Raw genomic sequence first — 56,726 nt, 5'->3', positions numbered from 1 at the left:
TGGCATGAATGCCATTATGTTGCTTATACATTGTGAAAAGGAAGGTTACAAGATTCCGCGCTTCTGCACTTTTGAGTGTGTACAACGGCTCAACAAATCCGATAAGGACAATCAGGAGAAACCTCGTGTTTCTGTACTTCGTGGAGAGAAATCATTCCCAATCATGCTGACTACATTCACCTGCATACACAAGGATTCTGGTGAGAAGATTAAGTATGATGACTACAAAAAACTATCTGATAACGAGAAGAAGGAATACAATGTTTATCCTAAGATGCAGGTATTCCGAGTCTTTAACGTGGCACAGACCAACTTGCAGGAGGCAAGACCGGAGCTGTGGCAAAAACTCGAAAAGGAGTATTCGCTACCGAAGATTGAGAACGGAGAGTATTTCAGCTTCGCTCCCGTCGATGCGCTGATAAAGGACAATCTGTGGATTTGTCCGATCAAACCACAGCATCAGGATAACGCTTACTACTCTATATCGAGAAATGAAATCGTTGTGCCGGAAAAGGAACAGTTCAAATCTGGAGAGGCGTTCTATGGAACACTATTCCATGAGATGACACACTCGACCGGTGCGGAAGGAGTTCTCGACCGTATCAAGCCGACAACTTTCGGCTCGGCAGAGTATGCGCGCGAAGAATTGGTAGCCGAGTTAGGCAGCGCATTGGTTGCCCAACGTTACGGCATGACGAAACATATAAAAGAGGACAGTTGTGCCTACCTCAAAGGATGGCTCGACGAATTGAAGGAATCGCCACAATTCATCAAGACAACTCTGTTGGATGTGAAAAGAGCGGCTTCTCTGATTACCCAAAAGGTGGATAAGATTGCACTGGAATTGGAGCAGAACATTGATGAAGAGCAAACAGTAGCACCGAAAGAAAAAGTGTATTATTCTTCCGTGGCCTATCTTCAGCTTACCGATGACACGATGCGGTTGGACGCATTCAAGGATAAGGGGGACTACGAAGGACTGCTGACTCTCGCCAAGGAGTATTATGACGGTAACGGCATTAACGAAGAATATACTTATTCTTCTCCCATACAGAACCGAGGAGACAATCTTTTGATTGAGGACAAGGATTTTGCTGTGGTGTACAATGGGAGTGTCGGGGGAACTTATGAAGTGATGCTGAAATTCACGGAAAAGGAAGTACGCGACCATATCAGGCGTTATGGTATCGAACATGCTGGAGATACATTAAAAGGGGTAGCCAAGGAGATGGCTGCGGAACAATTCGCTATCATGACACAACAAAAGATTCCTGCATTTGAAATGCCGAATGGTGATGTGCTGTATGTCAGCTATAATAAAGAATCCGACATGATAGATATCGGGCCGGTTACTAATGCGGGACTTGTCGCACAACATCGTTTCCCATACGACCATAATGCTTCGTTGGATGCCAACCTGCAAACCGTGAACGAAAAGCTGAATAATATGGAGGAATACCGGGAAGAGTTACAAGAAGCAGAGTACAGCGGCGGAATGCGCCGATAAAACGGAAAAAGATGCGGAGCTGTTTGCTCCGTACCTTTTCTTGAATTTATTTTATTACTCTAACAAATTATCTATCATAGACTGTAAATTTGTTATATCGCAATACTGATTATGTCCCCCTCTGTAATCTTTCGCGTGTTGGGCTGTCCGGATTAAGAAAGAATCGAGTTCTATTTTTACACCGCTACCCATTCGGGACAAACCGGAAGAGTGACTGATGTAAACGAATTTACCGTTACGTTCTATGAAACAAGAGGTATTATAATGCCCCTTTAAGTTGAATGTTACTTTTGCGCCAACGGCTGTTGCGTACTTGGAAATCTCACGTACTAAGGCCGTTTGGAAACTGCGGTATTTTTTTGAAACATAGACTCCTGCATCTGCAAGGATTGCGTTCTGCCATTTGGTATAAAAATTCTGTGCCATATTTTTAATATTAATTCTGTAAATAATTCTCCCAATTCTCTTTGTCAATAGTTAATTTGTTCATTTCCCAATCGTATTCCACTTCCGGCATATCAGAATAAGGGAAATACACAGTGTAGCCTATCTGTCCATAAGAACAATGTAGCGGTATAACGCAAATCTCCTGACCACAATAAGGCTGTGGCGTACAATATTTCTTCCAATCAAAACGACCTGCTGCTATATTGCAGCAAAGTAATTTTAGAGTTACTATACCTTTCCAACTCTGAAAATCTTTTTTATAACCTTTTTTCATACTACTAATGTGCTATATTATAATAAACTTCGGGTTCACTTGACACGTTGTAAATCCAGCTTCCGCAACGTACCAATAGAGCATTCTTGCCATAATAGAGTTTCTTCATTCCGGTTATACTTCCTGTTATGTGAAAGTTAGGGAAACGACTGATGTCTATTTTCTGTGCATCGCATCTGTAGAGTGTTTTAGTTCTCATTGCATTTATTTTTTTAAGTTGTTTTTTATTTCCCTCTTCTTGAAGCCTTCCGACTTTACCCAAGAGGTTGTTTCATGTGCATTTTCAACGGTGGATGCAAGAACTATGAGCAAGTAACCGGAATGAAATTTTATGAATACCGGAATCTGTGATTGCGGAAGGTTACGTCAAATTTCATTTCAGGTAGCAACAGCGGTACTTGAACATCGTTTGCCACCGTACCTTTGCGCACGAAACAAACAATGGTGCATGTCGGGACTGTGAGAATGTAATACAATTAGAACAGGTAATATAGAATCGGTAAAAGAGGCTGTGAATTGGTAACAGAGGTTCGGCAGAACATGGTCTATAAAAGTAACCGGACTGTTATATAGGAAGATGATAACCACCCGCTTGAGTTGCGGGTGGCTTTAAAAAAATTATATGGAGTATCAGAAGTGATAGTCGATGACTCCTCCGATATAGAGTATCGTTCCCGGTTCAAGCGTACAGACAAACTCCATAAATGCAAAAGATTTTTCGGCAAATGACTGGTATCCCTCTCCGTCCAAATAGAAATGATACGCAATATCCAATGGATTTTCCAATGCCTTTTCAAGTTGATAAACAGGGCCTACAAACTCCAACATATTTTCCGTCGTAATAGCTTCAGCTTTCTTACGGATGTTAGTCACAAAGTTCTCTTTCCATTGTTCCACACCACCAATGTAGCGTATGGTGTCATCACCTACAAGTTCGAACATATCTTTTGGTAGAGCAGTATTGACCAAATAACGAATATCCTCCTTACGTTCTTCGTCATCTATCTCCGCACAATAGTCATAGAAACTGCCATCTCCTTGATGGAGAGTGTCTTCATTCAGATAGTTTTCTTTTTCTATCCACATTTTAGAAATCTGAAAAATTCGGCTGTGCATAATTTTGAAATTTAAATGATTAAACTTTATTCCCTTTACTTGAAGCTCTTTCGGCTTCTTGTCAGGAATGATTTTTATGCGAAATTGACAGCAAGGAAAGGATGGATAAGGCAAGTAAACAGTGAATGGAATGAAGTGGAATACCCAAATCTTCGATATGCGGAAGGCTGCCACAAGTATCCGGGAACTGTTAGCGCAGCGTTACTTGACGACCATTCTAAAGCTGTATCTTTGCATACAAAATCTCTCAGATAAGAACTGCCGATGTGCGATATAAAGAATATCTATAAAAGACTGGAGAAGCACTCTGAGACTGTATAAAAGGACTGAAGGCGACAAAGTCTCCAATCTGCATGAAATCAGAGAAGCTTATCGGATAATGATAGTTCGCTGCACGCTGTCAGCATACCGTCATTTCGTTTTCTGCATCGGATTAGTCTTAGCCTGCGGCATATTCATAGATGTTACAGAAAGAATTGTCGTTTTCATCTTTCCGTTGTTCGGCAATAGCAAGAATTTCTGTTATTGATTCGACAGACTGACCGCTTATCACCTCAAACCACTTGAATACTTCTGTCTGGTTGACAAAATATTCCTTGTACCATTTGTCGTCTGGAGTACATAGGTCTGCAATGTACTTTTCGGGAAAGTATTTACTCTCTTGGTCATTTGTCCAGTACTCCGCCAGACCCGACTCTTCCGATTGATAGAAATAACATAGTGTTGGGAATTTCTCACATACCAGTTCAAGTGTTTCATCACACGGAAACCAAGCCGTTTCCGTTGTGAATTTCAAGAATGTCAGGCCAATAAATGTGTTATACTGTTTAGAAACGGAGTACGACGAGTAAAAAAGGAATAGGACCGGTTGTGGGAGTTCGGTGGAGCATGGCTATAAGAGTAATCGGGCTGAATATACAATACAAGGAAATGCTATCCACCCGCTTTGGCTACAGGTGGATATGTTATTGTCATTCCGCACCTCTCATGATGGTGAGTTGGTCGGGACGGTTAGGAAACCAATAAGAATCACTGTCAATATATACACATCTGCCACTATTACAGAGATTCCCAAAAGCTAAGACCTCACAAGGTCCAAATATCACTCCATAATCGTTTGTAAACGCCACCATATCTCCCACACTCAAGTCGTTTTCCGTATCCATCACCTTGGAAAGGTGGTCGTAAAACTCAATACCTTCAGCTTCACGTTCTGTTTTCCAACGCAAAAAGTCTTCTTTATGACTTCTACCGGTATGTATCGGTGATAATTCAGAAGGAAAAACCTCCGCTTCCGAAGTATCAGATGCAATCAAAATAACGCTATCCTCTTCAATGTTTTCCGGAATAGAAGCCACTTGGTAAACCCCATTAGACAGACCACTATCTGGGTCATGCCAATAAAGAAGATTACCCAACTTGATAAAATCGTATTTTCCCATATTCTTTGATTTATTATTTCCCTTTGCTTGAAGCTCTTTCGGCTTCTTGCCGGGGATTGATTTTTATGCAGGATTAACAGTGGAATAAGGGCGATAAGACAAGTAAACAGTAAATGGAATGGAACGGAATACCCAACCTTCGAATGTAAGAGCAGAAGCAGGCTTGTCCTTTTATACCTTGCAATGAGAAGGGGACTGAAAGTCAATCTTTGATTTGAGGAAGGCTGCCGTAAAATATCCAGGAACCGTTAGCATAGCGGTGCTTGACAATCGTCCGGACACTGTACCTTTGCATATAAAATCTCTTCGGCCAGATTTGCCGATGGTGCGATAAGGGAATACTCAGAATGGAAAAACATAAAAAGGGGTATCATATTATAGGCGAAATATATAACAGAGCTAATATAAGTCCTAAAAAAATATTTTTGCTATCTTTGCCAGCGTATTATATAATATTAAGAACATAACAATGGAAAAAACATTTACACAAATCTGTGAATTGTTCGATCAATTCTCAAAAGATGCCAACCTCCAGATGGAGAAAGGCAACAAAGCTGCCGGAACTCGTGCCCGCAAAGTATCACTTGAACTTGAAAAACTTCTCAAACAGTTCAGAAAAGAGTCACTTGAAGCATCGAAATAATTTTCATTCTGGTTCTGACAGTAGGAAAATGGCGAACTTCACGTGTACCATATCGAAAAAGCCTCTTCGCTTCACAGCGGAGAGGCTTCATTGATTATGACAAAGTTAAACATCAATTATGCGAAATTTCTATTTCGCTTTTGGAAAAAACAACTCCACTTTCGTATGTCTGTTGGCTTCCACGGGCGTATAGTCGGCAATTCCACCTTTGCTAACTCTGATAATCCGCTTGGCTGGTATTCCACGTTGTTCCAGTTCTGCGGTAATAAAACCTGCTCTCGATATACTCAAAGAATCATTGATACTTGATGTTCCTGTAGAACTGTCAGCAGCACCAGTTACCCTCACGGATAAACTGTATTTCTTAGCTACACGAGCCAGTTCGTCAAGATTAAGCCTCTGTGAGGTATCCGTCAGATGTGTCGTATTGAGAGCAAAAAAGAAATAGATGGGTGTACCGATGCACTCTCCATCAGCGTATGAAAGAACCGTGGAATCCATAGCGAGGGTGTCCTGATGGGCGGACTGCACATTTCGGGAAGCCGTGTAATTATATGATGGCTTTCCATTCTCTGTCTGAAGAATAGTCGTGTCAAGAGGTGACGACCCGTCCCAATAGCTATGCTTCAATCTTGCACGAAGCGAGTTCAAACCGCTATAATTATTTATAGGATATCTGCATCCGGTTATATCGTCGTTGTCAAAGATATGGCTATATGTATCGAGTAGTCCTTCGATTTCCAGAATTTTCTTTAATTCCACGAGTGTTCGCTTATCTTGATTGTGACGTCCCACATAACGCCTGTTCTCCTCCGAAAGGAAGTTGCCATAATCGACAAGCAGTTCGTTCCGATGGATGTATGGTGCCGTATCCACCGCGCGCTTCCAGCCGACCTTACCGAGATGAAAGGTGAATCCGGCAGTCAGCGAAAGCATGTGATCGCCCAGACGGTTTGGATAGCCATATCCGTCGAAATCCTGGAATGTAGTTGTGTTAGAGAGTTCCAGCATAGCACTAACCCGTTTGGAAATACGGTATTGTGTTAGTATGCCGTAAGAAAGCGCAAAGGGATTGTTCCCGTTGGTGGCGTTATGTAGCAGACCGACACCCATAAAGGGTGCAAGCCTCCAACGTACCTGTTCCTGTCGGGCATATCTGCGTCCAAGGAGATTCCACAGGAGATCTGCATGGATATAATGGTAGTCCTGCGTAGATAATTGTGCATCCTTAAACTGCAAGCCACTATAATTTACCCTTGCGCCGACCAAAGGAGTAAACCATTTGCCGACGGCGAGGCTGTACGAAGGTTTCACTCGTCCAAAAAGGTCTTCACAACCGAGAGGTGTACCAAGAAAAACTGTCGCACCTCCGGATATGCTAACAAACCAGTTGCCGGTTCGAGATGCCGGAAGTAGCACCCCGTTGAGATAGACGGGCTGCATCGGTTGAAGCAATTCCGCTACTTCATAATGAATAGTGTGTCGTACAGTGTCCTTCTGTACGGGTTGTACACTTGCTTGTGCCTGCAACGTGCAGAGCAAAGCGAAGATGAAAATAATTTGTTTCGTCATATTCCAATGATTTCATTAGTTATACTTTTAATCTGGTGTAAGGCGTATGCCATTTACCGTTTAGATTTCTTGCCGATAGTCGAGCGCATCATGCGGCTCGCCATCCTCATACAGCGAAGTGCCCATGCTCGATTGTCCTCGTCCTCGTCGCGTCCCCATTTGAGGTCACTCCCTCCGCCTCCACCACCATGTGATTCGGCAAATGTAGTGGCATCATCTACCATTCCGAGAAATAGCATTGTCGCACAGTGCATGATTTCCGTACCCCGCTCGGCGATAGACTGTACCAGTGAACCGTCAAAGAGCTGCCGTTCTGAAACATTCATTTGTGCCGATGCGTTACGATACTCGCTGATTACACTCTCCAGTAGGACGTCTTTAAACAAGCTATCCACTTTGGAGTGTACATCACGGGAATATTGATAGGCCTCCTCTTTGAGTTCTTCGGTACGTTCTTCAATGGCTCCCATATCCTTTTTCAGTTCGATGAGTTGCCGGTCAGCCGTCTGCAACTTTTCCTGCTTGTCTGCCAGTTGCCTGATGATTCCTTGCAGCTCTTTTTCCAACATTTGTATTTGGATTGCCAATTCTGCCGCATTGCCTTTGTTTTCTTTTAAATTGTACTCGGCTGCCGATAACAAGGTTTCTTTTTCAGTTTTCTGCTTTTCAAGATTGCTAACCATTGTCGTAAGCCCTTTGACTCTGCGTTCTGCCAACCGGATGTCTGATTGAAGTTCACCCAATACCTGTTGATGGAGTTTGATATTATCCTCGATTGTTGTACACTCTTCAGACAACATTCGGCGGTATTCCTCAGTCGTTCTGTGCCGTGCACCCGTTTCGGATATGCTTGTTCCTCTTGACATTCCCCACTTTGTATTGACTTCTGCGAAAAAGTCCGTATGAAGTTGTTTCATTCTTGCACTATATTCAAACTTATCCTTACCGGCGAAGATTTCCTTGTACGCAAAGCGACTATCCTTGATTGGCAGAAGCGTACAGTGGATATGCGGGTTCAATTCATCCAGATGTACAATGAATGCAGCGATGTTCTGCTCACCATATCTGCCACAAACGAATGAATAAACATCCTTGGCCCAGCGTTCAATGTCACGCTTCCGTTCGATGCGGGTATTGTCCGCACCTTTTTCAAAGTCCACCTGTTGCGTACCGAAAGCAAGTTCCTGCATTCGCTGCCGTGAACCGCCGAAGATGATATTTACCACCGTGCGGTATTTTGGCTCGAGCAGCCCCTCATTAGGATCTTTGATTCCACGGTGACTTAATATGTCCGCCATCCGTTTGGGAATGCTACGGCTTGTGTCGATGGGATGTATTTTACCTCCGGGCGCAATCTCGAAGTTCAGCCGTTTACGCGTAGGATCATAATTTCCCTTACTCATAGCGTACTTCTCTGCCTTTTCACTACGGTCACGCAGATGTTCATTACTTTGGGCGGTGGTAATCCCTTTCGACACCTGCACGTCGAGTACCTGTTTTTGATTTGCCATACGTTTTTCATATTGTTTCGGACAATCTACCGTGTCCCAGCTTGCTGCTTGTTCGGACACCCTTCCCACCAACGTCAGGCAGGTGGGGTATTAGGCTCCCCCTTCCCTTTGTTCGTGGCAGGCGGGCAAGCCCGGATGCCTTCTATAACTGGCAGGGGGGCTTCACTGGATACAAAAGTGGATTGTTGCGGTTATACATTCTGTTTTCAACCTCCAATCTGATACGTTGCCTCCTGTGCCTTTGCCGCAAATGCCAGAAAAGGCTTAAAAAGCGTTTTAAGGAACTCCCTGTCATCTTCATCATAATCGGAATTTTCATCCCTATCTACATCAAGAATAAGCCCGGCAATACCTTTCGAAGTTGCAATAAGTCCTGTCCAGTCCCCATACAATTCCAATCGGAAGTAGTCCATAAACTCTGTACTGTCATCGAATCTCGACTTACGCAGTGCCCGTTGTATAGCGGCAAATGTAATGCACTCCAAAGCTACCATACGAATCTTGACAGCTCGTTCATCATCATCCGCTGCCGGATTGATGCGAATGATACTGTCCGGAGATGGGCAGCTATCGCATATGCCAGCTTCATCCATTGCCCGACGAACAAGTTGCTCACACTTGATTCCGATCTCGTCAAGGGACACTTTGCCGATTATCCAATCGGACAATGCCTCACGTAGCTGTTCTGCAAGGTTCAACTTCTTCTGTCCATTGCAAGACTCCGTGGATTGGCTGGTTTGCACAGTCATGGTAATGATGACGCTTTTGGAAAGCCGGATGCGATTCAACAAGCCGAACTCTTCCATTACATCCAAAAAAGAACGGACAGTAGCCCTATGCCAATGCCATTCCGATGAAAGGTCAGAAACAGTCACGTGGCACTGGTTGGGTTGAAGTTCGTAGCCTTTGTTCCTTAAAAAAAGGGGAAACAAAACCTGCCAAAGATTTATCCAATAAATCACAGAAGGCTTCTGTCTTTGTTTTTCGTTCACCGACTTTCTCCTTGAGGTAGTCAAATACTTCTCTGTCTGCCAATATAGGGACAGCTATTTTCTGCTTGGTTTTCATTTTCATTTCATTTTTTAATTATTACTACTGTGCGGATATATCAGTGTTGCCGCTATCCGCATCTTGCGGCAATATCGCGTGATGATGGTCATAATAACTTTCGGCTAATAGTCTGGGGAATTTCATCCATTCAGAGATTATGCCTATGTCCTGAAATTCGGTCATAACCCGAACAGAGGGATAGAACAGGGCAGCCAAAAGAAGATAGGCGGCAGTTACCGCCGTTGTGTACAAGTGTGGAACAAAACTGATGGCCAAAGCCACCAATGAGAGTATGACAAACATACATGGTCGGTCACATAAACCTCTTAACAATCTGTCCGCTCTCCTAAATGAATATATAGTGGCACAGATAGCAGTTGAAAGAAAAACACCGAACTCGCCAACATGTCCGCTGATGTAAACATAGTGGAAGAGCAATAGCAGAATCAATACGACCTGTACATATAGTTTACGAGCCTTTACACTGTGTATCATAGCATCGTAGAACCTTACCATAAAAGAACGGTGGCTTTTGTACAATGCTAATGGCAATACGAAAAGCGTTATACAGAAGATAAGTTGTAGTATATTCCAAATCATAAATAATAGGGTTTCTCGCGTATTTGAATGGGGGATATCATCAACTCTAATTGGACAATATTGTGGGTGGCCAATAGGATGATAACTTCGGCGTCCCTCGGTGAAAGGTATATCGCTGCTTTCTTAATACGTTGCTTGAACGTATGCTCCTGCTTACGGTAGGCTGCCAATGCCTTATCCAGTTTATGTTCCGGAATTGTCCATGTCATGCCTTTGGCGTATGAGCCTTTGTCTTTGCAAGCCCGCAGTACCAACGTGCGGGAAACAATGTAATTGATATATCCGTTTCTTGACAAAGCATACTCCTTATAGAAATTGTCATCAACAACCTCTATCCATGTCCGGTATTCCCTAATCCAATAAACCATTTGTCGGTATAGTGTGTCCCGCATAACATGACCATTAAAGGAAATCCATCAAGAGATCGTCTTTGTTCTTCTTATACTTGAATGTGCCACTTTTGGAATGAAGATCCAAATCAAGGCACAGCTCGCCGTACATCTGCTCAAGAGAATCATAGATGGTGACAAGAATGCTATTTACCTTACCGTCTGCATCTGTCTTGCAATTCATCTTGAACATCTGTCCAAATGCCGGGTTGGAGTATGCACAGGTGCTATGCCCGAATTTGTCAGCGTGCGTGGGGATGTGGTGGTAGAGAGTTATAAGCTCCATATCGTCCTCAAACAGATCCATCACTTCCTCCAAATCGTAAGGGTCGCGTAGCGGGAAGGTCAGTAGGGCGTAGTCACCGTAGAATTGTGCTTCCTCCATTATCGTCACATCGAGTAGTTGCGGTAGTTGCAGAGGGACAAATGTCATAAAGTCATTGAAAAAATGTCGTAACATATTCATTTTTTATATTGTTAGAGCGTCTGTATGAAAATATCCATAAGCATTCCTGGCAGTTCAGTCAGTTGACCACTTTCCGATTGCAGGATTCGGCTCAAGGTTTTGAACGCCACAGGTGTCTGTGCCGCCATCCTGTCAAGTTGTTTCCGTTCTTTATCGGAAAGCAATGTCATAGAGAATCCGTCCAGTGAAGTATAAGGGTGGATAAGCATCCATATATAAGCATGTGCTTGCGAAGAAGTCTTGATTTTTTTGTTCCGAACATCTTCTATACAAATCTGCATATTTTGTATTTGGCGACGATTGGTGCGCATTGTCAAATAAAGCATAGCCTCCCGATAGGTAATCTCCTTTCTCTCAGCGGCAAAGAATATCTGCGAACAACACTGTTCAGTACCACGTGTGATGTCAGCCATACTCTCACCTTCGAAATCGTGCAAGTGAGAGAGGAACGCACGGAATATAGCATCTTCTTTAGTGATATAAGTAATCAGTTCATTGCGGCTATGTATGCCGTTACGGATAGTTCGGGTCAGTAACATACGGTAAGCCGCAAGGATTTCCTCTTTGTTACCCTTATGAAGCGGAAGATTATCCAGTGAGTTGAAAAACGGGCGGATTTCTCCAGCGGCATGATGCAGTTCCTCATCATTGTTATAAGGTGAGAACTCTCCTTTGAGAGCCAAAAGTTCCTGATAAGTACGCGTCTTTGAGAGGGCTAAGCGTGAGAACTCAGTGCGGATAGAATCATGCAGTCTGATACACTCTTCACGCTGATTGGAATGGGGGTGGCTGAGCGTATCATTCCGGAGATACCTAAAAACAGAGTCTTTTACTGTTTGCCATTGTAGGATATGCTTGGTCAATACTTGAAATGAGGAATCTTTCTGACGTCGTATATTGTACAAGTACTCCCTGTATATTCCGGCAGGATCGTTCGTAGCTTCAGACAATGATTTGCCATTTCTATCGCTGCATGATATCAGGCCCAATATGGCCAATGAAACGATACATCTTCCAGTCAAAAATGATGGAGTCTTGTAGTATGATTTTAAAATTTTCATATTTAACAATTCATATTTAACGATGCAAATCTATATATTATTTTTATTGTAAAAGCCCTTTTATATCGCATTTAGTATAATTTTTGGTATCATATTAATAATATGATTATCAATGAAAACAAGTGCAAGAAAAAAAGCTAAAAAAAGGATTCAGCGAGATTTTTGCCACGATATGATTTTAGATTAAAATGAAAGTGCTATATTTGCACTTGTTATCAAAACAGTGTATATTAAAATGGCAAAAGTTGGCTATATATTCAAGGAAAATAATGACAGTTTTGATGCTGAGAGAGAATGGATGCAGCGATATGGTTGTGTACAAATCGTAGAGGAAACAGTTGAACATGAAACATTGAGACCTATGTGGAAACAGCTTATGGCGAATCTTCAAAGGGGCGATGAAATAGTCATATCCAAATTCAGCAATGCTGCACGCGGTTTAAGAGAACTGGCCGCGTTCATCGAACTATGCCGTATCAAAATTGTACGTGTCATATCCATTCATGACAGAGTTGATACTCGCGGTGAATTATTCCCCGGTACGACAGCAGCCGATGTGTTGTGGATAATAGGGGCATTTCCGGAAGAAATTGCCGCACTACGAAAATATTCCGCTCATGTCGAGAAGTTACGCCAGAATATCAAAGCCCCGGCTGTGCCGAAGGTATTACCTAAAGCTGAACGAGATAAGACAATCGTGGATATGTATATCAACGGGCATTCTTTCGATGACATTTGGGCTGCAAGCGGTTTTAGCAGCAAAAGTTCTATTTGGCGCATACTCAATAAATATGGCGTAAAACTTGATCGTGGCCAAACCAGCGGTCCGCGTGTCAAACAGAACCCGAAAGAGGACGGAACAAATGAAGGTGACTCCTGATAGAATTTTCAGATAATCAGGATCGTATATTTGTTTTTCGGTTATTATTTTGTATTTTTATTATTGTTAAAACTATAAAAGTAAGACTTATGGGAGATATTATAATTGTATTGCTGGTATTCTGGGTTGTCGGCAAGCTCTTGAAGGGCGTGTTTGGCGGTTTCAGTAAAAGCAGCTTCAAAGATGATAAGTAGGCCAGCCAAGGGATGGGTAAATACGGTCAAAAAAGACTGGTTCAAGAGGCGTGAAATTGTAAAAAGGAAGTGGAATGGAATAAATATAAACGGAGCTTCCGGCAACAGGAGTCCAGGATATATCGGTTGAGATATACCCTGAATACATGTCGGATATTGTCTGTCCGGAGATGTTTAGGCTTTCCACCTATACCCCTCGTTTGTCAGTTCCAAGTATTCCTCTAATCCCGGTTTTACGAAAAAGACAATTTCAAAGGCATCGTTACTTCCGTTATCGGGGAATGTCATGTCGGTTTCTCCATTTCGGATAGTCCCTTTGCCCACGTTGGAACCAAGGTCTTCATCCGCATAGGCATATTGAAACTCGACGTCCGGAAATATTTCGGAGAGTGTTTGGATAAGCAGCGGCACACCTTCCCAAGCCGTATCAAACCAAAGCACGTTCGGTTCTTCAAAATTCTGATTAAAGGCATTCCATTTTGTACCCCAGTTAGCGATAGACCATTCATACCAAGTAGGATAACCGTATTTTCCCCAGTTTTTCAGATATGTCATTCCAAGTTGTAATGCTTCTTCCCTGACTTTTTCCTCCTGAATTTCCATCCATTGAATGACTTTCAGGTCGTCCTGTGAATTGAACGGTTTACGTTGCTGTGCTATGATATACTGCATACCAAATTCCCCAGAAGTGGACGCTTCTATCAGTAAGTCCTTTGGCATAGGGATAATGTTGTTGAAGTCAATATAGCAAGGCGTACTGTCTTCATCAGTTTTTCCTTTTAAGAAATCCATCACATTTTGTACTGTTTCTCTGTCTGCGTTTATTTCTAAACGGTTTGTTACATAATTAGGCATGATTTTAATGTTTAAAGAATTGGTTATTATTAACTTTTTTTCCTATTGTCGGTTCTTTACTGATTGAACCGTTTTGGGATTTATGGATGCGGTAAACGGATGTCGATACAGCTTCATACGGCAACTTTTCTTGCCAAATTACTCTTGCGCAGGAAGGAAGAATTTTGTAAGAAATACACTTCAAGTAGCAGGATCAAGCGCGATAGCCGACCTTTGCATTTGATAAAACCAAACCGGTGATAGGATGAAGAATAGATGGGAGATAAAATGAAAAATAATTAATATAAAAGAAGAATGCTATTCCTTTTGCAGAAATATAAAAAAGGAATAGAATGATATAATTATAAAAGAGGGACTATTATTACCCTCTCAATTATAAGAGGGTATGTTCTCAAACTCCGACCCTTATTTGTAATACTGTAATACCGCAACACCTCCGTTAAAGGTTATTACGGTATTTTTTTTGAATTATTCTTGTGTTACTTCCATAGCATTGCTGTATTCTTTGATTTGCTCCATTGTCAGCCATTCGGGTTTTTCGTTTTCTCGGAAGCTGTCGTGAATTTTCGTCATGTATTCAATTTGTGCCTTTTCAGAACCAGCCCACAAACGACGAGAACTTTTGTTTCCAAAGCCAAGATAATATTCACAGTCGGCTTGCAAACGACCCAATAACATATACCTGAATTTTAAATCGTGCTGTAATACTTCTTCTATTGTCATACTCGTTTTCGTTTTTAATTAAGTTTTTTATTTTCCCTTTTTTCAAGTCTTTCGACTTTGCCGGAAGGGTTGTTTTTCATGTGCGTCCCAAACGACGAAGCAGGAACGCAGTGCAAGGAATCGGAAATGAAATTTTATGAATACCGAAATCTATGATTTAGGAAGATTACGTCAAATTTCATTTCGGATAGCGTAGCGATACTTGGATAGCGTTCGTTCGCCGTAATTTTGCACACGAAAACAAGACCGGGCGAAAGTCTGGATAACGACAGGAAACATCAACATTCATTACATAAGGGCTGTAAAAGAGAAGCAGGCAGTTACGCTGCTATAAAAGGGAAACAAGGAAATTAAAAAAGTGGGCACGGAGCAATCTGTAAAAAAGGGGGATGCCACCTGTCTTCGGGCAAAAGAAGATACCATACCGATAGGATTTAACCGATACGGTATCTCTTTGGTAGTCATCAGTACCATACTTTCAGAAAACCATTTAAAAACATTCGATATTCGCCTCTTGGAAAATCTGCGGGGCGTGCTGATAAAGCAAAGGAAGATTCAATACCGCCATTGGATATTCCACAAATCCGCTTCTACGCTTGTAACCTGAATAGGTCGCTAAATTATTTGTCTCCAGAAACTCCATTGCATCCGGATAATGATTCACATCAATAAATGTACGGTCTGGCAAATCGAGTGCATCCATGCTCTCCAAATTGACGGATAGCACGATATACTCTGTTTCATCTTCCACACTTTGCAAAGTAAGTGCTAACCAGCCATTGCCATAAAATTGAGGCATGAGATAAAAGCGTTCTCCACGAAACTCGTATTCTTTCCGCGTTAGGGAGCTGTCCGGCTCTACCAAGCGAAAATCATCCTCTCCAGAAACAAATTCTGTTGATGGGTCGCTGACATCCACATACGTTCCATTTACATTGTGACACAAATACTCTGCATTTTCTGAACGAACAATCACAAATTGAATTTCCATACTTTTAAAATTTAGCTATTAAACATCATGTTCTTTTTTTCCCTTTTTTCGGAAGCCTTTAGGCTTCTCCAGTCGGGATTTGATTTTTACGTGCATTCAAGATTGCCTTTAAGGAAAAGCAGGCAAGGAATTTGGACAGAATTTTTACAGTTGCGGTATGGAGCGTATACGACATTTGAGCGATTGAAAATCGGGAAAGCTACTGAAAAATTGTGTTCAAATAGCGTAGCGGTACTTGAATGTTTTTCCGTGGCAATACCTTTGCACAGGAAAAAACAAGTCCTGACTGGTAGCAGCCTGAAACGAAATAATTTCGTTTTATACAAGGGTAAAACGGAGTGATAAAAAAGGGAATGACCACAAAGAGCAGCCGACAAAAGCCGGCTTTCTTTTGTTCCTGTGGGAGGAGCTGGGACATTTAATCCGTTACATCATAATAATAGCTTAGCTCGTCATCTTTCAGATACTCCATTGCATATTGACTGGCTTGTGCCCAAAGGGTATTATACAATGTCGCAATTTCCGGCCTTGTTTCATAATACTGCCATATCTTATGGTTAAGCACTAAAACCAGTTCCGTGAGATACTTGTAGTTCTCTTTCCACTCCTCAAAAGCACGGTTGAAAGTGTCCTGTATCGCCGAAAGACCAAATCGGTCAGCAATGGAAAAATCATTCCAAAAGGTTGTTTGCAATTCATAACCGTTCTCTAACATAAATTCTCTGAATGTCATAATGCCTCAAATTTTAAGATTAATATTTTATTTATTTCCCTTCGATACTTCCTGTACCGAAAGGTTGATTATTTTTCTGCCCACGGGATTGGCGGCCAGAACGGGCAAGGAGGATGCGGAAAATACACTCTTCGATATTTCGGAGAGGAAGATTTTACAGCAGCAAGTGTCAGCGGTCCTTGACAGGACGGACAGCCGGCAATCGAATTTTGCAGGGAAATAACCAGGCTTGCGGGATAGAAATATAGGGGGTAGCTGGATGGGGCTATAAAGGAGGGCCGGAGTCTAAAAAAGGAAACTGGCACAAGCGGCCACCTACAACAGTTGGGCGGGAACATTCATAAATGTGTAAAAAGGAATAGTTTCCCACCATATTTTATGCAGAATATATACGGCATAAAACACAAGTGCCGTAACAGCCTCTTGAGAAAGCGTTACGGCATTTGTTTAAGTACAGGTTACAGGCTATTTTACCTGAACGAGGTTGTCCTGTAGAGTTTTCCAGCCATACACTGCGGCCACATAGGGGTGGAGGGAACGTGTAACTTGGCGAAAACCATTCTCGTCAATTTCATAGTTGTAGATTTTTGCGGCAATCCGTTCTGCGTCGTCACGATTTTCAGCGACACGGTACAAAACATAATTCGTGCCATCATGGTGCGACATACGGCCTCGTATATCGTAGCCGTCACCGTACCACTCTGCATCATACTGTGTAGATTGTAATATCCCGGCAATGTTGTCACCCAAAATTTGATAGCCTTGTTTGCGTCCGTTCCACAATCCTAAATCTCCAAATGCAATAATGACTCCATTGACATCCTTGTTTAGGTTCTGCCGCTCATCCCCCAATTCATTATACACTTCGTCCGACCACTCTTCATCGCTGACCTTGTAGGCATCATCGTCCAGTTCTTCTCGCTTGAAATTTTGATAATACTCTCTTGCTGTTTCATCCAATAGAGCATCACTTGACCAAATTATTTGTTTCATACATTCTAATTTTTTATTTTCCCTTCCCTTCAGAGGCTTTTACCTCGTCCGGTGGGATTTGATTTTACGTGCAAATCACAAGGCGGAAGAAGGGAACAATGCAAGGAGGAAGCGGAATCCGAAGGATTTCATTTGAACGGCATTGACTGCAAATGAAACGCGCCTTGCAGGTTCACGTCCGACTTAACTTCGCACTGTAAAATTAATGGACGGCGGACGTAACCTCACTTTTGGGAAGAAATATGGTTATAAGAGGGACTGGAAAGCTGCTCAGAGGTATGGAATTGAGAGAGTCTTCTTTTTTCTATTGAAAATCGTAATCTGCCTGTTCATCAAGTGGAGCTAAGTATAACAGTATTACCGGGTGAAGATTTCATTTGGAGCTTGGCATCGCAACAGTCACTTATAAAAGTATGATGCGTATTAATCCGGTCATGAGCAAAACAAAAGCGACCAAAAGATCGCTTTGTTCATGATAAGGCAAGAATTATTTTTTGCCTTTTTTCACGGGCTTTACCGGCTTTTCAGGAACATCCTCCTTTTCGATAGGAGGATAAAACTTGACAGCCACCATAACAACACGATTGTGCTTCACACCGACCTTGTCGGTCCACTCTTCAGGCTTAAAGTAGCCTTCAATGGTGAGCATCGTACCTTTGGTCAGTTGGTCGAATGACCCAGTATTCTCGTTTTTACGCCAAGCCTCAATATTCATAAAGGCTGAAATGCGGTTGGTTTCCTCGGCATTCCTTTCCTGACGGCTTACAGCCAATGGGAAACGTGCGACACTGCTGTTGGTGAACTCTCGGATTTCAGCGTCTTTACCTAAGAATCCGGTTACTGTGAAATTGTTTTCAATCTTTTTCATGTTGAATTGCTTTTAGAAGTTATTAAATCAATTTTTACACTGCCTAAAAAGTAGATGTCGTTTAAGGGATGCACCAAGGATAGCGCGTCAATACGCTTTATTTTTAGCCACAGGTAAAATCGAAGGCTCGATAAAGGAAGATTGAAGCGGCTACGCCATTGGTCAAGACAACCATGTCGTTCCCGTCGGCATACTATCTTTGCAGAGGAAAAATGATGATTGCTTCGATAAAAAGCGATTATGGAAAATGGGAAACAAGTAAACCGGTAATGATAAGGAAAAAGAGCAAATCCAAATGTCGGCACAAAGGCGAGACATCCGTCCGAAAGTCAGTGAAGAATAGCAAAGCCAAAGCGAGACATGCCTGGCTTGAATTGAGACTGTAACAAACAGAATACCATCCAATCAGAAAAAAGGCCACTGCATAAGGAATGTGTCAGCCAAGAGTGGACAGAAGCGTAGGTAGCCCATCCTTGGAGGATAGTGATATCCGCATCGAAAAAAATGGAACTGGAAGGAAAAACGGCAGGAAGAACCAGACTTTTCACAAAGTGGTTTCCAATTCGCTTTGTGCGAATGGCTGGTTTCTACAAAAGGGAGTGGCGCAGCCAAAAGAAAAAGTTATAAAAGGAAAATGGAAGTAAGGCTGAAATGGGTGATTCCATTCCAGCCAGTCGATGATATTTGTCCAAGGTGTCATTGAAATTCAACCATCATAATACGATGCTCGAATATTTTGGTTTTGTCGCTGGGACGTCGCTGGCAAACCCAAAGGTGTCGTGCACCGTAACCGTATGTGAAATATTCATCAAGTGGAGTTTTTTTCTCCAACTGTCTCATGCTTTCACGCAATTCCGCCTCATTGCCAGAAAAAAGAATCGTGTTAATGATTCGGAAATAAAGTTCAGTTACCTCGTCACAATAGGGGCAAAAGCTGTGTTCAATTGTTACTTTCATGCTTCTTTTGATTTTTATTGTACTTCGATTATATCTTCAATTCGACCATATAGGACAGAACGTAGTGCGGTTTTGTCAATGGCATAATATTCGGCAATATGTCCGTGTTGTTTCACGAAATACCGTTTGAGAACATCGGAGAAGTCAAAACGGTAGCCCATTAAAGCGATACCTCTTTTGAAATGGCAGCACTCTTTCACATTGCGGGTGAGCCAGTTCTTTTCTTCCCGACTCAACTTGTCGCCATTATCAAGACGTTCCCGTAATTTGTAAACCTTGCTATCTTTCAGTTTTTCCAATTCGGGCACATCCCATTGGACGAATTTCATTGCTATCTGTGTCATGGTTTCTATGTTGTAAAATTGTAAAAATTACTTCATCACAGTATTTAATACTCTCTCTTTGCCACAGATGAAACGAACAGTGATTTTGTTGTCGAAATCACCGACAATCGTTCCATCCGTGTGTCTCTTATAGAATAAGCAAAGTGTAGGATAGACCATAATTTTACTTTATCTTCTTCTACTCATTCAGTTACTAATTTGACCTTCCATTCTCCCTGAGAGAATATTCTAAAGCTCACGTACTCGTCTTCAAATTCATAGGTTAGAATCTTGATATAGACTTTATCTTTGTCCTCCAACGATTCTACCAATTTTTTGATTTCTTCTTCTGGATACACCCAACGAGAGGAAAATTCTGCATCTACACTATCACCATATCGATTGGTAAATTCGCTGAAAGTGTCATCCAAGAAAGCCTCTATTTTGTCGAGGTCTGTTTTATTTTCCGTTCTTGCGTGGAAAATGTTGGTTGCATAATTTGCCATAAATACCAAGTTTTAAGTTTGTTACTTTCCCTCCTGTAGCATTTCACTTACTTTCGGGCTTGATTGAAATTATGTCGCTTCAACAGGTGGCATGGCTATGTATGCAGGGTTTCACTACAAAATACTACCTCTGCGAAGCGGAGCGTGGAGATTTTGTAGTGAACCTTCAGGTTACAACCTTGCATACAATAAAGACATGGCAAATACCTTTGCGACATAATTCCCATCGGGCAGACCGAAAGTTGATATGCGAGCATGTGGGAGTTTGCTCGGTACGGATGTGTGTAAAAGGTGGCTATGAAGTAAAAGAGTATCGCAGCGAAAAGAGAAAAGAGGCAAGAGCTTATCTTCTCTTTTGGCTGTATGGGTAGAATGGGAAAATCACAAAAAGTAACATGAAAATCCAGTTTGGTTTAGTTTGTTAGCCTTATATATGCTAAACTAAATTAAACTAAATATAGGCAGGCATTTTTGGCTGCCTGTACAAAAAAGATTATCTTTGCTACAAGCAATACAACTTCAAGAGATAATAATTTGTATTCTCTTTATGAACTGCAAATAATTTGTTAGTTAAAGTTAGGAGCAAATTCTTCGAATGATGAGAGCAGATAAAATTGCTCGGAATGCACTCTGAAAGCAAACAAACGAAAAGAAAGAAACAGAGTGCAAATAGAAAAATGAGAAATCACTTTAATTCCTATTTTTGTTCCTTATTTGTTTCTCCATTAAAATTACCTTTCTTATAACATATTGATTATAAAATATTTAAGTGTATATTTTTAAGATGGTTAAGAATATTTACCAAGTAACGGCAGACTTTCTTGTCGGGCGCGATAAGAATAATCTTTTCTAACAAGTAATTTAACTAAAAAAGACTGTTTATTGCCAAGATAAGGGTGATAACAATGTATCCCGTTTTTGATGTATCAAAGATGGAAGGTTGCTCTATTTGTATACTTCTATGAGAGCGGGATAATATGTTTTTTTCTAATGATATATTCCCTAAAGAATGAAATAAATGATTTTGTGTAAGAAATAATATCTTTTATTTGGAGATATGAGATTTTGTGTTCATCTTTGTTGATGATAAAACGCCGTTACTTGGTAAGTAATACCTCGTTCTTCCCCTTGAGTATAAATGCAATCAATTTTTCATTTTCCACATCTACTTTCTCGTTTTCAAAGGGCTTCAGGTACGTTTCTGTCACTTTGATAGAGGAGTGCCCCAATGCTTTGCTGATAATTCCGATATTTATTCCCCGATGGAATGCCAGGGTCGCCCACGTGTGTCGGGGGGTGTATGAGCTTAACTTCCCTTCTGGCAACAGTATTTTGGCCAGCTTCGCCAGTTTCCGATTGAAAGTCCTCAGCGCGCACAGGTAATGTTTGTGCAGTTCCTTACCGTCTTTTGTCTTGTCGTTCAATATAGGAAACAGATACCCGGACTCTGGGATTTTTTGTCGGAACTTTTCCAGTAGCCGTCCGGCATTCGGTGTAATCCTGACTACTATCTGCCGTCCCGTCTTGTGGCGGCAATAGACAATGAGATTTCCTCGCAGGTCCTGCTTGCGCAGGTGTGCCAGATCTATGAACGGCATTCCCCGCAGGAGGATCATCAGTGCAAAGCAGGCGTATGTGCATTGAACGTCGGGCGGCAGTGTCTCGATGTCCGTGTCGAGTATGGTTTGCGCTTGCCGTTGCGTCAGTGCACGTTTGGTTTGCGATTCCACTCCGGTGTATACATCATCGAACAGGCTGGGGGTAATCTCCGTCAACCGGTCATTCACCGCTCTGTTGTACACTGCCTTTAGTGTGCGCATGTAGGTGGACACAGTGTTCCATGCAGCTTTGCGCCCACGCAGCCAGTCTTGATACTCTTTCAGCCGTGCCACGGTGAAAACTTCTCCGATACTCATCCCTCTTCTTTGCTCTTCGGAACACGCAGTGAGGGAGTTCAGCGTGGCAGTGTAGGTGTGTACAGCAGGATATTTTCCGTCAGTTTTCAGCTTTCCGATAATTGCATTCATGTAAGAATGCAATGCTGCATTCTGTTTTTTCTTTCTCATTCTTTTACTTTAATAAATTACTTTGCAAAGTAACACAAAGAGAGTGGCAAAGTGTTTGAGAGAGGATTATTTGTTTTCTTCTCTTTGAATTGCTAAATTTGACCCGATTATAAGTATATGTGGTAGATCATGAATGAAAACGTCCTCAATAAACTGAAAATACTGGCAGAGTCGGCAAAATATGACGTCTCATGCTCGTCCAGCGGTACCGTGCGTTCTAACAAACCCGGTATGCTGGGCAATACTGTCGGCGGCTGGGGCATTTGCCATAGTTTTGCTGAAGACGGGCGTTGCATTTCACTACTGAAAGTAATGTTGACGAACTATTGCATCTATGACTGTGCATATTGCATCAATCGTCGCTCTAATGATTTGCCGCGTGCTACGCTTTCTGTCAGCGAGTTGGTAGATCTGACGATGGAGTTCTATCGCCGCAATTATATAGAAGGATTATTCCTGAGCAGTGGTGTGGTGCGGAGTCCGGATTATACTATGGAACGCCTGGTGCGTGTGGCAAAGGACTTGCGCACAGTGCATCGTTTCAATGGCTATATCCATTTGAAAAGTATTCCAGGTGCCAGTCGTGAACTGGTGAACGAAGCAGGTCTGTATGCCGACCGCCTCAGCGTCAATGTAGAAATACCGAAAGAAGAGAATCTGAAACTTCTTGCCCCGGAGAAAGACCATAAGAGTGTATATGCACCGATGCGCTATATTCAGCAGGGCGTATTGGAAAGTTCGGAGGAACGGAAGAAACACCGCCATGCACCACGTTTTGCCCCTGCCGGACAGAGTACGCAAATGATCGTAGGGGCTACGGCGGAAACAGACAAAGATATTCTTTACCTTTCATCTGCCCTTTACAAAGGACCTACGATGAGACGTGTTTATTATTCCGGTTATATCTCCGTGAATACGTATGATACGCGTCTGCCGGCCCTGAAGCAACCACCGCTGGTGCGTGAAAACCGCTTATATCAGGCAGATTGGCTCATGCGCTTTTACCAGTTTAAGGTGGAAGAAATTGTGGATGATGCATATCCTGACCTGGATCTGGAGATTGATCCTAAACTGTCGTGGGCCTTGCGCCATCCGGAGCAGTTTCCGGTAGATATCAATCGGGCGGATTATGAGATGCTGTTGCGTATTCCGGGTGTCGGAGTGAAGTCTGCAAGATTGATTGTGGCATCCCGTCGTTTTTCCAAGTTAGGTTTTTATGAGTTGAAGAAGATAGGGGTGGTGATGAAGAAGGCGCAGTACTTTATTACCTGCCATGAACTCCCCATGAAGACAGTGAATGAGATGACTCCGCAAGCTGTACGCAGCTTGCTGATCACGAAACCGAATAAGAAGAAAGTGGACGAAAGGCAGTTGTTGCTTGATTTCCACGACTAAGAGAGTTCCTTTCCATGAATATATTTGTTTTTGATAATACTTTCGAGGGCTTGCTGACTTCTGTTTTTGAAGCTTATTCTCGTCGTGTTTTTCCTGATGCATTGTTTCCGGAAGGAGAGCCATTGCCTTTATTTCATGATGAAGTCTTCACGGTAATCACCGAAGAAGAAAAGGCAAAGCGGGTATGGCGTGGTTTGCAAAAGAAACTTTCTTCCGATGCTTTGTCTTGCCTCGCCCAATGTTGGCTGGCTGAGGAACAGGAAACTCCGATACTTTTGTTCCGCTATATCTGTAAGGCGATTGATGCTCCCCGTTCCATTGAAACCAATTTTGCCGATCCGGATGTGCTGGAATTCTCGCGTATGTGGAAGCGGGTGGATTGGGAACGTCTTCGTATGCTCCAGTTTATCCGTTTTCAGAAAGCTGCCGACGGCACCTTCTTTGCTGCGGTAGAACCGGAAAAGAATGCTCTGCCACTGGCTATCGATCATTTTAAGGATCGTTTTGCCGATCAGCCCTGGCTGATATACGACATAAAACGGGCGTATGGCTTCTATTATGATTTGAAAGAAGTACGTCAGGTCACCTTTGACGAAGGTTCACGCGAGGGACATCTGGTCACAGGTATGCTGGATGAAAGCCTGATGGATAAAGACGAGAAACTCTTTCAGCAACTCTGGAAGACATACTTTAAAGCCATCTGCATCAAAGAACGGCTGAATCCGCGGAAGCATAAACAAGATATGCCTGTACGTTACTGGAAACACATGACAGAGAAGCAGTAATAAGATTATTCTATCTGTTCTACTGTCACATCCGGCCATTCCTGCATCAGTGACAGCATGTGCCCTTCGTCATTACTCCGCTTGGATTTGATAACCATAGTCACTATATACCTTTCTGTATCTCCGGAACCTAATCTTTCCATTTTGTAGGAGACTAACATATAATTTCGGGATTTAAAGCGATCGGAAACTTCCTTAAGGATATCCTTATTTCCAGTAGAGAACGTTATCATAGAGCTTTTCATCCCTACACTTTTAAAAAGGATGCTGAGCAATTCCAATCCTGCCAGAGTGAGCAGGGTAGCAGCTATACTTATTACATACATTCCGGCTCCAACCGCCAGACCGATGCCTGCTGTAGCCCATATTCCGGCAGCAGTAGTCAGTCCTCTGACAATTTGTTTTTGTAATATGATGGTACCGGCACCGATAAAACCGATACCGCTGACTACCTGGGCTGCTACACGGCTCGGGTCCAGCGAGACGCTGTTTTCTTTGATAATGTCCTGAAAGCCATATTGGGAAACAATCATGATGAGGGCACTGCCCAGCGATACTAAAAAGTGAGTACGGTATCCTGCTTCTTTGGCACGGTATTCCCTGTCCAGGCCGATGATGGCACCTAAGATGCCGGCTACTAATAGTCTGAGTACGAAATCGAAATCTAATGTCATATTGGCTCCTTTCTGTGTTTTAAGTTACTGTACTTTTTCTTTCGGCTTGCCCCGAAAGAAAAAGATACCAAAAAGAAAGAGGCACCGGCTACGTCTCCGAAGCTACTCCGGCAATGGCAGTGTCGGAGTAGCCCCGGAAGTGCAGCCTTGAGTTTTTCTTTTGGTATCTTTTCTTTTGTCTCAAGACAAAAGAAAAGTACTTAATTTATAACCCATGCCCTATTATGCGGCACCGTCTTCTTCGGATCATAGTGCATTCCCGCCTGTGTCGGTATTTTAAGAACGTATGTACGTCCGCTTTTGTTTTGTAACGAACTATCGCGCAGCCATGGGTTGGCATCCTTCAGTTGGGCGTAGGTAATGCCTTTACTCTTGGCAAATTGTGCCAGATTGTCGATACTCGTTGTTACATTGACCTCTGTATAGGGGATGGCCGGGTAAAGATGTTCCCGTTTCAGCAAAAAGCCATAGCGCTGCGGATTACTGATGATAGCTTTGGCAGCAAGCAGGCGGAACATGTAACGGGAAGTTTCTTCTACAAGCCAAAGATCTACGGCTTGATCTACGAGCTGTTTTTTCAGTTCAGAGGAGATGCGGCCTTGTCCACCATTGTAAGCAGCGGCTACGCAAAGCCAGTTACCATATCTTTGGTAGGCATCTTTCAGATACTTGCACGCGGCACGGGTGGCTTTCTCCACGTGATAACGTTCGTCGATATTGGGGTTTACTTCAAGACCGAATTCGCGTCCGGTAGTTTGCATGAACTGCCACATTCCGGCTGCTCCTGCCGGACTACGGGCAAGGGTATTGAGGTTGCTCTCTATTACGGCGAGGTATTTGAAATCATCGGGTACACCGTTTTCCTTCAATATGGGTTCTATGATGGGAAAGAAGCGATTCGCACGCTTGATGGTGAGCATGGTGGTGGAGTGCATATAGGTGAACGACATTTGTTCGCGGTCCATACGCTCACGATGATCGTAGCGTGTCAGATCAATTTCCTGTCCGGCAAAGGTGATTTTATCCGGTACGGAAGGGGAGGTGACACAATAAGGAACTTCGGATTTAACGGATTGCTGTTCAGGGTCTATCGTGCTGTGTCCAAACAGAAATGGAAGTGTGGCACCGGTGCATAGAGCAACTGAGGTAACTATCAGGATATGTATTGAGTTTTTTTTCATTTTCAAAAGTTTGTTTGGTTCGAGGTCGAATATACAATATTTACGGGAATGAGGCAAGAACTATGTTGTCTTTACAACGAATCTTAGTTCTTTATAGGCAATCTTTCCCATAACCACCGCGGGATCATTCGCCAGAAAAAGACAACTACACGGTATCTGCCGTCAATCACAATAACCCGTTTTTTCCGGTTCAGGGCACGGACGATACTCTTCGCTACCTGATTGGCTTGCATCAGCATGGGGAACTTACCACTTTTCAGTAAGTCGGTAGCGACGAACCCCGGGCGTATGTCTGTGAAATGGATATTCAAGTGTTGCATCCGGGAGAGTTGTGCCAAGGCTTCGATGTAGGTATTCTGGAAACGTTTTGTCGCAGAATAGGCCGGGGCGATGCCCAATCCTTTGGTGCCTGCAATGGAACTGATGACAGCGATGTGCCCACCTCCTTGGGTTTTGAAGTGATTGAAGGCGGCGGTCACCATGCGGGTGAATCCTTCTACGTTGGTACGGGCGGTATTTAGTTCTATTTCAGGCTTCAGTTCCGGGTTCTGGCTACCTATGCCGGAGCTGAGGAAGAACAAATCCATGCCACCTAACTTCCGGATAAGTGTTTCCAGCAGGGTGGGGGCATCCGCATCTGTTACGTCCAGACGTTGGATTACTATTTGCCCGGGGGCGGTGGCTTGCAGTTTCTCCAATGCTTCTTCCCGTCTTCCGGCAATACCGATGTGCCAACCTTGCTGAATTAGCAGTTTGGCAACTTCTTCTCCTATGCCGGAGGTGGCTCCTATAATAATGGCTCGTTTCATGCTTTCTATGTTAGTAGTTTGTTAATTGCATGTGCAGGATGGGAAAGGGCTTGCCTTGCGCATCTGTTTCATCCCGGCTTATTACTTCAAAGCCCCTGTTACGGTAGAAGCGGAAAGCCTGTTCGTTTTGTCCGTTGACATCCACTTTGCGGAAACCTCGTTCGTTTACGGCAAACTCTAATAATGTCTTGCCATATCCTTTTCCCTGTTCGTCGGGGTGGATAAACAGCATTTCTATTAAATCGTCGCTTAGTCCCAGAAAACCACTGATGCGGTTGTCTTTATTCTTTATAATATAGAGTTGCACTGCGGGGAAATAAACGTCCTGTACCAGAGGTTTGTAGTATTGAATATCTTCTTCACTCAGAAAGTGATGCGTACTGCGTACGGATGCTTCCCAAAGTTCAGAGAGTTCGGGATAATCTTTCTCCGTGGCGACGAAGATATTTGTAGGAAGATTGTTTGTTTTCATATATTCTATTGCCCGATGACGGTTGCTACTATTTTTCTTCCACCGCCACGATTGCGGAATTCACAGAGGTATATACCTTGCCAGATACCCATATTCAGTCTACCATCAGTGATAGGTATGCTGAGACTATTACCTGTCAGGGTCGATTTGGCATGGGCGGGCATGTCGTCATCTCCTTCACAGGTATGCATATAGTAAGGTTCCCGTTCTTTCACCAGGTGGTTGAAGATGGCTTCCATGTCAGTCTGGACATCCGGATCAGCATTTTCATTGATGCTAAGCCCGGCGCTGGTATGCTTGATGAACAGATGTAAGATTCCGGCTTGCGGCAGACGCGGCAGGTTACGGATTATTTCATCCGTTATCAAGTGAAAACCACGTGCACGGGGACGTAGGGTAAATTCTCTTTGAGTAACAAAACTTTGTTCCATTTTATATATTTCTATGCGTTATTATTTGCCAATATGATTTAGTATGAAAGTCTTTCTATTCTTTAGGGGCTTTATCAAGTGATGATCCGCAATACTTACAGAACTGTGCACTTTCTTCGTGTCCTCGCCTGTGACAGTTGGGGCACTCTCTTGCTACATTCTTTTCATGTCTTTTCATCAGCGATACGGAAACTATGCCGGTGGGTACTGCAATAATAGTGTAACCTATCAGCATGACACAACCCGAAAGGAATTTCCCCAGGGCGGTGACAGGAGTTATATCTCCGTAACCTACCGTGGTAAGCGTGACGCAGGCCCAATAAATACTGTTGGGAATATTGCTGAACTGCGTGTTAGGCTTTCCTCCTTCAATCATGTACATCAGTGTTCCGATAGATATCACCAGAATAACCACAAACATAAAGAAAACTGCGATTTTCTTGCTACTGTCTCGTAGTGCTGTCAGTAGCATTTGTCCTTCTATCCAGAAGTTGAATAACTTGAAGACGCGGAATACCCGTATCAGGCGGAATGCCCGTATAACAAGCAGATAGCGTGCCCCGGGAAACAGGAAAGCGAGATAAAGCGGCAGCGTTGCCAGCAAGTCGATGATGCCGAAAGCACTGAAAGCGTATTTGGAAGGTTTGGGCGAACAATACAACCGGGTGATATATTCGAAAGTAAAGAAAGCGGTCAGTAAATACTCCATAACAATGAATGGAGTTTTCAGCCATACCGGCAATCCTTGCAGGCTTTCCAGGATCACAAGTCCCACGCTAAGCAATATGCACCAGATCAGGGTAACGTCGAATAGCTTCCCGGCCGGTGTGTCAGCTTCGAATATGATGACATATAGTTTTCGTTTCAAAGCCTGATTATGCATCAGTTCTGTGAATTTATCTTTCAGTTTCATGTGTCACAATGTTTGTTACAAAAGTAAGAAAACCTTTCCGAATGAGAAAAAGGGTACTTGACTTTTTGTAACTTGCTGGAATATGGAGTATATTTGTTACCTGTTTTCACGATTTAAAAGTAAACAACCATGAATCGAATAATAACCTTCGTTATCGGGGTTTTGTTCATCATACTTAAAATAAAGAGCGTATGAATAAAGTATGTGTAGTAACAAGTGAAGCCGCCGGTATCGGTCAATGATTTATCATAATGATTATGGTTAGGATTATCAACCGTAGAAACTATTAAATATAAAAAGAGAATAATGGAAAAAGTAATTATCAACTCGTATGAGGATTTTGAAAAGCTGGTAGGCCAGCAAATTGGTGTTTCCGATTATGTGGAACTTTCGCAGGAACGTATCAATCTGTTTGCTGATGCTACGTTGGATCATCAGTGGATACATGTAGATACGGAACGTGCTAAAACAGAGAGCCATTTCAAGACTACTATTGCGCATGGCTATCTTACTTTGTCTATGTTGCCGTATTTGTGGAACCAAATTATTGAGGTGAACAACCTGAAGATGATGGTTAATTATGGTATGGATCAGATGAAGTTCGGTCAGGCGGTATTGTCGGGACAAAGTATTCGTTTGGTTGCTAAACTGCACTCATTGACAAACTTGCGCGGTGTGGCAAAGGCTGAGATTAAATTTACGATTGAGATAAAAGACCAACCGAAGAAGGCACTTGATGGAATTGCAGTATTCTTGTATTATTTCAATTAAAATTCTTTCATTATAAATTACACGGATATTCACAGATTAAGAAGAAGAGCTTTACTGAAGCTTCATTATTAAATCTGTGAATATCCGTGTAATTTGTGATGTATTCTTTATTTCTTCCTGATATATTCCTGCCACAAATGCCGAATAGCCGCTACCGGATGATACAATAACATTCTTGGCCCTGCCCATCTCATGATTTCTCTCATCTGTTCCCGCATCTCCGGTTTGTAACAATGTATGGTACAGAGTCGGCAAGTACCTTTCTTTTCTCCGAATGGACAACGTGACAACCGTGCATGTGCATATTCCAACACTTCCCTGCATTGCGGGCACAAAGTTTCGTTCCCCTCTTTCTTCCGGCAGTAGAGGCGGATCATTTGTTCCACGGTTTGTTTTTCCTGTTCGATGCGGGACATTATTTATGCTTGCCAGCGTTTCAATTTCGGAAACTCTTGCTTCATCATCGCAATAGCTTCTTCTTTAGTTACCTTCTGTTCCGAGTCTTTATTGAATTCTTCTACAAACTGGGCACAATGTTCTATCATTTCATCCATGGTGCAGTCTTGCGCGAATTTACCTTGCTGATAGCAGTAAGTACAATAATCTGCGCTGAGGCTACCGTCAGCATTTGTTCCGCATACTTCATCGGATGTGAGCGGCATTCCGCAACTTTGGCAAAATTTCATTTCCATAATAATTTTGTTTTAATAATATTAATTTATTGATTATATCTGGGAGATAAGCTTTTATATTTTTCAAAGCCATTATCCTGACTTTTATAAATGATTGTATCGATAAAATAAAGATGCCCGTCATTTCCTACTAATACATTATTAGGAAGAGCATCGAATATATCATAATTGCCATTTGAGAAAAATTCACCATCTAATTCAGAACTGAATCCCATTTTATTAAGCTCTTCTTCTATTTCGGGTTCAGTAGCTTCACGCATAGCTACAATAAATGGTTGTGAAAGTACGGCACAAACTTTTTCGGCTTTATTATATGCAAAACCTATTAGCTTATAAGAACAATCTGGAAAATAAATGTTGTGAATCCTTATACGCTCAAAAAACTGAGAGAGATTGTCATCTGAGTAGCGAAAATCATTTAATTTGTAAACAGTAGTGTTATTCTCTATTGATAGATATACTTCATTTTCAGATCCTCTATCAGAAAATATTCCTATTGTATTAATATCTTCTATCCAATACCCTCTGTCTCTTGCGAATCTTTCGAGGTTTGCAATCTGGACTCCCTTAACGACCGTTGTTCCCGCAATTGCTTGAATTGATTCAAGCACTCCTCGCGCGACATTGGATGCTTCCTCCAATAAGCAATGGATTTCATTTTCTTCGCTATGGCTTGGCGATGATATTGATTCAGTTTTTCCATATTGTTTGTTTTTATTATACATATAATGCAAAGATACTGTTTTTGTTCTTTCCTTAATTATCGTAGCAGCAATTTTTTCAGTAAACCTTCATTCAACAGGTGCACTGTTTCGAACTTTCCGTTATAGAATACAGCCCAATTATTAAAGATGCAAGGCAGTTGTTTAGCTTTCTCCAAAGTATCTATCTCTACCAACCGGAGAGGTATTTGATTGTTCTCGCAATAATTGTATATCTGTTCGATACAATTGGGAATATAGGGACATTGCACACCGTAATAGATGGTCAGTTCTTTGCCTTCAATGCTCTGTTTCCGCACGTTTGATGTGAATTGCGGTTGGGTGGCGTCAAAGGAAAGAGCTAATAATTCATATTCGTCATTGATGGTATCCACTACTTTGAAGCCATATTTCAACATGAACTTCTTTTCTGATAAGAAAGGTTTCTTCTTTTTGGAAGAAAGGAGGCAGATACCGGATTTCCCTTGCGCTTTTGCGTCGTCGATGCACGATTGTAACAATTCCTTTCCGTATCCCTTTCCTTTGTAACTGCCGGATACCCACAGGCAATAGATATAGAAATAATTATCACCAGTTACGGGAACCCAAGCTTTTTCCAACGGGGCATACTCGATGAACACTTTTCCTTGCGCATCCAGTTTGCGGAAGACATGTCCTTCTTTGATACGCTCTGCCAGCCAGTTGCGTTTATCGTTTACGCCGGTCTGGTGTTTTTTGTCTGCAATGGCGCAACATAGGTGTTCGCTCATTACGTTCTCAGGGGTCAGTGTGATGAATGCCATACTTTTATCCATTCTTGCTAATTTTGAGATAAACCATATCTTTCAGAAGCTTTCCATCTTCATACATGGGATGATCGTAGTTGTCAGTAAAAAAGTTGGGTATGCGGTGCGAGTAGGTAAATCCGCATTGTTTGTAGAAATCCTCTGTGTACGTATCTTCTGCCGTACCTACCAATAGCGTATGATAACGATCTTTGTAGTGCTCCAATAGAAATTCTATCAGCCGTTTTCCATATCCTTTTCGTTGGTAGTGGGGATAAGTGGCGATGTTCTTGATTTCATAGACTCCGTTTCCTTCATCTGTTATCACACACGCCGCCTTTAAGTCGCCGTCGTAGAGAGCGTACATTTCTCCCCGTTCCAGGTAGAGATCTATCATGGACTCTTGTTCGTCGGCAAGTAGCAGTAGTTCGAGGAACTCCTTTTTGTTCTTTAAAATAGGGACGATGTTTACCATTCGTATAGATTTAATTGTTCTTGAATCACCTCAAAGGTAGGCAATTGATATGAGAAAGACAAATTCTGCTACCAAGATGAAAAACATTATTCCGAAATTTGCTACTTATAATTAATTTCTGTTCTTTCGTACAGGAATTTATGGTTGCCCGATAATGGTCTATGCTTTTTAGTGAGAGCGAGTTTTCCAAGTCAATTCATTGGGGGGGTGGATAAGATTAAAAGTAGTCAACCTATGTAAGAAGGCTATGTGCTCAATATCAGTAGATTATGGTTCTCGATTATTCTCGCTATATTGAGAATCTTTTCTCACCGTGATGAGTATTTATTCTCATCGCATTGAGAAGTTCTTCTCATCGTATTGAGAATACTTTCTCTTTATGTTGAGAAAATCTTCATTATAGGCATCCTGTTTCCGACTGATAAGTATTGTATTGCAAAGTAATATAGGTTATGGATAAAACATCCTTTGGAGAAGAAGTATATAGCGTTGTCGCCTCTATCCCTCCGGGACGTGTGTTGACGTATGGACAGATTGCTTATCTTATAGGTAAGCCCCAGTGTTCACGTATGGTGGGGCAGGCCATGCATAACGCACCTGAGGGACAAAATCTGCCTTGCCACCGGGTAGTGAATAGTCAGGGACGACTGGCCCCTTTCTGGCCCGAACAACGGGAGTTGCTGGAAAAAGAGGGTACCGTCTTTAAGAAGAACGGATGCGTAGATATCAAGGCATCCGGTTGGGAAATACTGAAGGAGGTTATTTCTTAGCGAATATATTGATGAGCAGCGAGCAGCTTGTCAGCAAGATACCTGTTCCCACCACTCCCGTCCAGCCGAACCATTGCCAGAAGGTTCCGGCAAGGAAAGTTCCGGTGGAACCGCCAATGAAATAGGTAGTCATGAAAATAGTATTGATGCGATTGGATGCCTGCGGACAAAGGGCAAACGCACTGGTCTGATTGCTGAGCTGGATGCATTGCATACCTATATCTATCAACAGAATACCGGCTATGATACCTGCATAACTATATTGTCCCGCATAGAGCACTATCCATGCGCTGATTATCAGCGAACATCCTATATAAGTAAGCCGTTTCACCCCGACCGTATTGATGAGTCTTCCGATGGAAGTAGCGGTCAGTGCCCCGGCTATGCCGCAAAGTCCCAACATTCCTATGATATTGTTTCCCGCAAAGAAAGGCGCCTGTTCCATCTTGAAAGCCAGACAGCTCCACATGGCAAGGAACGATCCGAAAGAGAAACCTGCACGCAACGAAGCTATGCGGAGTTGGGGATACTTCTTAACGATGGAAAACAAGGATTTCATCAGTCCGGTATAACTTCCCTGGTAATTGGAAGGAAGGTCCGGAAGTATCCTTATTATGATAAGCAAACAAACGACCATCAATCCCGCGGCAATAAAGTAGATAAACCGCCAGCCCATGTATTCGCCTACAATGCCGCTTACTACACGCGAAGCAAGAATACCCGTCAGTAGTCCCGAAAGGATAATGCCTACATTCTTTCCTTTGGTTTCGGGAGTGGAATATTGTGCTGCAAGGGGCATGAATATCTGGGGTATAACCGAACAGGCACCCGTCAGCAGAGAAGCGAACAGTATCAGGTGGATATTGGGAGCTAGAGCAATGGTGAGCAGTGAGACTACCAGAATGGAAATATTTACGAGGATAATATTTCTTCTGCGGTATAAATCGCCCAGTGGAATGATGAACAATAGTCCGATGGCATATCCTATCTGCGAGCACATGGCTATCAAGTTGGCAGTGAACTCACTGATGTTCAGGTCACGACTGATGCGGTTCAGTAGTGGTTGGTTGTAGTATATGTTGGCTACCGTTACGCCTGAGATGATGGCCAGCGTCCAAAGCAGGGACGAGGGTACTCCTTGATTTTCTTTTAGTTCCAATTTCATGCCGCAAAGGTAGTAATTTCATGAAAAAGAAACATGCATAATGATCAATGATTCATATACAGGGGCATCAGACGATGGTAGGCTTTCAGATATTTCCTGAGTCTGGTGACTTCTTTTTCTCCGATGCAGGGCATGCGGCGCACATCCATATTATCCGTCAGGTCGTGAATCTTAACGGCAACGGCTATGGGATTGGAGGCACATCTTTCGACGTATTCTTCGTAATCTTCTTCATCGGAGGTCTTTGTGACACACCGCACGGCTTCAATGATTTCGGCAGAGAATCCTTCCTTCTCCAGGTCTTCGAATGTCCATTCCGTATCTTCTACAACATCGTGTAGAATACCGACAATCCTTTCTTTCAGATTCCGTCCCATATTCATTACGCGGATGGGATGATGCAGATATTCCTGTCCGTATTTGTCTTTTTGTCCTTTGTGAGCTTCGGTGGCAATAGCGATGGCATGTGAGAGAAGATGATTGTCCATAAGATTTTTTTTAGAATTGTTCGATACAAAGTTACTGAAATCTGTTATTAAATATAAGAGAGGCTTATTATTAAAATAGTATATTAACCCAATAAATGAAACAGATTATGAATATAGAACATTTTCCGGAGAAAAAAGTTTTTCAGACCGTAGTCGATGGAGAGACTGCCCGCCTGATGTATCATGTAGCTGACGGTGCTTTGGATGTGCTTCACACGATTGTACCCAGTGAAATAGGTGGTAGGGGAATTGCCTCTGCTTTAGTAAAGGCAGCTTATGATTATGCGTTGGCCAATGAACTGGTACCTGTGGCAACCTGTTCCTATGCCGTGAAGTGGCTGGAAAGGCATCCTGAATATAATGGGAAGACGGGTAAGGATTATGCGGGGGAGGGGACTTGTGCATTATAGAAACTCAAGGTCATCATATCTTGATTTTGCCATCTTCGGATTTTTCTCTATCTTGCTTCCGTTTTTAATCATTCACTAAAGAAAAACTGAATATGAAGAAATATATAGGAGCGCACGTAAGTGCGAGTGGGGGAGTTGAGATAGCTCCTGTTAATGCGCATGAGATAGGTGCGAATGCATTTGCTTTGTTTACAAAGAATCAACGGCAATGGGTGGCCAAACCTCTGACCGAAGAAAGTATTCTCGGATTTAAAGACAATTGTGAGAAATACTCTTTTGATGCCCGCTATATCCTGCCTCATGATAGCTATTTAATCAATCTGGGACATCCTGAAGAAGAAGGACTGGAGAAAAGCCGTGCCGCATTTCTGGATGAAATGCAGCGTTGTGAGCAATTAGGTCTGAAGCTTCTGAATTTCCATCCGGGCAGTCATCTGAATAAGATTTCAATAGAGAAATGTCTGGATAGAGTGGCAGAATCTATCAATATCACATTGAGTAAAACGAAAGGAGTGACTGCTGTTATTGAGAATACAGCCGGACAAGGAAGTAATGTTGGTAATGAGTTCTGGCAACTAAAGCATATCATTGATCGTGTGGATGACAAATCCCGTGTAGGTGTATGCTTAGATACTTGTCATACTTACTCGGCAGGATATGATATCGTAAAGGAATATGATAAAGTGTTTCAGGAGTTTGATGAAGTAGTTGGTTTTAACTATTTGCGGGGTATCCACCTGAATGATACTAAAAAAGAACTGGGTAGCCATGTAGACCGCCATGACAGCATAGGGAAAGGTTTGTTAGGCATAGACTTTTTTAAGCGTTTTATGAAAGATGAACGGTTTAATGATATGCCTGTTATTCTTGAAACGCCGGATGAGAGTTTATGGGCAGACGAGATAAAGTTGTTGCGTAGCTTTGAAGAATAGATACGCGGACGACGCGGACTAAACGGACGAACACGGACTTTCTTAATTCATAATAAGAAGTCCGTGTTCGTCCGTTTAGTCCGCGTATCCTTATTGATTTACCTTCACATTATTCCATTCAGATGACGGAATGATCGACTTGTCATACTCACCATCTTTCGCTTTAACATTCAGATTCTCAAATTTGAAATTCGTCAGTTTGTACTGCTCGGATGCACTTACGTTGAAAAACACATCACATTCAAAGTCTATATTACGCATTGTTACATGGTCCGAGTAAGACATCGGAACATCTTTCCGATCTTTCAGGTCAAAGAACTGAGTCCATGGTTTGATGTATAGGAAGCTTTTGGCATTTCCTTTAATATCTTCCACAAGGATATATTCATAATTTTGGGGAGTATCGGCACGCATCTTCAACCACAACAAACGGCTTGCCTGATTGATGGTACAACGACGGAGAATAATATTACGGTTATGGATAGACTCGCTACCACAAGTCAGTGCACTATGGCAGAAGCCGTACGTACAATCTTCTATAATAATATTAGTGTTACTTCCGTTGTTAGAATCCTTATCAGCCCAAGGGCCTTTTCCACCTTTAAGAGCAATAGCATCATCGTTTACAGAAAGGTAGCAGTTCTTAACCAACACATTATTGCATACATCAATATCTATGGCATCCGTGCTGGGTGCCTTAACAGGAGCAGCCGGAGAGAAAATATATAGGCCTAATAACTTCACATTGTTACATTTGTAAATGTGTGTCGTCCAGAAAGGAGAGTTGATGAGGCGTACACCGGAAAGCTGTACATCATTGCTATTGGAAATGTGTACCAGGCGCGGACGCAACTCATCCATATTCGTGCATTTCGGAATAACGGTGCGGCGCAACCAGAAAGATTTCCAATAGCGTAGTCCGTTGCCATTGATGGTTCCCTTACCGGAAATGGTGAAACCATCTACTTTGTCGGCATTAACCAGTGCGGCAAAGTATTTAAGTGATTGCCCCTCTATGCGGGTATTGATTATAGGGAAGTTGCTGATATCATCGCTACCTTTCAAAACAGCTCCTTCTTCCAGATAAAGGTGCGTTTTAGGCTTGAAAAAGAGTGCACCGCTCAGATAGGTACCTTTCGGGATGATGATCACACCGCCACCTTTGGATGATGCCTGGTCGATAACCGCCTGAATTTTCTCTGTTTGAAGTAAGGTGCTGTCATTCACCACACCATGATCAGTAATCTTATATTTACCGCCAAGGGTTTCGATATTTACAATTTCGTTCTGTCTGAACCAGTCGGGAATAAGGGTACCATCGGGGAATTTCTCTTGTGCAAAGGATGGCAGGCAGAAAAGCAAACTACATACTAAAGTTACGAATTTCATGGTCTTTATCATTAATTGAGTTAATAGTGTCTTGATCGGATCGATTTATCCGTTTGCAAAAATAGGGATTAAAATCTACATGCTGCTTATGCGGATAAGCCCATTTCCTAAGTTATTTGTTGGTTTATATAGGCTTTTTGATTCTTCCTTTCCATACAGAAAGGAAGTTAACTCGTCAACTTTTCCTCTATCCGAGCTTTTTGAAAAAGCAATAATCAGAAGTCTGCTTTTTCCATAATACACATGGGCTGCCCGTTGACGGGATGGGTGAACTCTATGGACTCAGCATGCAGATAGAGCCTTTTGTCTTTCTTTCCATAAAGCTCGTCGCCTATGATGGGGCAATGCAGGCCTGACGGATGTGCCGCATGCACGCGAAGTTGGTGAGTACGTCCCGTATGGGGAGAAAAGGCTATACGTGTATATTTATCTGTACGTTCGAGAACCTGATAATAAGTGATGGCAGGCTTGCCATATTGTGTGTCTACCATTTGCCGGGGGCGGTCCAATGGATTGGGGCAAAGCGGTAGTTCAATAGTGCCCTCATCTTCCGGGACGATGCCATCGAGCAAGGCTATGTACTTCTTCCGGATACTACGATTCTTGAATTGTGCCTGTAAGTGCTGGTGCGTCTTCTTATCTTTGGCAATGATTAAAAGTCCCGATGTAGCCATATCCAGCCGATGTACGATCATGGGACCATCTGCTTCCGGATAAGCCTTTCTTGCTAGGTCGTATATGGACGTCTGTCTCTCTTTTCCGGGTACTGAAAGCATTCCGGCAGGCTTATTAATAATCAATAGCCATTGGTCTTCATAAACTATATTCAATTTTTCATTACTTCGTTCCGCCTCCTGTTGCATAGGATTTGCTTCTACCTCTAATCCCTGTAACATGTGCCGGAGAATTGGTTCGCATTTGCCCTTACAGGCTGGATAGTAATAACCGTGATGCCGTACTTCGTTTTTGGGAGAATTACCCCACCAGAATTCGGCCATGGCTATCGGTTTCCAATGATGCAGATAAGCTTGTTGTAACAATTTAGGAGCGGCACATTCACCCGCGCCGGCGGGAGGAGTCTTATGTACGGTTTGCTCGAATATGTCGCATAAAGTTTTCACTTCTCCCCGGTAGTTCAACATTCTGAATTGTTCGAATAGTTGTTGTTGCAAGGCGGCAGAGCGGACTTTACGTTCTGCTTTCAGCTCCTGTATTTGTTTTTCCCAATTACCTGCTTCTACCTGCAAGAAGGCTATCTTCTCTTTCCAGGAGCGTTCCAATCGCTTATATTCTGCCTTCTGGAACTGGCTCTCTCGTATCAGATCAGCTTCTTCCTTTGCATCAAGCTGACCTGTTTTTCTGAGCAATTCTCTTTTTTCTTTTGCTTCTTTCAATTGTATCTTGGCAATTGACAATGCATCTTGTGCAGATTGGGTGGTTTGGGTAAGATCTGATAACAGGTCAATATATTTCTTATCCTCTTCCAGCCGGCGGATACGACGGTTGATAGTGGATATGTTTTCTTCTTCTATTTTGAAGAAGCCTTGAGGTTGCAATAAATCGTACACGGGAGGTACAAAATACGGATGTATATTCTTCCCGGCTAATATGCCCGAGAAGGCGGTTAAATAACCTATGCTTCCATCTTCGGTTTGCACTATCAGCACTCCGAACATTTTCCCCTGGCTTAATTCCTCTTGCCAGTCGCTTTGCTTGCTGAGGTAGTTTTGTACCTCTTCCGCTGCCATTACACACAATGGATGAGGAGTATAACAGAAAGGGTAAGTAAACCTTTCCGGAAGTGGAATATCGCTGATTGAAGTAGTAAAACGGTGCAACATAATGGTGCAAAGATACTACATTCTTTGGGTATCTGTGAAGTTATCCGGCAGAAAAGAATTCCTCGCTTTCATTATGATAGGGTAGGAGGAAAGTGAACCGGCTTCCTTTTCCAATCTCTGAGGCCACACTAATCTTCCCACCGAGTTTTTCCGCAATTACCATGCTGATGGAAAGTCCCAGACCCGTGCCTTGAACAAATTCATCTTGTTTGTAGAAGTGTTCGAATATCATTCGTTGCTCTTCTTTCGGAATACCTTTGCCGGTATCTTCTACGTAAATGGAGACTTCGTATGTTGAAAAATCAATTTCATAACCCAGTTTGATGTATCCTGATTTGGTAAACTTAGTGGCATTATTCAGGAAGTTAGTCATTATCTGGCTGAGGCGGTTCACGTCCGTATTGATGAAGAATGCGGCATCGGGCACTTCTTTGATGAACTCTATTTCCTTGGGTATCAATAAGGAATGTGTCAAATACATACTATCCACCCAATTATTCAGATTACACGTTGAATAGGAGAAAGTCATGTTGCCCGATTCGATACGGGAGAGTTCCAGTATATCATTGATGAGTTTCAGAAGCAATTCGCAATTTGTATTGATCGTATTGATGAAGTCAGCTTTCTCTTCATCGGGGAGGTCGTCTTCGCTGACAAGTAAGTTGGAGAACCCCACAATTGCATTCAGTGGAGTACGTATTTCATGGCTCATATTGGCGAGGAAAGATTGCTTCAGTTCTGCCTCTATCGCCAGGTCTTTTGCTCTCATGAGTTCCTCTTCTTTGTCCTTGAAGTGTTGCACATTGGTGATTAAGCCTATAATGGAGGCCGTTTCCGCCATTGCTTCCGTGGGATTGACATAACGGAGTTCATACCAGATATACCCTTTACCATTAAAGTTGCACCGGCATTGGGTGTGCGTTTTGGAATCCGGTTGGTTTTTCACATGATAAAACGTGTTCAACACATCCACTCTGTCTTCCGGATGTATCGTTTCGGCCATTTCTTGTAGGGTGAAAGCACGGAAAGGCATATCCAGATGCTCAAAGAATTCTTTATCACAGATGAAAGCATTTGTTTTCTCTATGTATTTCCAGGCGTAGATGTTGCTCTTTTCGAGTGATAGCGATAATAATTCCTTTTCCCTGGTTAGTTCCCTTTGGGCGGTGCGCTTTCTTTTAGACTCTCTGACATAGAGAAGTAGCGGATAGATGATGAAAAAACAAATGGAAGAGAGAGCCAGAACAATGATACAAATAAAAAGAGGTTTGTACTTGGCTTGGAAAGGTATCTTGATTACAATATAATCTTGTGGATGGTCTTCAACTTCAACATTGGTTTCTGCTTTCTGAATATCTTGGGGTTCAGCGTACTGGGGTTCTACCGCATGCATCTTTGTAAATAGGACAAAGAAGATCAGAATAATCGAAACTCTTTTCAGTAGCTGATAGCGTTTTTTCATAGCTGAAGAATAACTCATTTTGCAAATGTACATGAATATTTTTAATTCTTGCACAAATAAATAAAAATGTGAGAATTAACTCGTTTTATGTCCGAATAGCAGATTCTGCTTATCTTAAAAAAAAGCCATTTTAATGTAAATCTTATTTTTTTATTTTATATACTGATTTTTCGCAATTCACGGCTTGGCCAGATAGTAACATTGATGGTCGTATAAATGTCCATCGTAGGTTAACTCGGCCTGATGGAGAGTGCCTTCATAGATAAAACCGTGGCGTTTCAAAACCTGTTGTGAGCGCTCGTTATGAGGATAGCAATTTGCGGTAATGAGGCTTAGTTGGAGGGTGTTGAATCCGTAATCGAGAACAGATTGCACCGCTTCCGTCATGTAGCCCTTTCCCCAATGGGATTCATCGAGCCAGTATCCCAGCATGCGTGCTTGCGGGTTTTCACGCTTTGGATCTGGGATGATGCCGACTGAACCGATCAAACGTCCGTCTTCTTTTAGGATGATAGCCCATATTCCAGACTGGGATATAAATACGGAACGAAGGATTTCTTGTGATTCTTCTAAGGATCCGTGAGGTTTCCAGCCGGCATTGTTTCCTATATTTGGATTCTGGCAACATTTAAAGAAGGCTTCCGCATCACTTTCTTGGAAGGGGCGTAATAGTAACCGTTCCGTTTCAATCGGAGCATCAGCTTCATTATTGGTTTCTTCCTTCCTGTATACACATTCCACTCGATTACCATCCGGATCGAGTATGACGCTTTCGAAATATCCATCGCCCGAAGTCCGCGGTTCGCCGGCTATGGTATACCCATCGCTACGGAGTTGTTCAGTAGTGCGGAGAACATCTTCTTTGCTTTGGAAAGAGAGAGCAAAGTGCGTGAGTCCCAATTTGTTCTCTTCTATCGGAGTGTTTTGCACATCTGTACGGCTCATTAATTCTAATGCCGCGCCATCATCAAAATAAATGAAATAGGACTCGAAACCCTTCTTCGGATTGATGTATTTTTCATTGCTTGTTCCGTTAAAGTAGCGGATATAAAACTCTCTCAATTCTTCCAGGCGAAAAGTCCAGATGGCGATATGATGTATTTTCATGCGATATAATAGTTTGAATATCTGTTCTTTGTAGTTAATTAAAAACTACTTTTCATGCAAATATAATGATTATTCCTTATAAAAGCCTACCTTTGTGCTCTAATTAAAAGAAATGATGACATTTAAACAGATGAATATTTCGGAGCCGGTGTGCCGTGCGCTCCTTGAAAAAAACTATTCTACTCCTACTCTTATACAAGAACAAGCCATACCGGAAGCCCTGACAGGGCGTGATTTATTAGGACTGGCTCAAACCGGAACTGGTAAAACGGCGGCATTTGCCATACCTATCATAGAACAATTGCTTGCCGACCCTACATCTCAGCAGAAAGGTGCTCCACGTAAGATTCGTGCTCTTATCCTTACTCCAACGCGTGAGTTGGCAATCCAGATCGATGAATCGCTGGCAGACTATACACGATATACCACGTTGCGCCATACCGTTATTTTCGGTGGGGTAAAGCAGAAGTCGCAAACTGATGAATTGCGCGCCGGAACGGATATCCTGACGGCTACTCCCGGTCGTTTGCTCGATCTGATGTCACAAGGATTTATCCGCCTCGACCATGTGCGGCACTTCGTGCTTGACGAAGCTGACCGTATGCTCGATATGGGATTCATCCACGATGTGAAGCGCTTGTTGCCTAAACTCCCGCCCAAGAAGCAAACCTTGTTCTTCTCGGCTACTATGCCTGATAGTATTGATCGTCTGGCTAAAAGTTTATTGCGCAATCCGGCGAGGGTGGAAGTCACTCCGGCATCCAGCGTAGTGGAAATTATCAGCCAGTCCGTCTATCGTGTGGAAAAGCCTCAGAAGAAGGAATTGCTGGCACAACTATTACTCGGAGAGGCCGGACACCAGGTACTTGTATTTTCCCGTACCAAACATGGGGCGGATAATATAGCGCGCTATTTATCACGTCGTGGCATCACTTGTGAAAGTATCCATGGAGATAAGTCACAAAATTCCCGCCAGCGTGCATTGAGTAATTTCAAGGAAGGTCGTTCCAATGTAATTATCGCTACGGATATTGCGGCACGCGGTATTGATATCAAAGGTTTGGATTTGGTTCTCAACTACGATTTGCCCGATGTGCCGGAAACTTATGTCCATCGTATCGGACGTACGGGGCGTGCGGGTTGCGAGGGACGTGCCATTGCCTTTTGTTCGGGTGAAGAAGCGTCGATGTTGCGTGAGATAGAGAAACTTACAGGTATCAAACTGGAGCAACGGAAACATGATTTACCGCCTTTGGAGGAGACGAAAACAACTCCGATTGCCAATGCACGAAAGGTACAAGCGAAAGCACCGGCAGAGAAGCAACAAGGCAAGCAGAACAATAAGAGGCGGGAGGGCAGAAAGCCTGCCGAACCCTTGAAGAATACTCAGCAAGCAACGGTTGTTGCTGAAAAGCCCAAACGTCATAATCGTCCGGCGAAACCGAAATTGGTCCGCGAACCGCAACAAAAGCAATCGGCGGATAAACCGGAACAAGCATCCAGTCGTTCGGCAAAGTTGCGTTCGCGTTATGAAAATTATGAATGATTGGCTATAGTTTATCTAAACGCTTAAAGTTATCCGTTGGCGGAATTAATTCCTTTCTTTTCCGGTTATGAGCTAAATTGATACGCGGACTACGCGGACAAGGCGGACGAACGCGGATTTTATAAGGCTGAAAGCCTGAGATTACATAGCGTAGGGCAACGCCCTACGTGATTATGTATATCTCTATTTAAGCCCTGAAAGGGCGCAATCAAGCATACACGCTTTATCTCGCCCTTTCAGGGCTCAGAAATGGGGATGTATATTACGTAGGGCGATGCCCTACGCTATATAATGCAAGCCTTTCAGGCTTAAAATTCAGCCCGCTAACTTATCATTTAGCTCATTATTTTTCCGTAATGAATTAATTCTGCCAACGGACTAAAGTTGTATTTCTTGATAAATTAACTTGTAAAATAAATTAGATTTTATGCTTCTTGTTTTGTTCGAAAAGAAGAAAAAAGGTGATAGTTAAGTACATAGAAAACCTTTTTTATTCTTTTAAAAGTTTGTATATTAGCGCCTTGAAGATACTCGAAAATGTATTTTATTTTTGTTTTTAAGTGTCTCTAACCCTAAGGTGTAAAAAGCAATATGATCGAAAAGAACAAGAGTTTAAGTGTATTTCTCCTTCATTTCTTAGAGCGTTTAAATGGATGTGAATCCATTGAAAAGAAAATCACGGAATCATTGACGGATATTTGTACTTTTTATAAGTTTAAAAAAGGATTTGTCTATCAGACCGATGGTTTTCGCTATTTCTTCCTGAAAGAAACCATTGGAAATGAAGACCATTCTCTGAAGCTTCGCTTTGAGATGAGTGAAATGACCAAAATACATTCCGATCGTATGAAGGTCAAGAACCGTCCTTTTTATGCCAATAGAAACTATGAAAATTCCTTAGTTGATATTGACGTTCTTGATTTTCATAAAACGGACTCCTTGCTGGTCCGTCAATTTGAAGATAGTGAAGGAAAGATTATCGGGTTTATAGGATTTGCGGATAGGGAGAATACAACTCCTTTCACGGATGAGGAATTGCAAACCATTCATCTATTGCTGGGCTCGCTTTCCAAAGAAATAGCCGTTCGTGAGTATAAAGAACGGGAAGTGCGGGCAAGCAACACGCTGGGTAGCATCATGAACAATATGGGAGTCGACATTTATGTGAACTCTTTTGAATCTCATGATATGTTGTATGCCAATGCGTCTATGGCGGCTCCGTATGGTGGCATTAAGCATTTTGAAGGAAAGAAGTGCTGGCAGGCCCTTTATACTGATAAAACGGGCGAATGTGAGTTTTGTCCTAAAAGACATCTGATTGACGAAAACGGTCTACCTACTAAAGTTTACTCCTGGGATTACCAACGCCCGTTCGATCAATGTTGGTTTCGTGTATTTAGTGCGGCATTTCCTTGGATAGACGGCCAGATGGCACATGTCATTACTAGCGTTGATATCGACCATCAGAAAAAGATAGAAGAGGAATTAAGGATAGCCAAGGATAAGGCCGAAAATTTGGATCGCTTGAAGTCCGCCTTTCTGGCTAACATGAGTCATGAGATTCGTACTCCGTTGAATTCCATTGTCGGTTTCGCAAGTATGCTTGTTGAGGAGGAAGATAAAGAAGAGCGTCAGGGCTATATTGAAATAATGCAAGAGAACACGGAATTGCTCTTACAATTGATATCTGACATTCTGGATTTATCCAAGATAGAGGCGGGAACGCTCGATTTCAACATGGGATATTTGAATATCAGGGACTTCTGTGAAGATATATTGCGTGGTTATGAAATCAAGGAAGATAAACCTGTACCGGTTGTACTGGCTTCCGGTCTGCCCGATTATCGTATCTATACGGATAAGAAACGTCTGATGCAGGTCATCACCAATTTTATAAATAATGCTCTGAAATTCACCAGTAAGGGGCAGATCACTCTGGAGTACCATTTTAAAGAGGGTGCCAATGAAATAGAGTTCTCGGTTACGGATACGGGTATCGGCATCGCACCGGATGCGGTGGGTCAGGTTTTCGACCGATTTGTGAAACTGAACACATTCTCCAAGGGCACCGGCTTAGGGCTGTCCATCTGCCGGAGTATCGTGGAGCACCTTGGTGGCACGATTGGTGCCGAATCGGAAGTAGGAGTCGGGAGTCGTTTCTGGTTTACGCATCCTTGCGCGGAATCGGCCTGATTATGTAGTAGTCTATTATATATGAACTAAATTTATAAGCTAATGAGAAACAAAACGTGGAAGTATCTGGTTGTTACATCTGCAATATTCGTGTTATCAGCTTGTGGCGGAGGCACAAAAAAGCAAGTAAATGAGGATATTAGTATGGATAGTGTAAATGGGGTGTGCGATGGCCTGAAGACATTGCAACTGGATAAAGTGAAAGTTACCTGGATACAGGATAATGCGAAAGAGCGCCTGATGGAAAGAACGCTTTTTGCAGATGCTGATGATAGTCTGATAGAGAGTTTGAAACTACAAGGCGGAATACCTTCGTCCATAAGTGCTTTTCTGGTAGAAACGGGTGGAATCCGAATTCTGTTCGATACGGGCATGGGAGCGCCGGATAGCCGTCTGCTATCGGGTTTGGCTTCTTTGGGAGTTACCCCTTCCGATATTAAATATTTGTATCTTACCCATTTCCATGGCGATCACATCGGTGGAATGATGAAAGGGGATAGTGTTGTGTTTCCTGATGTTGAAGTATATGCATCGAAAGTGGAATATGATGCCTGGCTCAAGATGCCTGCCGACAGGAATGCGCAAGTGTTGAAAACGATGAATGCTTATAAAGACCGTTTGCATTTGTTTGAGTTCGGAGAAACATTGCCGGGTAATGTCGTTGCGATGAATGCTGAGGGACATACTCCCGGGCATACCGTGTTCCAGGCGAACAAATTGTTGGTGATTGCCGATCTTATCCATGGAGCCGCTCTTCAGTTAGAGCATCCCGAAATCTGCGCTACGTATGATATGGATAGGGAGAAGGCGGTGAAATCACGTAAGTATTTCCTTCAATATGCCAAAGACAATGGTTTGACGATGGCAGGTATGCATTTGCCGGCTCCGGCATTCAAATAGTATTTTCCAAATTGGTATTAACAGGGGGTGTTTCTTCACCCTCTTTTGATTTTTCCAAAGTTTTCGGACGCTTCATAGGCGAGGGCTTCTTTCCGTATTTACGTTCTTTTTCCCAAGCGGCTTTCCGGGCTTGGTATGCTTCGTATTGTTTTTCTAAATAATTGTCGGCCATGGTGTAATCGTTTAAAATAAAATGTTTATCGTTGGGTAGGCAATGAGAACTCTTGCCAGTCGTACTCCTGTCCGTTTTCATCGGCTACGGCAACGCGTATGATGACTTCTCCCGTCTTTATCCGTTCTCCGGCATTGATGCTGGCGGTATATTTCACACCTTCATGAGGCTTAATCTGCTCTATCATGACCGAGGGTGAAATATAGATACGCTTCATGCCCGTGATTTCGGCCACTACCGGTACTACGTTGAAAGCTGTTCTGTTTCCTTCGTTTATGATTTCGAAGATCACTTTACAATTTTCGCCTGAGTTGATTGTGTGGTCGCGATTGGCGTCAATGAAACGTATATTATGTATTCTCAGATTTTCGATAGCTGATGAATATTGGGGTTGGGGTCTGGAAGGTTGAGTCCTTTCTACCCGGTAGCTATATTCTTCTGTCTGCTTGGGGGCGGTAGCGGCATTTGCGATGGCTGCTCCGGCGATGGTTCCGACGATGGTACCAATGGCGGAACCCCGGTAGCCACCTCTCCATCCCCTGTTGCTTTCGCCAATGAGGCCTCCGATGGCGCCTCCCACATTTCCTCCGATGGATGCTCCGGCCAACACCGCGCCCGGGTCACCTGCCGCCATACGATTAGTGCTACATCCGCTACATAGCATGGCTAATGCTAATATTCCTATGAAATACGTAGTAATTCGTTTCTTCATATCTGAATCCTTTAACACCTGCTTGATAACCGTTGATTTGCCTATCTGACGAGTACCCATTACGACTTGAATGAACTTTCGCTGTTCTTTAAGCCGATTCATAATTACTTGATATTCTGATCTTTTATACATAGGGTTACATTTTACTCAGTGCACTAAGTATTTTTACTCAATACAAAGATAACAAATATATTAAATTAATAATCATGTGTTTACGAAGAAAATCCGATTTTTGCAATTAGACAAGTGTTCTGTAATACCTATGTGATCAGCGCAACTTGTGAGAACCAGATAGTTGGAAAGGTGAATTTATTGAATAAAAGTTCTTTAGAATATTGTGGAATTAGAGGATATAGTATATTTTTACGAGAAATAAAATGTAAGATTGACTATGAGTACTTTTCGTTCCATAGAAGAATTAGTGAAGAGTCTTGAACGCGAGAAAGAACTACTGAAAGAAATGTTTGCCAAACGGAAGTCGCTTTCGTTTCGTTATGATTATGCGCTTGAGATGACAGAGTATAAAGAAGAGCGTGTTCGTTATCTGATTGATTACGGTGTAATACGTGACACGGGTGACTTTCTTGAAATGGAAGATCTTTATCTGAAGTTCTTTGAAGACGTGTTGGAAGTGAATGAGGAAATTAATGTATCTTTTGTACAGGATTATCTTACACGCCTCAATGAAAATATAGATTATTATCTGAAAGAGAATAATGAAAAGCGCAAGTACAATTATCAGCGTGAAGTGAAACGCTGTCTGAAAAACATTGCTCTTACCACTGTCCGCAATGTAATGGACCTGAAAAGGAACATGGATAATACTTACAAGAATGAACCCAACTACCAAATAAAAAAAGCGAAGTTGATGAGATTAAGCGAAAAGCTCAAGAACATCTCTTTGCTAATAACTAAAAGTGAGGAGCTGATTGATAACCAGCAACCGGTCTTTTTCCGCATAGCCATGGATGTGCAAATGCGGAATGTGGTGAGCGATGTCAAACTGCAATTGAACGATTCTTATCATAACCTGCTCGAAATTCACCGGCAGATTGTCCATTACCTGAACTTGATAGACTATCAGAACCGTATCTTTGAGAAAATAAGGAAGCTGAAGTATCTGAAAGACCAGTTCCTATTGGAAGAGAACACGACTATTCGACAAGTGGTTTCGCAACGTCATCCGTTATGGATGGAACCTCAGACAAACTACCGCATAAAGTTATCAATAGATTATCTGCGAACTTCGGATGAGGCTTTCCAAGCCGTCAGGAAGTTGGTGGCACAGCAAAAGAACAGGAAGCACGGTCCGAAAAATCTGGCTGAGGCTATCCCGGAAGGATATCTGGATAATCAGTCGCAACGGATTGACGCGATAAACTTGCGGGAAGTGTACAATGCTTTTACGGCATCCGGGATGCATCTGTTTGGTTTCGTGATGAACTATCGTTTTCGCAAAGAAGTATCCCGGGGAGATAAACTGATTTATTTTTGTCAGTTGGCTTCCCAATATGCTGATGAACTCAATTTTATGGAAAGCTATGAGTGCTCGGGCGATGTGGAATATCCTTTGATTTACGTCAAATAAAACTTTTTGAACATGAAATATACCGAAGAGATTTTCAATATACTTAGTAAAGGAGGGTTTATTTCCTCTAACAGTATTTCTACTCAGGTGAAGCGTTACTATGATGCTATTGAAGAAGAATTGCCCGATTATTATGAATATTATCGGGGAATCGGACTTTATCTGGAAGGGGGAGACGGTTACTACCATTTTACGCGTAAAGAGGCGAAAGTAGATTTGGAGCGTAAATTGGAAGCTACCTTGAAATGGATTGATTATATGAGTTTCTTGAAAACCTATCATTCGGCTTTCGGTCCCGGATTCCTGTTTCGCGCTGCTGATATTGAAATTCAGATCGGTTGTGATATGGAGCTGAAGGAGAAAGCTTCTAAACTGTTCTCCGACAAAAAGAAACATGAGGAAGTAGTGGCTAAATTGATTAATGAACTGGAAAAGATGGGATTCATAGAAAAGGAAAATGAAGTGGACGGGACATATAAAGTGCTGACTGCTTTCCATTATATGGAAGAATTGATTGATTGTATCACTATATCGGAGGAGGTGCAAGATGAGATACCTGAATAAGATTGTTTTTCTGAACAGTGCCCATATTCCTTATGCAGAGGTGAAACTGGATGGCAATGTACATTTCATTGGTACGCAGGGAGTGGGGAAGAGTACATTGCTCCGTGCTTTGCTATTTTTCTACAATGCCGATAAACTTAAGCTCGGCATCCCCAAGGAGAAGAAGAGTTTTGACACGTTCTACTTCCCATATTCTAATTCTTACATCGTCTATGAGGTGATGCGTGAGAATGGAGCCTACTGTGTAGTGGCTGCCAAGTCGCAAGGAAGAGTGGCTTTCCGTTTTGTAGATGCTTCGTTTGAGAGGGATTGGTTTATCAATGAACATAATGAGGTGTATCCGGAGTGGGGGCGTATCCGTGAACGCATCGGTGGAAAACGCCAGATTACCTCGCAAATCACCGTTTACGAGATGTATCGTGATATTATCTTCGGCAACAACCGTAAGCAGGACATGACTCCTTACCGGAAATTCGCCATCGTGGAAAGTGCCAAGTACCAGAATATTCCGCGTACCATACAGAATGTCTTCCTCAACTCTAAGCTGGATGCCGATTTTATAAAAGATACCATTATCCGTTCCATGACTGATGAAGAGGTTTTTGTTGACTTGAGTTTTTATCGAAGCCAGATAAAAGAGTTTGAGCAGGAATATAATGACGTGATGCTCTGGTTTACCAAAAACAAGAATGGTGAGATTCCCGTGCGGAAGATAGCGGATAAAGTGATAAATTCGTATCGTGACTTGATTTATTCCCACAAACAGATAGATGAGGAACGTGCTGAGTTGAACTATGCAGAGAAACGGGCGTTGCAGGAAATCCCTCATATCAGAGAGAAGATAAACAAAACAGAGACTGAACGTGAACGGGCTATTCGGTTGATTGATGAATTGAGAGAGAAATATAATAAGGAAAGAGATACTCTCATTAGTGGTATGGGCGGTATTGAAACGCAGTTGAAACAGGTGCGTGAGAAACGGCTGTATTATGAACAAATCAATATAGAGGAAATCATAAAGCGGGTGGCACAGGAGGAATTGCAAAACGGAGAACTGGCACGCATTTCGACAATGAAGGAAGAACTGACACGGGCCTATCAGGATGTGTTGTCTAAATACGGCTCGTTGTTTAAGAATTTGGATGCTGATTTGAGTTTGTTCGAAAACAGCAGACAGGCTCAGATTCTTGAAAAAAGATCATCTGTTGCCGGACGTCAGGAGAAAGCTATGGCGCAGTCTCGTTCCGAAGAGGATAAAGTGCGAACGGCATCTGAGGAAAAGCTGCAAATGGTGGAGCAACGATTGGCACAACTGCGTGGCGAGGAGATGCAGATGAAATTGAGGCAGCAGAAAGCGCTTCATGAAGAACACTATAAGAAAGAAATCTCAGATTGTGAAGCTGGCATTGATGAATTGCGCAGAAGGGATAAGGAACTGGATTTGCAGATACGCCGGCAGCAAATGGATATTGGTCAACAGAGGAATGAATGTGAGCTAAAACGCAAAGAACTGGAGATGGCGGCTCAGAGGAGTATGGATGTAGTACGTAGGGAAAAGGCGGATGTTGAAGAACAGTTGCGGGTACTAGATGCATTGATAGAGAAGCGGAAAGGTTCTTTTTGCGATTGGTTGGAACAGCATAATCCCGGCTGGCAAGAAACGATAGGTAAAGTGGCGGATGAGGAGTCAGTGCTATACAATCATGAATTGAATCCCCGTTTGGCGGATGATGCTGGAACTCTGTTCGGTGTTTCATTGAACTTGTCGGCCATTGACCGGAGCATACGTACTCCCGAAGAGATAAAACAGGAACGGGCAGCGAAGCAGGTAGTTTATCAGGATTATTGCAATCAACTGACACGGTTGGCGGAGGAATTGAGTGAAAATATAAGTCGCCTGGAGAAGAAGTATTCCAAACAAATTAGGGAGATGGTAGAGCAACAGCATCTGCTGGAAGCTGAGCGAGGGCAAATTCCTTATAAGCTAAAGAATCTGCGAGCGGATCATGCCATTTGGAAAACGAAGGAAGAAGAGTGGAAAAAAGTACGGATGGAAGAATTTCAGACTGGTCTGAATGAAATAGCCCATCGGTTCTATCTGGTGGATGAAGAGAAAAAGAAATATCTGCTGGAGCGTGAGAAACAGTTGAAGGCTTGTCAGAAGAGCTATAAAGATACCAAAATAGAGCTTCAGCTTGAACTGGACCGTTATGTTGACGAGGTTCAGCGGGAGATTGATCGTCATAAGCAATTGATTGAAGAACAGAAGAGAGAACTCCGGCAGGCACAGGATGCTGAACTGAACGGCAAGGGAGCTGATATGGCAACCATTCGTAAATATGATGAGAGATTGGCGGAGATCAGGGAAGAGCTGAAGTATATCAGCGAGCATCGCAATCAGGTAGCTTATTATGAAAAGGATAAGCAAGAACTCTTTGATAAAGAATCTGCCATGCGTAGTCGGAAGAAAGAATATGAGGCCAAACTTTCGGCTTTGGATGAGCGGTTTGCATTGCGACGGGAGAAACTGCAAAACGGACTGAAAGAAATAAATAGTGCTTTGGAAAAGCTAAAGTTGGAATTGCAGATATTAGAAAGCGGATTAACGGAAGCAGATGCTTTTTTGAATGATGAAACTTTTTGTCCGGCCGGAGCGATGGAAGTAGGAGAGAAATCTACCAGAAAAAACTGTGATACTCTTGTGAAGGAACTTAAGTCGCTCATAGTCTCTTTTATCAGAAAGACGGAAGATTTCAAGAAAGCCGTGATGCAATTCAAAGGTTATTTTTCTGCGAAGAATACATTCCATTTCCGTACAGAACTGATTGGCGAACAGGATTACTATGACTTTGCTTCGAACTTATGCGAATTTGTAGATAATGATAAAATTTCTGATTATCAGAAGCATATCAGTGGACGATACACTGATATTATCCGGCGTATATCGAAGGAGGTGGGAGACTTGACCCGAAATGAGAGTGAGATTCGTAAAACCATTGGTGATATCAACGATGATTTTATAGAGCGGAACTTTGCCGGGGTGATAAAGGAAATATCCCTCCGTCCCTTGCCAAGCAGTGACAAACTGATGCAGTTGCTACTGGAGATAAAGAAATTCAGTGATGATAACCAACATAATATGGGAGAGGCGGATTTATTTTCGCAGGCTTCCCGTGAAGATGTTAATGCGACGGCGGTGCGTTATTTGTTGTCTTTCATGAAGCATTTATTGGACGATCCGGGCAGAAAACAATTAGTTTTGGCGGACACTTTTAAACTGGAGTTTCGGGTTAAGGAGAATGATAATGATACGGGATGGGTGGAAAAGATTGCCAACGTAGGTTCTGATGGGACGGATATTCTGGTGAAGGCTATGGTAAATATTATGCTTATCAATGTGTTCAAAGAAAAGGCATCCCGTAAATTCGGTGACTTCAAGATACACTGCATGATGGATGAGATAGGCAAATTGCATCCCAACAATGTGAAAGGAATTCTGGACTTTGCCAATTGCCGAAATATCCTGTTGGTGAACAGTTCGCCTACTACATATAATGTGGAGAATTATAAATATACTTATTTATTGAATAAAGATGGGCATTCTAATACGCAGGTGGTGCCTTTGCTAAAATATAGTAAGGCATGAGAAATGGAAAAGGATATATTATTACTGTGGCTGCGGCACGTAAAGTTGCACGGATGTTGAACGGTGAATCTGTGGGTTATTCTTCGTTTCCTGCATCATTGGCAGAAGAACTATTGGCAGAAGGTGTTTTGGTGCAAAGTTCTTATGGAAGGCGTGGCAGTTATCGGATATGTGATGTGGAAGGATGTCGCACTTTTTTAGCCCAACGTTATTCCATAAGCGGGAGTTTGGAGGAGTGGATTGAGATGATGTCTCGTCAGGAAGCAGTGTCGCGTGCGGAGCAGGTGGCTATGGCAGGCAATTCTAAAGTTCGGAAAACTCGTGGGTTTAAGGGGTTTCTTGTCAACAGTTATGTTCCGATAGAAGCAAGCTTGTGTGAAGAGCCTTTTGTGATTTATCCGGCGGAAGGTACTTCTGTATTTATAGAAGATTATGAGCACTTTCGAATTCCCGATGATGTGGTTGTGATAGGAATGGAAAATGGAGAGAATTTTCAGCGGATTCGTGGGCAACAATACTTATTTGGGGGCTTGAAAGTTCTTTTTGTATCCCGTTACCCTCAATCAACGGATTTGCGTACTTGGTTGCAGATGATTCCTAATCGTTATATCCATTTTGGTGACTTTGACTTGGCGGGGATTGAGATCTATCAAAGAGAGTTTTACGTTTTTCTGAGAGAACGCTCTGAGTTTTTTATTCCGGCAGATGTAGAGGAACGGCTGAAGAATGGTAACCGTAGGCTTTATGACATGCAGTATGCCCGGTATAAATTTATGGATATTATGGATGAACGCTTGTTGCCTCTTGTTGAGATGATCCATAGATATGGGAAGGGGTATGAACAAGAGGGATATATAATCGGGTAACGAGAGATGGCTGATTTTGATAATAACAATAACTGGAATCAATATTTTATGATAACAATATCTAATTTTGAAAAGTATGTTCTTCCTCAGATTTTGATGCGTGGTGAAGACTATTATGAATCTGATGCTGTGTTGGAAATAGAAGAGGAATCTCCGGGTGAATGGATTGCAACGGTTTGCGGTACGGAGAATTATGAGGTAACTGTATCGATGGAAGGGAATGAGATTATTGCTTGGGAGTGTGATTGTCCTTACGATGGAAACATTTGTAAACATGTGGTGGCTACGCTTCTGGCAATTCGTGACAGTCGAGGCAAAGCCGGTCGTTTCTTGTCAGCTAAGGAAGCAAATACACAGTTGGGGTTGTTGGGAAAGAATATGCCCCAAACTGTGAAGGATAAAGAAGTAGAACAAATCCTTTTGTTTGCGGAATCGGACAAGTTATCCGATTTTATTCAGAAATACGCTTCTTCACATTCTGATTTTAAGTCCGCTTTGTTAGAGACTTTTTTACCAAAGAGACCGGCGAAAAAGGTGGATTATCGAAATGAAATAGAGAGTTGCTTTCATTCTTCATATAGAAAGTACTTTAAGAAAGGACGATATTATGAACCTGAGTTAGACTGGAATGAGGTATCTGATAAAGTAGATGGATATTTGGCTAAAGCCACTCTGTTGTTTCAACGGGAGGCTTTAGAAGAGGTGGCGACAATTGCTCTTCAAGTACTTCGCTCTATAGGGGGGAATTATATTGACGAAGACTTTCTATATAATGATGGTGATATTGATTTTGGTATCACTTGTGGAGATGCCGGAGATTTATTACTCAAAGTAGTTCAGCATTCGGGTGCATCACAGGCATTGAAAAAGAATGTATTGAATGAAATTATCCAAATATCCAAACTGGCAACATATCGTGAATATGAAATTTTCGATATGGATGAATTGGTGCAACAGATTATGCTTTCAGTGCAATCTAAAGAGGAGGCTTTGTTGAGTGTGAATCAGCTTATAAAGGAGAGGGCAGAACGTTGGGACCTCTATAAGTTAGTGCTTCGGAAAATAGAAATATTGAAAGAATTGGGTAAGACAACTGAGGTTGAAGCCACTATATCTGAATTTCTTTATTTACCTGAAATAAGACGACAGGAAGTTGAAAAGCTACTGGATGAGAAATGTTATGAGAAGGCTATCAGTATGCTGAATGAAGGAATAGTGATAGCTGAAAGAGGAGGAAATCTTGGCACATTAAGAGAATGGCAGGAACAGTTGCTTTCCATTTATGAAGAAGTGCATAATGTCGCCAAGGTCATTGAAATGTGCCGGTTATTGTTTATTCATACGAATGGAAGTTTGGATTATTACCATAAGCTTAAGTCGTTGATATCTTCCACGGATTGGAAGGAGTATTTGAGCACATTGATGCAAGAAACGACTTTCTACGATTACTGGGGGAGTGGAAATAATAAAGCAGATATTTATATAGAAGAAAAAGAGTATGATAAATTATTTAGCTTTTTGTCTGCTGTGAAATACAGGCGTTTAGACGCTTTAGTGCAGTATGCTTCCCATCTGAATGCCACCCATTCTTCTCAAATACTTTCTTTGTTTACGGATGATCTTCGTGTTTATGCGGAGAAAAATTTGGGACGGAATCATTATGAGTATATAGCCAGGGTGTTACGGGGTATGCGGAAATTGAATGGCGGGAAGGAGGCTGTGAAACAATTGGTGGAAGAATTCAGGGTTTTGTATAAACGTCGTCCGGCGATGATGCAGGAATTGGGGGAGTTCTAGCCATATCTTATTTACCTGTTATCTTTTATTCGAACTTGTCGGAAATGAAAGCAGACTATCTACTAAACGACAGTCTGCTTTATCTTCTTTATAGAGTCTTCATTTGGTATTTGTTCCTGCTCTAACCGAAAATTGTTTTCTTGCCGCAAGAAACGATATAGATTATACTCTTCCAAAGTTTATTGAGGTAATGTTTGCAATAAAGCCGGTATTCCCTCTTTTACTAAGTGTCGATAAGTATGGAATGTCGCCCAATCATATATGACATCTCCTTTTTTCAAGTCATAATCAAGAAAATTATTTTTAGGAATCAATATTGTTCCTTGTTTTTCAATTAAAACGTAGTATACAAAAATGCTTTATTTTGCACTGCTGATAGTGCAGTCTTTCTTCACTTTTGCACTGTAAATAGTGCAAATTTGTTGTAGATGCTTGCTAACAAAAATAAGTAAAACGGGCATATTTTATGTCAACTTCTGTGTTTTTACATCGAAATAAAGCTCTTTTCCTTTTTTCAAGTACTTGGCTATATAATCTTCTTTCAAAATAGGGTATTTAATTTTGTTTAATGGAAAAAGATAGATGTCTTGAGGTTGTTCTCCGGTACCTCCCACACCCAATGCAAAAAACACGGTGATATTTCGTTCCTCTTGAAATCTTCGATAGTGATTCAGTTGCCGTTCGGTAGCAATGCGGGTGTACCCATTGAAGAAGTTCATTCTCCATTTACATTCGATGGCAAATTTAACGTCCAATTTGTCAAGGTTGACTTTTACAGTAATATCAGGGTTGCAATTTGCTTCACAGAACCTTCCATCTATAAATTTGTCTCCAGTCCACTCTTGCAAAGTATAATATTGAGGATTAAGCATCTTTACAATACATTTTTCAAAATCAATGCCATTTTTTCGTTTCCAATTAATTACT

62 protein-coding genes and 1 pseudogene (2 of these 63 cut by a window edge) are annotated in these 56,726 nt (G+C 42.3%); 20 read left to right on the top strand and 43 right to left on the bottom strand.

Annotated features, from left to right (window positions below; all coding sequences use genetic code 11):
* Positions 1–1,507, top strand: partial view of a zincin-like metallopeptidase domain-containing protein gene (locus DW036_RS20520; protein ID WP_004308700.1) — the 3' portion only. The gene continues 176 nt to the left of window position 1, outside the view; 1,507 of the gene's 1,683 nt are visible here — the last part of the coding sequence; its start codon lies beyond the left edge, outside the window; the stop codon is at positions 1,505–1,507.
* 54 nt (positions 1,508–1,561) lie between these two features.
* Here DW036_RS20520 and DW036_RS20515 read toward each other — a convergent pair whose 3' ends face one another.
* The 4 genes from DW036_RS20515 to DW036_RS20500 form a co-directional block, all read right to left on the bottom strand.
* Positions 1,562–1,933 (bottom strand): hypothetical protein, encoded by a 372-nt coding sequence (locus tag DW036_RS20515; RefSeq protein ID WP_004308703.1) that lies wholly within the window; start codon positions 1,931–1,933, stop codon positions 1,562–1,564.
* 10 nt (positions 1,934–1,943) lie between these two features.
* Entirely contained in the window at positions 1,944–2,228 is a 285-nt protein-coding gene (locus DW036_RS20510) for a hypothetical protein (RefSeq protein ID WP_004308705.1), read from the bottom strand.
* Between the two features lie 4 nt (positions 2,229–2,232).
* Entirely contained in the window at positions 2,233–2,427 is a 195-nt protein-coding gene (locus DW036_RS20505; RefSeq protein ID WP_004313635.1) for a hypothetical protein, read from the bottom strand.
* A 431-nt stretch (positions 2,428–2,858) separates the two neighbouring features.
* The gene (locus DW036_RS20500; protein WP_004323429.1) at positions 2,859–3,344 is read right to left on the bottom strand and encodes a hypothetical protein; all 486 of its coding nucleotides are present in this window, start codon (positions 3,342–3,344) and stop codon (positions 2,859–2,861) included.
* A 15-nt stretch (positions 3,345–3,359) separates the two neighbouring features.
* Between DW036_RS20500 and DW036_RS26070 the strand changes: the two genes are divergently transcribed.
* A complete protein-coding gene (locus DW036_RS26070) occupies positions 3,360–3,599 on the top strand; it encodes a hypothetical protein (RefSeq protein ID WP_008659509.1) in 240 nt (79 codons plus the stop codon).
* Between the two features lie 184 nt (positions 3,600–3,783).
* Here the strand turns inward: DW036_RS26070 and DW036_RS20485 are convergent, their stop codons facing one another.
* A complete protein-coding gene (locus tag DW036_RS20485) occupies positions 3,784–4,140 on the bottom strand; it encodes a hypothetical protein (protein ID WP_004308712.1) in 357 nt (118 codons plus the stop codon).
* 175 nt (positions 4,141–4,315) lie between these two features.
* On the bottom strand, positions 4,316–4,786 hold the full coding sequence (locus DW036_RS20480; protein WP_004308716.1) for a hypothetical protein: 471 nt from the start codon (positions 4,784–4,786) through the stop codon (positions 4,316–4,318).
* A 469-nt stretch (positions 4,787–5,255) separates the two neighbouring features.
* Between DW036_RS20480 and DW036_RS20470 the strand changes: the two genes are divergently transcribed.
* The gene (locus tag DW036_RS20470) at positions 5,256–5,429 is read left to right on the top strand and encodes a histone H1 (RefSeq protein ID WP_004308720.1); all 174 of its coding nucleotides are present in this window, start codon (positions 5,256–5,258) and stop codon (positions 5,427–5,429) included.
* 129 nt (positions 5,430–5,558) lie between these two features.
* On the opposite strand, the gene DW036_RS20465 is transcribed toward DW036_RS20470, so the two are convergent.
* The 7 genes and pseudogenes from DW036_RS20465 to DW036_RS20435 form a co-directional block, all read right to left on the bottom strand.
* Positions 5,559–7,001, bottom strand: coding sequence for an OmpA family protein (locus DW036_RS20465; protein ID WP_004308721.1), 1,443 nt, complete (start codon positions 6,999–7,001; stop codon positions 5,559–5,561).
* Between the two features lie 53 nt (positions 7,002–7,054).
* A complete protein-coding gene (mobV, locus tag DW036_RS20460) occupies positions 7,055–8,512 on the bottom strand; it encodes a MobV family relaxase (protein ID WP_004323434.1) in 1,458 nt (485 codons plus the stop codon).
* A gap of 206 nt (positions 8,513–8,718) precedes the next feature.
* Positions 8,719–9,580, bottom strand: a pseudogene (locus tag DW036_RS20455) (MarR family transcriptional regulator).
* Positions 9,581–9,604: 24 nt separating this feature from the next.
* Positions 9,605–10,162, bottom strand: a complete 558-nt coding sequence (locus tag DW036_RS20450; protein WP_004323436.1) for a hypothetical protein — start codon at positions 10,160–10,162, stop codon at positions 9,605–9,607.
* Positions 10,159–10,554 carry a hypothetical protein gene (locus DW036_RS20445; RefSeq protein WP_004323437.1) on the bottom strand — a complete coding sequence of 132 codons (396 nt, stop codon included), beginning with the start codon at positions 10,552–10,554 and terminating at the stop codon, positions 10,159–10,161. The genes DW036_RS20450 and DW036_RS20445 overlap by 4 nt, the downstream gene beginning before the upstream one ends.
* A gap of 10 nt (positions 10,555–10,564) precedes the next feature.
* A complete protein-coding gene (locus DW036_RS20440; RefSeq protein WP_182425109.1) occupies positions 10,565–11,011 on the bottom strand; it encodes a hypothetical protein in 447 nt (148 codons plus the stop codon).
* Positions 11,012–11,028: 17 nt separating this feature from the next.
* Positions 11,029–12,078 (bottom strand): hypothetical protein, encoded by a 1,050-nt coding sequence (locus DW036_RS20435; RefSeq protein WP_004323439.1) that lies wholly within the window; start codon positions 12,076–12,078, stop codon positions 11,029–11,031.
* Positions 12,079–12,313: 235 nt separating this feature from the next.
* Here DW036_RS20435 and DW036_RS20430 point away from each other — a divergent pair, with 235 nt between their 5' ends.
* Positions 12,314–12,958, top strand: coding sequence for a recombinase family protein (locus DW036_RS20430; RefSeq protein WP_004323440.1), 645 nt, complete (start codon positions 12,314–12,316; stop codon positions 12,956–12,958).
* Between the two features lie 368 nt (positions 12,959–13,326).
* On the opposite strand, the gene DW036_RS20420 is transcribed toward DW036_RS20430, so the two are convergent.
* The 6 genes from DW036_RS20420 to DW036_RS20385 form a co-directional block, all read right to left on the bottom strand.
* Entirely contained in the window at positions 13,327–14,007 is a 681-nt protein-coding gene (locus tag DW036_RS20420) for a hypothetical protein (protein WP_118356386.1), read from the bottom strand.
* Positions 14,008–14,475: 468 nt separating this feature from the next.
* Positions 14,476–14,730, bottom strand: a complete 255-nt coding sequence (locus DW036_RS20415) for an LPD11 domain-containing protein (protein ID WP_004313639.1) — start codon at positions 14,728–14,730, stop codon at positions 14,476–14,478.
* Between the two features lie 490 nt (positions 14,731–15,220).
* Complete coding sequence (locus tag DW036_RS20410) at positions 15,221–15,721, bottom strand: DUF4313 domain-containing protein (protein ID WP_007218096.1); 501 nt, start codon at positions 15,719–15,721, stop codon at positions 15,221–15,223.
* Positions 15,722–16,139: 418 nt separating this feature from the next.
* On the bottom strand, positions 16,140–16,454 hold the full coding sequence (locus DW036_RS20400) for a hypothetical protein (protein WP_007218095.1): 315 nt from the start codon (positions 16,452–16,454) through the stop codon (positions 16,140–16,142).
* A 465-nt stretch (positions 16,455–16,919) separates the two neighbouring features.
* The gene (locus tag DW036_RS20390) at positions 16,920–17,447 is read right to left on the bottom strand and encodes a hypothetical protein (RefSeq protein WP_004308734.1); all 528 of its coding nucleotides are present in this window, start codon (positions 17,445–17,447) and stop codon (positions 16,920–16,922) included.
* Positions 17,448–17,934: 487 nt separating this feature from the next.
* Positions 17,935–18,315 (bottom strand): single-stranded DNA-binding protein, encoded by a 381-nt coding sequence (locus DW036_RS20385; protein ID WP_004308735.1) that lies wholly within the window; start codon positions 18,313–18,315, stop codon positions 17,935–17,937.
* A gap of 431 nt (positions 18,316–18,746) precedes the next feature.
* Here DW036_RS20385 and DW036_RS25800 point away from each other — a divergent pair, with 431 nt between their 5' ends.
* Positions 18,747–18,959 (top strand): hypothetical protein, encoded by a 213-nt coding sequence (locus DW036_RS25800; RefSeq protein WP_229035899.1) that lies wholly within the window; start codon positions 18,747–18,749, stop codon positions 18,957–18,959.
* A 52-nt stretch (positions 18,960–19,011) separates the two neighbouring features.
* On the opposite strand, the gene DW036_RS20375 is transcribed toward DW036_RS25800, so the two are convergent.
* The 3 genes from DW036_RS20375 to DW036_RS20365 all read right to left on the bottom strand — a co-directional run bounded on the left by DW036_RS20375 (position 19,012) and on the right by DW036_RS20365 (position 20,101).
* Positions 19,012–19,272, bottom strand: coding sequence for a hypothetical protein (locus DW036_RS20375; protein ID WP_004308737.1), 261 nt, complete (start codon positions 19,270–19,272; stop codon positions 19,012–19,014).
* A gap of 14 nt (positions 19,273–19,286) precedes the next feature.
* Complete coding sequence (locus tag DW036_RS20370) at positions 19,287–19,616, bottom strand: hypothetical protein (RefSeq protein WP_004323450.1); 330 nt, start codon at positions 19,614–19,616, stop codon at positions 19,287–19,289.
* Between the two features lie 182 nt (positions 19,617–19,798).
* A complete protein-coding gene (locus tag DW036_RS20365; protein ID WP_004323452.1) occupies positions 19,799–20,101 on the bottom strand; it encodes a hypothetical protein in 303 nt (100 codons plus the stop codon).
* Positions 20,102–20,172: 71 nt separating this feature from the next.
* Between DW036_RS20365 and DW036_RS20360 the strand changes: the two genes are divergently transcribed.
* The gene (locus DW036_RS20360) at positions 20,173–20,472 is read left to right on the top strand and encodes a hypothetical protein (RefSeq protein ID WP_008777440.1); all 300 of its coding nucleotides are present in this window, start codon (positions 20,173–20,175) and stop codon (positions 20,470–20,472) included.
* A 726-nt stretch (positions 20,473–21,198) separates the two neighbouring features.
* Here the strand turns inward: DW036_RS20360 and DW036_RS20355 are convergent.
* Complete coding sequence (locus DW036_RS20355; RefSeq protein WP_118465993.1) at positions 21,199–22,167, bottom strand: tyrosine-type recombinase/integrase; 969 nt, start codon at positions 22,165–22,167, stop codon at positions 21,199–21,201.
* 129 nt (positions 22,168–22,296) lie between these two features.
* On the opposite strand from DW036_RS20355, the gene DW036_RS20350 reads away from it, so the two are divergent.
* Together DW036_RS20350 and DW036_RS20345 are read left to right on the top strand one after the other, a co-directional pair.
* Positions 22,297–23,562, top strand: a complete 1,266-nt coding sequence (locus DW036_RS20350; RefSeq protein ID WP_118465992.1) for a putative DNA modification/repair radical SAM protein — start codon at positions 22,297–22,299, stop codon at positions 23,560–23,562.
* Positions 23,563–23,576: 14 nt separating this feature from the next.
* Positions 23,577–24,347, top strand: a complete 771-nt coding sequence (locus tag DW036_RS20345; protein WP_118465991.1) for a TIGR03915 family putative DNA repair protein — start codon at positions 23,577–23,579, stop codon at positions 24,345–24,347.
* A gap of 5 nt (positions 24,348–24,352) precedes the next feature.
* Here DW036_RS20345 and DW036_RS20340 read toward each other — a convergent pair whose 3' ends face one another.
* The 6 genes from DW036_RS20340 to DW036_RS20315 form a co-directional block, all read right to left on the bottom strand.
* Entirely contained in the window at positions 24,353–25,021 is a 669-nt protein-coding gene (locus DW036_RS20340; RefSeq protein ID WP_061437635.1) for an MgtC/SapB family protein, read from the bottom strand.
* Between the two features lie 200 nt (positions 25,022–25,221).
* Entirely contained in the window at positions 25,222–26,202 is a 981-nt protein-coding gene (locus tag DW036_RS20335; RefSeq protein ID WP_118466005.1) for a lytic transglycosylase domain-containing protein, read from the bottom strand.
* A gap of 83 nt (positions 26,203–26,285) precedes the next feature.
* The gene (locus tag DW036_RS20330; RefSeq protein WP_118465990.1) at positions 26,286–27,011 is read right to left on the bottom strand and encodes an SDR family oxidoreductase; all 726 of its coding nucleotides are present in this window, start codon (positions 27,009–27,011) and stop codon (positions 26,286–26,288) included.
* Positions 27,012–27,021: 10 nt separating this feature from the next.
* Positions 27,022–27,483: a GNAT family N-acetyltransferase gene (locus DW036_RS20325; protein WP_118465989.1), complete on the bottom strand. Its 462-nt coding sequence runs from the start codon at positions 27,481–27,483 to the stop codon at positions 27,022–27,024.
* 5 nt (positions 27,484–27,488) lie between these two features.
* Complete coding sequence (locus DW036_RS20320; RefSeq protein WP_022209092.1) at positions 27,489–27,914, bottom strand: secondary thiamine-phosphate synthase enzyme YjbQ; 426 nt, start codon at positions 27,912–27,914, stop codon at positions 27,489–27,491.
* Between the two features lie 55 nt (positions 27,915–27,969).
* Entirely contained in the window at positions 27,970–28,827 is an 858-nt protein-coding gene (locus DW036_RS20315) for an ion transporter (RefSeq protein ID WP_118465988.1), read from the bottom strand.
* Positions 28,828–29,133: 306 nt separating this feature from the next.
* Between DW036_RS20315 and DW036_RS20310 the strand changes: the two genes are divergently transcribed.
* Complete coding sequence (locus tag DW036_RS20310) at positions 29,134–29,598, top strand: MaoC family dehydratase (RefSeq protein WP_007213084.1); 465 nt, start codon at positions 29,134–29,136, stop codon at positions 29,596–29,598.
* A 107-nt stretch (positions 29,599–29,705) separates the two neighbouring features.
* On the opposite strand, the gene DW036_RS20305 is transcribed toward DW036_RS20310, so the two are convergent.
* From DW036_RS20305 to DW036_RS20285, 5 genes are read right to left on the bottom strand one after another with little or no spacing between them, the layout of a single operon-like run.
* Positions 29,706–30,014, bottom strand: coding sequence for a nitrous oxide-stimulated promoter family protein (locus tag DW036_RS20305; protein WP_118465987.1), 309 nt, complete (start codon positions 30,012–30,014; stop codon positions 29,706–29,708).
* Positions 30,015–30,017: 3 nt separating this feature from the next.
* On the bottom strand, positions 30,018–30,290 hold the full coding sequence (locus DW036_RS20300) for a zinc ribbon domain-containing protein (protein WP_007213086.1): 273 nt from the start codon (positions 30,288–30,290) through the stop codon (positions 30,018–30,020).
* Positions 30,291–30,316: 26 nt separating this feature from the next.
* Positions 30,317–31,015 carry a hypothetical protein gene (locus tag DW036_RS20295; RefSeq protein WP_118465986.1) on the bottom strand — a complete coding sequence of 233 codons (699 nt, stop codon included), beginning with the start codon at positions 31,013–31,015 and terminating at the stop codon, positions 30,317–30,319.
* A 35-nt stretch (positions 31,016–31,050) separates the two neighbouring features.
* The gene (locus tag DW036_RS20290) at positions 31,051–31,794 is read right to left on the bottom strand and encodes a GNAT family N-acetyltransferase (RefSeq protein ID WP_118421005.1); all 744 of its coding nucleotides are present in this window, start codon (positions 31,792–31,794) and stop codon (positions 31,051–31,053) included.
* A 4-nt stretch (positions 31,795–31,798) separates the two neighbouring features.
* Entirely contained in the window at positions 31,799–32,251 is a 453-nt protein-coding gene (locus tag DW036_RS20285) for a GNAT family N-acetyltransferase (RefSeq protein WP_118420854.1), read from the bottom strand.
* Positions 32,252–32,703: 452 nt separating this feature from the next.
* On the opposite strand from DW036_RS20285, the gene DW036_RS20280 reads away from it, so the two are divergent.
* Entirely contained in the window at positions 32,704–33,021 is a 318-nt protein-coding gene (locus tag DW036_RS20280) for an MGMT family protein (protein ID WP_007215755.1), read from the top strand.
* Here the strand turns inward: DW036_RS20280 and DW036_RS20275 are convergent.
* Together DW036_RS20275 and DW036_RS20270 are read right to left on the bottom strand one after the other, a co-directional pair.
* On the bottom strand, positions 33,011–34,186 hold the full coding sequence (locus tag DW036_RS20275) for an MFS transporter (RefSeq protein ID WP_118465985.1): 1,176 nt from the start codon (positions 34,184–34,186) through the stop codon (positions 33,011–33,013). The two genes, DW036_RS20280 and DW036_RS20275, sit on opposite strands and share 11 nt — an antisense overlap.
* Before the next feature lie 44 nt (positions 34,187–34,230).
* Positions 34,231–34,674: an HD domain-containing protein gene (locus tag DW036_RS20270; protein WP_007215757.1), complete on the bottom strand. Its 444-nt coding sequence runs from the start codon at positions 34,672–34,674 to the stop codon at positions 34,231–34,233.
* 107 nt (positions 34,675–34,781) lie between these two features.
* Here DW036_RS20270 and DW036_RS20265 point away from each other — a divergent pair, with 107 nt between their 5' ends.
* Both DW036_RS20265 and nfo read left to right on the top strand, forming a co-directional pair.
* A complete protein-coding gene (locus tag DW036_RS20265) occupies positions 34,782–35,084 on the top strand; it encodes a GNAT family N-acetyltransferase (RefSeq protein WP_118465984.1) in 303 nt (100 codons plus the stop codon).
* Between the two features lie 92 nt (positions 35,085–35,176).
* A complete protein-coding gene (gene nfo, locus DW036_RS20260) occupies positions 35,177–36,016 on the top strand; it encodes a deoxyribonuclease IV (RefSeq protein WP_118465983.1) in 840 nt (279 codons plus the stop codon).
* Between the two features lie 90 nt (positions 36,017–36,106).
* Here the strand turns inward: nfo and DW036_RS20255 are convergent, their stop codons facing one another.
* The 4 genes from DW036_RS20255 to DW036_RS20240 all read right to left on the bottom strand — a co-directional run bounded on the left by DW036_RS20255 (position 36,107) and on the right by DW036_RS20240 (position 41,815).
* Positions 36,107–37,405: a glycoside hydrolase family 28 protein gene (locus DW036_RS20255; protein WP_118465982.1), complete on the bottom strand. Its 1,299-nt coding sequence runs from the start codon at positions 37,403–37,405 to the stop codon at positions 36,107–36,109.
* A gap of 215 nt (positions 37,406–37,620) precedes the next feature.
* Complete coding sequence (locus tag DW036_RS20250) at positions 37,621–39,246, bottom strand: RluA family pseudouridine synthase (protein ID WP_118465981.1); 1,626 nt, start codon at positions 39,244–39,246, stop codon at positions 37,621–37,623.
* 40 nt (positions 39,247–39,286) lie between these two features.
* Positions 39,287–40,708 carry a HAMP domain-containing sensor histidine kinase gene (locus DW036_RS20245; protein WP_118466004.1) on the bottom strand — a complete coding sequence of 474 codons (1,422 nt, stop codon included), beginning with the start codon at positions 40,706–40,708 and terminating at the stop codon, positions 39,287–39,289.
* Positions 40,709–40,885: 177 nt separating this feature from the next.
* Entirely contained in the window at positions 40,886–41,815 is a 930-nt protein-coding gene (locus tag DW036_RS20240) for a GNAT family N-acetyltransferase (RefSeq protein WP_118465980.1), read from the bottom strand.
* Between the two features lie 115 nt (positions 41,816–41,930).
* Here DW036_RS20240 and DW036_RS20235 point away from each other — a divergent pair, with 115 nt between their 5' ends.
* From DW036_RS20235 to DW036_RS20225, 3 genes are all read left to right on the top strand, one after another.
* Positions 41,931–43,361, top strand: a complete 1,431-nt coding sequence (locus DW036_RS20235; RefSeq protein WP_118466003.1) for a DEAD/DEAH box helicase — start codon at positions 41,931–41,933, stop codon at positions 43,359–43,361.
* A 591-nt stretch (positions 43,362–43,952) separates the two neighbouring features.
* Positions 43,953–45,554 carry a sensor histidine kinase KdpD gene (locus tag DW036_RS20230; protein WP_118465979.1) on the top strand — a complete coding sequence of 534 codons (1,602 nt, stop codon included), beginning with the start codon at positions 43,953–43,955 and terminating at the stop codon, positions 45,552–45,554.
* 42 nt (positions 45,555–45,596) lie between these two features.
* Positions 45,597–46,454, top strand: a complete 858-nt coding sequence (locus tag DW036_RS20225; RefSeq protein WP_118465978.1) for an MBL fold metallo-hydrolase — start codon at positions 45,597–45,599, stop codon at positions 46,452–46,454.
* Here DW036_RS20225 and DW036_RS20220 read toward each other — a convergent pair.
* Entirely contained in the window at positions 46,447–46,626 is a 180-nt protein-coding gene (locus DW036_RS20220) for a hypothetical protein (protein ID WP_061437652.1), read from the bottom strand. The genes DW036_RS20225 and DW036_RS20220 overlap by 8 nt on opposite strands.
* Positions 46,627–46,651: 25 nt before the next feature.
* Positions 46,652–47,338 (bottom strand): hypothetical protein, encoded by a 687-nt coding sequence (locus DW036_RS20215; RefSeq protein ID WP_029327839.1) that lies wholly within the window; start codon positions 47,336–47,338, stop codon positions 46,652–46,654.
* A 391-nt stretch (positions 47,339–47,729) separates the two neighbouring features.
* Here DW036_RS20215 and DW036_RS20210 point away from each other — a divergent pair, with 391 nt between their 5' ends.
* The 5 genes from DW036_RS20210 to DW036_RS20190 are packed head-to-tail and all read left to right on the top strand — an operon-like array spanning position 47,730 to position 55,799.
* Positions 47,730–48,926, top strand: coding sequence for a hypothetical protein (locus tag DW036_RS20210; RefSeq protein ID WP_118420865.1), 1,197 nt, complete (start codon positions 47,730–47,732; stop codon positions 48,924–48,926).
* A 12-nt stretch (positions 48,927–48,938) separates the two neighbouring features.
* The gene (locus DW036_RS20205) at positions 48,939–49,490 is read left to right on the top strand and encodes a hypothetical protein (RefSeq protein ID WP_118420866.1); all 552 of its coding nucleotides are present in this window, start codon (positions 48,939–48,941) and stop codon (positions 49,488–49,490) included.
* Complete coding sequence (locus DW036_RS20200; protein ID WP_118465977.1) at positions 49,474–53,136, top strand: ATP-binding protein; 3,663 nt, start codon at positions 49,474–49,476, stop codon at positions 53,134–53,136. The genes DW036_RS20205 and DW036_RS20200 overlap by 17 nt, the downstream gene beginning before the upstream one ends.
* On the top strand, positions 53,133–54,002 hold the full coding sequence (locus DW036_RS20195) for a hypothetical protein (protein WP_118465976.1): 870 nt from the start codon (positions 53,133–53,135) through the stop codon (positions 54,000–54,002). The genes DW036_RS20200 and DW036_RS20195 overlap by 4 nt, the downstream gene beginning before the upstream one ends.
* Before the next feature lie 48 nt (positions 54,003–54,050).
* Entirely contained in the window at positions 54,051–55,799 is a 1,749-nt protein-coding gene (locus DW036_RS20190; protein WP_118466002.1) for an SWIM zinc finger domain-containing protein, read from the top strand.
* Between the two features lie 464 nt (positions 55,800–56,263).
* Here the strand turns inward: DW036_RS20190 and DW036_RS20185 are convergent, their stop codons facing one another.
* Positions 56,264–56,726, bottom strand: partial view of a hypothetical protein gene (locus DW036_RS20185; protein WP_118465975.1) — the 3' portion only. 176 nt of this gene lie beyond the right edge of the window; only the last 463 of its 639 coding nucleotides appear in the window; its start codon lies beyond the right edge, outside the window; it ends in the stop codon at positions 56,264–56,266.

It is taken from the genome of Bacteroides sp. AF39-11AC, assembly GCF_003474285.1.
Classification (GTDB): domain Bacteria; phylum Bacteroidota; class Bacteroidia; order Bacteroidales; family Bacteroidaceae; genus Bacteroides.
Note: the sequence above shows the minus strand (reverse complement) of the source record. Positions and strands in the feature narration are given on the sequence as shown.

Coding starts and splice junctions, on each gene's coding strand:
- DW036_RS20515 (WP_004308703.1), bottom strand. CDS start 1,933: ATGGCACAGAATTTTTATACCAAATGGCAGAACGCAATCCTTGCAGAT.
- DW036_RS20510 (WP_004308705.1), bottom strand. CDS start 2,228: ATGAAAAAAGGTTATAAAAAAGATTTTCAGAGTTGGAAAGGTATAGTA.
- DW036_RS20505 (WP_004313635.1), bottom strand. CDS start 2,427: ATGAGAACTAAAACACTCTACAGATGCGATGCACAGAAAATAGACATC.
- DW036_RS20500 (WP_004323429.1), bottom strand. CDS start 3,344: ATGCACAGCCGAATTTTTCAGATTTCTAAAATGTGGATAGAAAAAGAA.
- DW036_RS26070 (WP_008659509.1), top strand. CDS start 3,360: ATGATTAAACTTTATTCCCTTTACTTGAAGCTCTTTCGGCTTCTTGTC.
- DW036_RS20480 (WP_004308716.1), bottom strand. CDS start 4,786: ATGGGAAAATACGATTTTATCAAGTTGGGTAATCTTCTTTATTGGCAT.
- DW036_RS20470 (WP_004308720.1), top strand. CDS start 5,256: ATGGAAAAAACATTTACACAAATCTGTGAATTGTTCGATCAATTCTCA.
- DW036_RS20465 (WP_004308721.1), bottom strand. CDS start 7,001: ATGACGAAACAAATTATTTTCATCTTCGCTTTGCTCTGCACGTTGCAG.
- mobV (WP_004323434.1), bottom strand. CDS start 8,512: ATGGCAAATCAAAAACAGGTACTCGACGTGCAGGTGTCGAAAGGGATT.
- DW036_RS20450 (WP_004323436.1), bottom strand. CDS start 10,162: ATGATTTGGAATATACTACAACTTATCTTCTGTATAACGCTTTTCGTA.
- DW036_RS20445 (WP_004323437.1), bottom strand. CDS start 10,554: ATGCGGGACACACTATACCGACAAATGGTTTATTGGATTAGGGAATAC.
- DW036_RS20440 (WP_182425109.1), bottom strand. CDS start 11,011: ATGTTACGACATTTTTTCAATGACTTTATGACATTTGTCCCTCTGCAA.
- DW036_RS20435 (WP_004323439.1), bottom strand. CDS start 12,078: ATGAAAATTTTAAAATCATACTACAAGACTCCATCATTTTTGACTGGA.
- DW036_RS20430 (WP_004323440.1), top strand. CDS start 12,314: ATGGCAAAAGTTGGCTATATATTCAAGGAAAATAATGACAGTTTTGAT.
- DW036_RS20420 (WP_118356386.1), bottom strand. CDS start 14,007: ATGCCTAATTATGTAACAAACCGTTTAGAAATAAACGCAGACAGAGAA.
- DW036_RS20415 (WP_004313639.1), bottom strand. CDS start 14,730: ATGACAATAGAAGAAGTATTACAGCACGATTTAAAATTCAGGTATATG.
- DW036_RS20410 (WP_007218096.1), bottom strand. CDS start 15,721: ATGGAAATTCAATTTGTGATTGTTCGTTCAGAAAATGCAGAGTATTTG.
- DW036_RS20400 (WP_007218095.1), bottom strand. CDS start 16,454: ATGACATTCAGAGAATTTATGTTAGAGAACGGTTATGAATTGCAAACA.
- DW036_RS20390 (WP_004308734.1), bottom strand. CDS start 17,447: ATGAAACAAATAATTTGGTCAAGTGATGCTCTATTGGATGAAACAGCA.
- DW036_RS20385 (WP_004308735.1), bottom strand. CDS start 18,315: ATGAAAAAGATTGAAAACAATTTCACAGTAACCGGATTCTTAGGTAAA.
- DW036_RS25800 (WP_229035899.1), top strand. CDS start 18,747: ATGTGTCAGCCAAGAGTGGACAGAAGCGTAGGTAGCCCATCCTTGGAG.
- DW036_RS20375 (WP_004308737.1), bottom strand. CDS start 19,272: ATGAAAGTAACAATTGAACACAGCTTTTGCCCCTATTGTGACGAGGTA.
- DW036_RS20370 (WP_004323450.1), bottom strand. CDS start 19,616: ATGACACAGATAGCAATGAAATTCGTCCAATGGGATGTGCCCGAATTG.
- DW036_RS20365 (WP_004323452.1), bottom strand. CDS start 20,101: ATGGCAAATTATGCAACCAACATTTTCCACGCAAGAACGGAAAATAAA.
- DW036_RS20360 (WP_008777440.1), top strand. CDS start 20,173: ATGTCGCTTCAACAGGTGGCATGGCTATGTATGCAGGGTTTCACTACA.
- DW036_RS20355 (WP_118465993.1), bottom strand. CDS start 22,167: ATGAGAAAGAAAAAACAGAATGCAGCATTGCATTCTTACATGAATGCA.
- DW036_RS20350 (WP_118465992.1), top strand. CDS start 22,297: ATGAATGAAAACGTCCTCAATAAACTGAAAATACTGGCAGAGTCGGCA.
- DW036_RS20345 (WP_118465991.1), top strand. CDS start 23,577: ATGAATATATTTGTTTTTGATAATACTTTCGAGGGCTTGCTGACTTCT.
- DW036_RS20340 (WP_061437635.1), bottom strand. CDS start 25,021: ATGACATTAGATTTCGATTTCGTACTCAGACTATTAGTAGCCGGCATC.
- DW036_RS20335 (WP_118466005.1), bottom strand. CDS start 26,202: ATGAAAAAAAACTCAATACATATCCTGATAGTTACCTCAGTTGCTCTA.
- DW036_RS20330 (WP_118465990.1), bottom strand. CDS start 27,011: ATGAAACGAGCCATTATTATAGGAGCCACCTCCGGCATAGGAGAAGAA.
- DW036_RS20325 (WP_118465989.1), bottom strand. CDS start 27,483: ATGAAAACAAACAATCTTCCTACAAATATCTTCGTCGCCACGGAGAAA.
- DW036_RS20320 (WP_022209092.1), bottom strand. CDS start 27,914: ATGGAACAAAGTTTTGTTACTCAAAGAGAATTTACCCTACGTCCCCGT.
- DW036_RS20315 (WP_118465988.1), bottom strand. CDS start 28,827: ATGAAACTGAAAGATAAATTCACAGAACTGATGCATAATCAGGCTTTG.
- DW036_RS20310 (WP_007213084.1), top strand. CDS start 29,134: ATGGAAAAAGTAATTATCAACTCGTATGAGGATTTTGAAAAGCTGGTA.
- DW036_RS20305 (WP_118465987.1), bottom strand. CDS start 30,014: ATGTCCCGCATCGAACAGGAAAAACAAACCGTGGAACAAATGATCCGC.
- DW036_RS20300 (WP_007213086.1), bottom strand. CDS start 30,290: ATGGAAATGAAATTTTGCCAAAGTTGCGGAATGCCGCTCACATCCGAT.
- DW036_RS20295 (WP_118465986.1), bottom strand. CDS start 31,015: ATGTATAATAAAAACAAACAATATGGAAAAACTGAATCAATATCATCG.
- DW036_RS20290 (WP_118421005.1), bottom strand. CDS start 31,794: ATGGCATTCATCACACTGACCCCTGAGAACGTAATGAGCGAACACCTA.
- DW036_RS20285 (WP_118420854.1), bottom strand. CDS start 32,251: ATGGTAAACATCGTCCCTATTTTAAAGAACAAAAAGGAGTTCCTCGAA.
- DW036_RS20280 (WP_007215755.1), top strand. CDS start 32,704: ATGGATAAAACATCCTTTGGAGAAGAAGTATATAGCGTTGTCGCCTCT.
- DW036_RS20275 (WP_118465985.1), bottom strand. CDS start 34,186: ATGAAATTGGAACTAAAAGAAAATCAAGGAGTACCCTCGTCCCTGCTT.
- DW036_RS20270 (WP_007215757.1), bottom strand. CDS start 34,674: ATGGACAATCATCTTCTCTCACATGCCATCGCTATTGCCACCGAAGCT.
- DW036_RS20265 (WP_118465984.1), top strand. CDS start 34,782: ATGAATATAGAACATTTTCCGGAGAAAAAAGTTTTTCAGACCGTAGTC.
- nfo (WP_118465983.1), top strand. CDS start 35,177: ATGAAGAAATATATAGGAGCGCACGTAAGTGCGAGTGGGGGAGTTGAG.
- DW036_RS20255 (WP_118465982.1), bottom strand. CDS start 37,405: ATGAAATTCGTAACTTTAGTATGTAGTTTGCTTTTCTGCCTGCCATCC.
- DW036_RS20250 (WP_118465981.1), bottom strand. CDS start 39,246: ATGTTGCACCGTTTTACTACTTCAATCAGCGATATTCCACTTCCGGAA.
- DW036_RS20245 (WP_118466004.1), bottom strand. CDS start 40,708: ATGAAAAAACGCTATCAGCTACTGAAAAGAGTTTCGATTATTCTGATC.
- DW036_RS20240 (WP_118465980.1), bottom strand. CDS start 41,815: ATGAAAATACATCATATCGCCATCTGGACTTTTCGCCTGGAAGAATTG.
- DW036_RS20235 (WP_118466003.1), top strand. CDS start 41,931: ATGACATTTAAACAGATGAATATTTCGGAGCCGGTGTGCCGTGCGCTC.
- DW036_RS20230 (WP_118465979.1), top strand. CDS start 43,953: ATGATCGAAAAGAACAAGAGTTTAAGTGTATTTCTCCTTCATTTCTTA.
- DW036_RS20225 (WP_118465978.1), top strand. CDS start 45,597: ATGAGAAACAAAACGTGGAAGTATCTGGTTGTTACATCTGCAATATTC.
- DW036_RS20220 (WP_061437652.1), bottom strand. CDS start 46,626: ATGGCCGACAATTATTTAGAAAAACAATACGAAGCATACCAAGCCCGG.
- DW036_RS20215 (WP_029327839.1), bottom strand. CDS start 47,338: ATGAAGAAACGAATTACTACGTATTTCATAGGAATATTAGCATTAGCC.
- DW036_RS20210 (WP_118420865.1), top strand. CDS start 47,730: ATGAGTACTTTTCGTTCCATAGAAGAATTAGTGAAGAGTCTTGAACGC.
- DW036_RS20205 (WP_118420866.1), top strand. CDS start 48,939: ATGAAATATACCGAAGAGATTTTCAATATACTTAGTAAAGGAGGGTTT.
- DW036_RS20200 (WP_118465977.1), top strand. CDS start 49,474: ATGAGATACCTGAATAAGATTGTTTTTCTGAACAGTGCCCATATTCCT.
- DW036_RS20195 (WP_118465976.1), top strand. CDS start 53,133: ATGAGAAATGGAAAAGGATATATTATTACTGTGGCTGCGGCACGTAAA.
- DW036_RS20190 (WP_118466002.1), top strand. CDS start 54,051: ATGATAACAATATCTAATTTTGAAAAGTATGTTCTTCCTCAGATTTTG.